Source organism: Streptomyces tremellae, assembly GCF_039540215.1.
Classification (GTDB): Bacteria; Actinomycetota; Actinomycetes; order Streptomycetales; family Streptomycetaceae; genus Streptomyces; species Streptomyces tremellae.
In genome coordinates this window covers 1-41,620 of the sequence record NZ_BAABEP010000053.1, presented here as the reverse complement: position 1 = coordinate 41,620, position 41,620 = coordinate 1, and the positions used below count along the sequence as shown (strand labels likewise).

The window sequence follows — 41,620 nt, the reverse complement described above, 5'->3', positions numbered from 1 at the left end:
GCCATGTCGTTCTGTGAGCCAAGGAGTTGGGATCGCACGTTGTCTTCCTAAGACCCTTGGCCTCCGACTTAGCCGGATCGGCGAGTACCTGGTCGACGGCCCCCTCCAGATCAAGCGCGCCATCCCGTCCCTGGCGCTCCTGCCGCTGCTGATCCTCTGGCTCGGCATCGGCGAGGCCATGAAGGTGACCGTCATCGCGCTCGGCGTCGCCGTCTCGATGTACGTCAACGCTCACGCCGCCCTGACCTCGATCGACGGCCGCTATCTCGAACTCGCCCGGGTCCTGCGGCTCAGCCGCGGGCGCTACCTGCGCGCGGTCGTGCTGCCCGGCGCGCTGCCCGGGTTCTTCACCGGGCTGCGGCTCGGCGTCACCTCGTCCTGGCTCGGCCTCGTCGTGGTCGAGCAGATCAACGCCACCAGCGGGATCGGCTACATGATGTTCCAGGCCCAGCAGTACGCCCAGTCCGACGTGATCATCGTCGGCCTCGTCGTGTACGGCGTCCTCGGATACGCCTCCGACGCCGCCGTGCGCGCGGCCGAGAGGAGGGCGCTGTCATGGCGGCGCACCGTGACCGGCTGACCGCCGCGCCGGCCCCCGGACAGGCGCCCGCGTCCGCGCTGCGCGCCGAGGCCCTGGTACGCCGCTACGGCGGGCGCACCGTGCTCGACGGCCTCGACCTCACCGTCGCACCGGGCGAGTTCACCGCGCTCCTCGGCCGCAGCGGCTCGGGCAAGTCCACGCTGCTGCGCGCGGTCGCGGGCCTCGACCGGGACGTCGCGGGCTCGGGCAGGCTCGACGTCACCGACCGCGTCTCGCTCTCCTTCCAGGACTCCCGGCTGCTGCCGTGGGCGCGCGTCCTCGACAACGTCGCCCTCGGCCTCACCGGGGCCGGCGCCCGCCGCAGGTCGCTGACCGCGCTCGAAGAGGTCGGCCTCGCGGGCCGCGAACGCGCCTGGCCGCACGAGCTGTCCGGTGGAGAGCAGCAGCGCGCCGCACTCGCGAGGGCTCTGGTGCGCGAGCCCGAACTCCTCCTCGCCGACGAGCCGTTCGGCGCGCTGGACGCTCTGACCCGGATCAGGATGCACGACCTGCTGCGCGAACTGTACGAGCGGCACAGGCCCGCCGTCCTGCTCGTCACCCACGACGTGGACGAGGCCGTCGAACTCGCCGACCGCGTGCTCGTCCTCGACCGCGGCAGGCTCGCCGTCGACCTGCCGATCGGCCTGCCCGCCCCGCGCGCCCGGCGCGACCCGCGCTTCCAGGAGTACCGCGACACGCTGCTGGCCGCGCTCGGCGCGGCACCCGGACACCGGGCCGGCCCGGTCCCCACCGCCCGTCCGGCCCCCGCGCACCGCGTCGCCCCCGCCCCCGCCCCCGCCGACACCCCGGAGGAGACCCGCCGATGACCACCGCTGACCGTCCCCGCCTGCACCTCAACGCCTTCCTCATGTCGACGGGGCACCACGAGGCGTCCTGGCGGCTGCCCGAGTCCGACCCGTACGCGAGCACCGACATCGGCCACTACCGCGAACTCGCCCGCATCGCCGAGCGCGGAAAGCTCGACTCGGTCTTCCTCGCCGACAGCCCGGTCCTGATGGGCGACCCGGGCCGCCGCCCGGCGGGGAAGCTGGAACCCACCGTGCTGCTCGCCGCGCTCGCCGGCGCCACCGAGCGGATCGGACTGATCGCGACCGCCTCGACCAGCTACAACGAGCCGTACAACCTGGCCCGCCGCTTCGCCTCCCTCGACCATCTCTCGGGGGGCCGCGCAGGCTGGAACATCGTCACCACCGCGGGCGCGGACGCCGCCCGCAACTTCGGCCTCGACGACACCCCGCCGCACCGCGAACGCTACGCGCGCGCCGCCGAGTTCGTGGACGTCTCCGCCGAACTCTGGGACAGCTGGGCGGACGACGCCGTCGTCGCGGACAAGGAGCGCGGCGTGCACGCTGATCCCGCGCGGGTGCGGCGCGTCGAGCACTTGGGGCCGTACTTCCGCGTCGAGGGCGCCCTCAACGTGCCCCGCCCGCCGCAGGGTCACCCCCTGCTCGTCCAGGCGGGGTCGAGCGAGGACGGCAAGGACTTCGCCGCCCGCTACGCCGAGGCCGTCTTCACCGCGCAGCAGACCCTCCAGGAGGCCGTCGCCTTCTACCAGGACGTCAAGCGCAGGGCGCTGCGTCTCGGCCGGGACCCCGGCACGGTCAAGATCCTGCCCGGCATCGTGCCCGTCATCGGCGACACCGAGGCCGAGGCGCGCGACCTCGACGCCGAGCTGGACCGGCTCATCGTGCCCGAGTACGCGCGGCGCCAGCTCGCCAGGACGCTCAGGCTCGACGAGTCGGCGCTCGACCTCGACGCGGAACTCCCCGAAGGGCTCCCCGAAGAGGACGAGATCGAGGGCGCCAAGAGCCGCTACACGCTCATCGTGGAACTCGCGAGGCGCGAACACCTCACCGTGCGGCAGCTGATCGGCCGGCTCGGCGGCGGCCGCGGCCACCGCACCTTCGCCGGAACGCCCGTTCAGATCGCGGACACCATCGAGGACTGGTTCGGGCGCGGTGCGGCCGACGGGTTCAACGTGATGCCCGCCGTACTGCCGTCCGGGCTCACCGCGTTCGTCGACCGCGTGGTGCCGGTCCTCCAGGAGCGCGGCCTGTTCCGCACCGAGTACGAGGGCACGACGCTGCGCGAGCACTACGGGCTCGCCCGCCCGGCCAACCGGTTCTTCGACGCCCCACCGGCCCCGCTGCCCGGTGCCGGCGCAGACCGCCCGGCGTAGGGCCTCTCGTGTGGACCATGCCGGGCTCGGGTGCCCCGGCACCGCGTCTCGCGGCGTTGCCGTCGGTCGCCAGGGCTCCGCCCACGACTCCCTCCTCCGCCGTGCTGCACACAGCACAGGCCCCCGCCCGCAGATCCGCCCTGAGTCAAACGAAAGACCCTGGGCCGGCCGGGCGAGCGCGCCGCCCGCGTCGACTCGTCGACGGAGTGAGCGGACGACGACGCAGTACCGTCCCTTCGGACGCACGGGCGTCCGGGCCAGCGCGCCCTGTGCCCGGACGCCGACCGGATCGACCTCCACCAGGTGCACAGGCCGCGGCCCGGCGCCGGCCGCGACGAGACCCCCGGCGCGCTCTCCGCCCTCGTCCACCAGGGCAGGATCCGCCACGTCGGCGCCTCCACCTTTCCGTCCTCCGAGATCGTCAGGGCCCGATCGTCAGGCCCCGGTGGACCGCGCGGCGGCGCGAGCGGGGCGTCTCTGAGCAGCCCCCGTACGCGCTGCTCGTGCGCCGCATCGAGCGCGGGATCGCGAGATACTGCCGGTCGCGCAGGAGAACGGGCTGGCCGTCATCCCCTGGAGCCTCCCCTCGCGGGCGGCCGGCTCTCCGGCCGCCGCCGCAAGGGCGCGCCGCAGCCGGAGCCGAGCCGCGCCGACCAGGGCGCGCGCTCCTGCACCGGCGCCGCGGAGAACGCCGCCGGGCCGGAGGCCGCGGACGCGCTCGCCCGCCTCGCCGAGGAGACCGGGCTCCCCCTCGTCCGCCCCCCGCTCGCCTTCGTGCTCGAACACCCGGCGGTCACCTCGGCGATCATCGGCCCGCGCGCCATGGAGCAGCCGGGGGCCCAGCTCGGCGCGGACAGGACCAGGCTCTCCCAGGACGTGCTCGACCGCGTCGACGAGATCGTCACGCCCGGCACGAACCGCGCGCCGCGCGACAGCGGCTGCGTCCCGCGGGCCCTGGCCGGCGCCGCGCTGCGCCACCGTGCCCACTGACCGCCAACTCGCCTTTCAGAAGGGCCCGTTGCCCGGCGCAGGCCGCTGCCACCTGAGTACGCCCGGAGCGGCGGACCGTGGGGGAAACCGGCAAAACCCGGACGCGGCAGCCTCCCGCGACCTACCCTCTAGCTGTGTCAGGCGAGTTCGGCCGGGTGCTCGTTGTCGACGACAACCGCGTGATCCGGCAGCTGATCAGGGTCAATCTCGAACTGGAGGGTTTCGAGGTCGTGACCGCGGCCGACGGCGTCGAGTGCCTTGAGGTCGTCCACGACGCCGCCCCCGACGTCATCACGCTCGACGTCGTGATGCCCCGCCTCGACGGCCTGCGCACCGCTGCCCTGCTGCGCGCCGACCCCCGCACCCGCGACCTGCCGCTCGCGCTCATCAGCGCGGGGCTCCAGCACGAGGCGGAGGCCGCACACCGCGCGGGCGCCGACGCCTTTCTCGCCAAGCCCTTCGACCCCGCCGACCTGGTCAGTCTCGTCCGGCGGCTGGCCGGGGCGCACCCGCGCGCCGCCGCCGTCCGCCGCCCCGTCGAGCCGGGCCGCAGCCGCCGCTGCTGACGGCCCCCGGGCAAACCGGCTCGCGAAGAGGGGCGGGTCCTCCCATACGCTTGTCCTGTGACCCCCGCCGAGCTCTCCCGCACCGTACGGCACGCCGTGTGCCGCGCGGTGCGCGACGGCGAGCTCGCGGTGGCCGTCCCCGAGAGGGTCCACGTCGAGCGCCCACGCCCCGGCGGCACCGGCGACTGGACCACCAACGCCGCACTCCGCCTCGCCGCCGAGGCCGGCCGGCCGCCCCGCCGGGTCGCCGAGGTACTCAGGGACCGTCTCGCGTCCCCCGCGTTCGCCCGCGTCGACATCACAGGCCCCGGCTTCCTCAACTTCACCCTCGCCGCGCCCGCCGCGCAGCCCGCGCTCGCCCGGATACGCGCCGAGGGCGCGCGCTACGGCCACGGCGACGTTCTCGCGGGCCTGGTGCTCCGCTTCGCCCCCGCGGCCGAGCCGCGCGCCGCCGCCTGGATGGCCGCCGCGGTGCGCCTGCTGCGCACCCAGGGCGCCGACGCGGCCGTCGAGCCGGGCGGCACCGAGACCGTACGGGTCGTGCCCGCGCCCGCCTCGTACGACCCCGCGGCGCTCGGCCCCGACGCGAGCCGCTGGGCGCTGCTGCGGCCTGCCGCCCACGACCGGCCGCGCACCGACCCGGGGCCGCTGCTCGCGCAGCGCGAGAGCAACCCGCTGTTCCTGGTCCGCTACGCGCACGCCCGCGCCCGCGCCGCGCTGCGCGCCGCGCCCGCCTTCGGCCTCGCCCCGGACGCCGCCACCCCGGACACCCTCGGCCGCGGCCCGGCCCGTACGCTGCTCGACGTCCTCGCGGACCACCCCCGCGTCCTCGCGGCCTCCGCCCGCCACCGCGCGCCCGACCGGCTCGCGCGCCACCTCGAAGCGACCGCGGACCACACCCTGCGCTTCCTCGCGGAGAGCCGCCCCCTGCCCGTCGGCGACGAGAAACCCTCGGCCGCCCACCGCGCCCGGCTCGCGCTCGCCGAAGCCGCCGGGACGGTGCTCGCAGGCGGCCTGACCCTGCTCGGCGTCGACGCACCCGCACACCTCTGAAAGAGCCCACCAGCCATGACCGCTTCCGCCAAGTCCGCCGCCGCGCAGCCGGGACCCGACCTGCCCGCCGACCTCAACACGCTCGACGAGAAGGTGTGGGCGCAGGGCGTCGCCCGGGGTGCCGACGGCGTCGTCACCGTGCAGGACCTCGCCGTCACCCGCCTCGCCGAGGAGTTCGGCACCCCCGCGTACATCCTGGACGAGGCCGACTTCCGCGCCCGCTGCCGCGCCTGGAAGGACGCCTTCGGGCCCGGCGCGGACGTGTACTACGCGGGCAAGGCGTTCCTGTCCCGCGCCGTCGTGCGCTGGCTCGCCGAGGAGGGCCTGCACCTCGACGTGTGCTCGGCCGGCGAGCTGGCCACCGCCCTCGACGCCGGCATGCCCGCGGAGCGCATCGGCTACCACGGCAACAACAAGACACCCGCCGAGATCGAGCGCGCCGTCGCCGCCGGGGTCGGCCGCATCGTCGTCGACTCCTTCCAGGAGATCGCCCGCGTCGCCCACGCCGCCCGCGCGCTCGGCGTGCGGCAGAAGGTGCAGATCAGGGTCACCGTCGGCGTCGAGGCGCACACCCACGAGTTCATCGCCACCGCCCACGAGGACCAGAAGTTCGGCCTCGCGCTGGCCGGCGGGCAGGCCGAGGAGGCCGCCCGCCGCATCCTCGGCCACGACAGCCTCGAACTGACCGGCGTGCACTCCCACATCGGCTCGCAGATCTTCGACATGGCCGGTTTCGAGGTCTCCGCCCGCCGCGTGGTCGAACTGCTCGGCCGCATCCGCGACGAGCACGGCGCCGAGCTGCCCGAGATCGACCTCGGCGGCGGCCTCGGCATCGCCTACACCCCCGCAGACGACCCGCGCGAGCCGCAGGAGGTCGCCAAGCGCCTCGCCGAGATCGTGGGCCACGAGTGCGACGCCGCCGGCCTGCGCACGCCCCGCATCTCCGTCGAACCGGGCCGCGCCATCGTCGGCCCCACCGCCTTCACGCTGTACGAGGTCGGCACGGTCAAGCCGCTCGAAGGGCTCCGCACCTACGTGAGCGTCGACGGCGGCATGTCCGACAACATCCGCACCGCCCTGTACGACGCCGAGTACAGCGTCGCCCTGGTCTCCCGGGCCTCCGACGCCGAGCCCATGCTCGTACGGGTCGTCGGCAAGCACTGCGAGAGCGGCGACATCCTCGTGCGCGACGCCTACCTGCCCGCCGACCTCGCCCCCGGCGACCTGGTCGCGGTGCCCGCGACCGGCGCGTACTGCCGGGCACTCGCGAGCAACTACAACCACGCCCTCAGGCCGCCGGTCGTCGCCGTGCGCGACGGGGCGGCCCGGGTGATCGTCCGGCGCGAGACGGAAGAAGATCTTCTCCGTCTGGACGTGGGATGACGAGACAAACATCTCGGAATCTGGACGGTGGCAGGAAACTTCCTGGCCGTGCACGAGACTGGTGAACACCCCCGCTCAAGGCCGCGGGGCTCGACGAAAGGCGTAGGTCGGATGATGCGTACGCGTCCGCTGAAGGTGGCGCTGCTTGGCTGTGGCGTGGTCGGCACAGAGGTGGCGCGCATCATGACGACGCACGCGGACGACCTCGCCGCCAGGATCGGCGCGCCGCTCGAACTCGCCGGGATCGCCGTCAGGCGCCCCGGCAAGGTGCGCGAAGGCATCGACCCCGGCCTCGTCACCACCGACGCGACGGCACTGGTCAAGCGCGGCGACATCGACGTGGTCGTGGAGGTCATCGGCGGCATCGAGCCCGCGCGCACCCTCATCGCCACCGCCTTCGAGCACGGCGCCTCGGTCGTCTCCGCCAACAAGGCGCTGCTCGCGGAGGACGGCGCCACCCTCAACGAGGCCGCCGAGCGCCACGGCCGCGACCTCTACTTCGAGGCCGCGGTCGCCGGGGCGATCCCACTGGTCAGGCCGTTGCGCGAGTCCCTCGCCGGCGACCACGTGCAGCGCGTGCTCGGCATCGTCAACGGCACCACCAACTTCATCCTCGACCGCATGGACACCTCGGGCGCCGGCTACTCGGAGGCGCTCGACGAGGCCACCGCGCTCGGCTACGCGGAGGCCGACCCGACCGCGGACGTCGAGGGCTTCGACGCGGCGGCGAAGGCGTCCATCCTCGCGGGCATCGCCTTCCACACCCGCGTACGCCTCGACGACGTGCACCGCGAGGGCATCACCGAGGTCACCTCGGCCGACCTCGCCTCCGCCAAGCGCATGGGCTGCACGGTCAAACTCCTCGCGATCTGCGAGCGCGCCGCCGACGGGAAGTCCGTCACCGCCCGCGTCCACCCCGCGATGATCCCTCTCAGCCACCCGCTGGCCTCCGTGCGCGAGGCGTACAACGCGGTCTTCGTCGAGGCCGAGGCCGCGGGGCAGCTGATGTTCTACGGGCCGGGCGCGGGCGGCGCGCCCACCGCGTCCGCCGTCCTCGGCGACCTCGTCGCCGTCTGCCGCAACAGGCTCGCCGGGGCCAGGGGTCCCGGGGAGTCCGTGTACGCGCGGCTGCCCGTCAGCCCCATGGGCGACGTGGTCACCCGCTACCACATCAGCCTCGACGTCGCCGACAAACCGGGTGTGCTCGCCCAAGTGGCGACGGTCTTCGCCGAGCACGGCGTTTCCATCGATACCGTCCGTCAGAAGGGCAAGGACGGCGAGGCATCCCTCGTCGTGGTCACGCACCGGGCCTTCGACGCCGCCCTCTCGGGCACCGTCGAGGCGCTGCGCGGACTCGACACCGTGCGCGGTGTCGCCAGCATCATGCGTGTTGAAGGGGAGTAGGGACCCATGACCATCGCAGTCGACCGCGGCCCCGCACAGGGCACCCACCAGTGGCGCGGCGTCATCGAGGAGTACCGCGACCGGCTTCCGGTCGACGCCGCGACGCAGGTCGTCACCCTCAGGGAGGGCGGCACGCCGCTCGTGCCCGCACAGGTGCTCTCCGAACGCACCGGCTGCGAGGTGCACCTCAAGGTCGAGGGCGCCAACCCCACGGGTTCGTTCAAGGACCGCGGCATGACCATGGCCATCACCCGGGCCAAGGCCGAGGGCGCCCAGGCCGTGATCTGCGCCTCCACCGGCAACACCTCGGCCTCGGCCGCCGCCTACGCGGTACGCGCCGGCATGGTCTGCGCGGTCCTCGTGCCGCAGGGCAAGATCGCCCTCGGCAAGATGGGCCAGGCCCTCGTGCACGGCGCCCGCATCCTCCAGGTCGACGGCAACTTCGACGACTGCCTCACGCTGGCCCGCTCGCTCGCGGACAACTACCCTGTGTCGCTGGTCAATTCCGTCAACCCGGTCAGGATCGAGGGCCAGAAGACCGCCGCCTTCGAGATCGTGGACGCCCTCGGCGACGCCCCCGACGTGCACGTCCTGCCCGTCGGCAACGCCGGCAACATCACGGCGTACTGGAAGGGGTACCGGGAGTACGCCGCGGACGGACCCGCCACGCACACCCCCCGCATGTGGGGCTTCCAGGCCTCCGGCTCCGCGCCCATCGTGCGCGGCGAGGTCGTCAAGGAGCCGCACACCGTGGCCACCGCCATCCGCATCGGCAACCCCGCGTCCTGGCAGCTCGCGCTGAACGCCCGCGACGAGTCCGGCGGCCTCATCGACGAGGTGACCGACCGCCAGATCCTCCGCGCCTACCGGCTGCTCGCCGCGCAGGAGGGCGTCTTCGTGGAGCCCGCGTCCGCCGCCTCGGTCGCCGGCCTGCTCAAGGCCGCGGAGGAGGGCAGGGTCGACCCCGGCCAGCGCATCGTCTGCACGGTCACGGGCAACGGCCTCAAGGACCCCGACTGGGCCGTCCAGGGCGCCCCGCAGCCCGTCACCGTACCCGTCGACGCGGCCGCCGCGGCCGACCAACTCGGCCTCGCCTGACGGCAGCCCGTACGGGCAGCCCCCGCGCGCACACGCGTCGGGTCGACCTCACCGCAGGGAGCGGCGCCAGGAACGCAGCCCCCCGCGCGCACACGCGTCGGGCGGGGCGGGGTGCCGGGAGGGGCGAGGCCGGCAGGGGACGAGGGGGAGCAGCGGGGAGGGAAGGCGGGGCAAGCGGGGAGGGAAGGCGGGGGCAAGAGGGGAGGGAACGGCGAAGGCGCACGGCCCGCACGCGACACGCATCGTGCGCCTCCCGTGCGCCCTATGTCGCGGTGCGTCTTTCCTTCGATAGGGTGGAGGGGCCCACCCCGCCGCACCTGCCGCGGTGTTGCCGCGCGTGCCGCGGTGACCGTCCCGTGTGGGCAGCCTTCCGTGGACACCACGCGAGAGCACGCAGCCGAACCCCCGCAGGCACAAGGAGAGTCGTCAGAGCGATGGCCGGTCCCGCCTTCCGCGCCGCCGCCGTACGGGTGCGCACCCCCGCCACCAGCGCCAATCTCGGTCCTGGCTTCGACGCCTTCGGCCTGTCGCTGGGGCTCTACGACGACGTCGTCGTCCGCGTCGCCGACGCGGGACTGCACATCGACATCGCGGGCGAGGGCGCGCAGACGCTGCCCCGCGACGAGAACCACCTGCTGGTGCGCGCCCTGCGCACGGCCTTCGACCTGCTGGGCGGCCAGCCCAGGGGCCTTGAGGTCGTCTGCGCCAACCGCATCCCGCACGGCCGCGGCCTCGGCTCCTCGTCCGCCGCGATCTGCGCGGGCATCGTCGCCGCCCGCGCCGTGACCATAGGCGGGGACGCCAGACTCGACGACGCGGCGCTGCTCGAACTCGCCACCGAGATCGAGGGCCACCCCGACAACGTCGCGGCCTGCCTGCTCGGCGGCTTCACCCTGGCCTGGACGGAGAGCGGCGCTGCGCGCGCCATCCGCATGGACCCCGCGCCCTCCGTCGTCCCCGTGGTGTTCGTACCGGACGCGCCGGTGCTCACGGAGACCGCGCGCGGCCTGCTGCCGCGGACCGTCCCGCACGTCGACGCGGCGGCCAACGCGGGCCGCGCCGCGCTGCTCGTCGAGGCGTTGACCAGGCGTCCCGAGCTCCTGCTTCCCGCCACGGAGGACCGCATCCACCAGGAGTACCGGCAGCCGGCGATGCCGCAGAGCGTCGCCCTGGTCGACAGGCTCCGCGAGGACGGCGTCCCCGCGATGATCTCCGGCGCGGGACCCACCGTCATCGCGCTGGTCGAGGAGGGTGCGGCCGACAAGGTCGCACGGCTGGCCGGGGAGGGGTGGGCCGCGAACCGGCTCTCCCTCGACACGGCGGGAGCGAGCGTTCTGCCGCTCGGTTCGTGAAAGGGGCGCCGGGATCTCGGAATCGCGATTGCCGGTGTGCGAGAGGGGGAATGTTTGTTGGAGCCGGTAGTGTTAACCTCAAGACTGCATTCGGAGTCTTAGTGGCCCGGTGCTTAGCGTCCCCTTTCGGGACCACCCTTCTTCCGGGAGCCTCCTCAACTGCCTGAGCAGCCTGCCTGAGCAGTTTTGAGCACGCACCGGAACCGGCACGGCCTCCCGCGCTTCTCCCCGTAGAGGGTCGAGCAGGGGGTCTCGGGCCGGGACCCACCGCACGTATGCATGTTTCTCCGCCGTATCCGGCGGGACCACCGCCCCGGCACGGTCCACAAGCAAGGGCCGCAGCCGGACAGCACAACCGGTCGCCGAGCCAGATGGCCGACGTCCGCTCCAGGGAAGGACCCTTCGTGAGCGACACCACCGATCTGATGGGCGTGACTGCCGACGACAGCGTCGACACGACCGCGCCCGCCGCAGGTGCTGCCTCCGGCACCACCTCACGGCGCCGCCGCTCCGGCACCGGCCTCGACGGCATGGTCCTGGCCGAGCTGCAGCAGGTCGCGTCCGGCCTCGGCATCAGGGGCACGGCGCGGATGCGCAAGAGCCAGCTGATCGACGTCATCAAGGAGGCGCAGGCCGGCGGCGGCGCCCCGGCCGCCAAGGACGCCGACGCCGAGGCCAAGCCGAAGCGCCGCGCCACGTCCCGCGCCCGCACGGGTGACACGCAGGCGGAGAGCGCCACGGACACCGGCTCCCAGCAGCAGATCGACATCCCCGGCCAGCCCGCGAGCGACGAGCCGGCCGCCGGGGAGCGCCGCGGCAGGCGCCGCGCCACCGCCCCCGCCGGCACCCCCGAGCAGGGCGCGGACACCGCCAAGGCGGAGCCGAGGGCCGAGGCCGCCCCCGAGGCAGAGGGCAAGCGCGACGGCGGCCAGGGCCGCCAGGACCGGGGCCGTGACGGCCAGGGCCGCGGCGACCGCCAGGAGCGCGGCCAGCAGGGCGGCCAGGGACGCGAGGGCCGCGGCGACGGCCAGGGCCGCGACGGCCAGCAGCAGGACCGCAGGGACCGTCAGCAGGGCCGCCGCGGCAAGGGCGACGGCGACCAGCAGCAGGGCGGCGGCCAGCAGGGCCGCAGGGACCGCCAGGGCGGCGCCCAGGACGACTTCGACGAGGACGGCGGCGGCCGTCGCGGGCGCCGCGGCCGCTACCGCGACCGGCGCGGCCGGCGCGGCCGCGAGGACTTCGGCGCGGAGCCGCAGGTCGCCGAGGACGACGTCCTGATCCCCGTCGCGGGCATCCTCGACATCCTCGACAACTACGCGTTCATCCGCACCTCCGGCTACCTGCCGGGCCCGAACGACGTGTACGTCTCGCTCGCCCAGGTCCGCAAGAACGGCCTGCGCAAGGGCGACCACGTCACCGGCGCCGTGCGGCAGCCCAAGGAGGGGGAGCGCCGCGAGAAGTTCAACGCGCTGGTCCGCCTCGACTCGGTCAACGGCATGGCGCCCGAGAGCGGCCGCGGCCGTCCCGAGTTCAACAAGCTCACGCCGCTCTACCCGCAGGACAGGCTCCGCCTGGAGACCGACCCGGGCGTCCTGACCACCCGGATCATCGACCTGGTCTCGCCCATCGGCAAGGGCCAGCGCGGCCTGATCGTCGCCCCGCCGAAGACCGGCAAGACGATGATCCTCCAGTCGATCGCCAACGCGATCACGGTCAACAGCCCCGAGTGCCACCTCATGGTCGTCCTCGTCGACGAGCGGCCGGAAGAGGTCACCGACATGCAGCGGTCGGTCAAGGGCGAGGTCATCTCCTCGACCTTCGACCGCCCCGCCGAGGACCACACCACCGTCGCCGAGCTGGCCATCGAGCGCGCGAAGCGCCTCGTGGAGCTCGGGCACGACGTGGTCGTGCTGCTCGACTCCATCACCCGCCTCGGCCGCGCCTACAACCTGGCGGCCCCGGCCTCCGGCCGCATCCTCTCCGGCGGTGTCGACTCGACCGCGCTCTACCCGCCGAAGCGGTTCTTCGGCGCCGCGCGCAACATCGAGGACGGCGGCTCGCTGACCATCCTCGCGACCGCGCTGGTGGAGACCGGGTCGCGGATGGACGAGGTCATCTTCGAGGAGTTCAAGGGCACGGGCAACATGGAGCTGCGGCTCGACCGCAAGCTCTCCGACAAGCGCATCTTCCCCGCGGTCGACGTCGACGCGTCGAGCACCCGCAAGGAGGAGATCCTGCTCGGCTCGGACGAGCTGTCCATCGTCTGGAAGCTCCGCCGCGTGCTGCACGCCCTCGACCAGCAGCAGGCCATCGAGCTGCTGCTGGACAAGATGAAGCAGACGAAGTCCAACGCGGAGTTCCTGCTCCAGATCCAGAAGACCACCCCGATGCCGGGCAACGGCAACGACTGACGGCCCCGCCGGCCCCGCCGGCACCCGTAGGGGAGACGGTGCCCCCTCGCGCTCGGGAAGCGCGAGGGGGCACCTTCGTGCCACCCTTGATGAACTGCCGGTGAACCCCACCGCCAGGGCCGCCGCGCCGGCGCAGAGTGGGCGCGGGGCAGGACGGGCACGCGCACGGAAGGAGCAGCGACCTCACCCGGACGCCGCACAACAGCACACAGGCGTGCCGCGCCCGCGGACCAGGCAGGGGGACCGGGCCCGAAGCCGAGGGAGACCATGACCGCCGACCGGAGCACCCGCCGCCGCACGCTCAAGGGCGTGATCGTGACCCTCGTGGTGCTCGTCGCCGTCATCGTGGGCGGCCTTGGGTACGTGTACGCCCGTCTGAACGGCAACCTCAGCGGCATCGACATCAACGCCCAGCTCGGCTCGCACCGCCCGCACGACGTCGACAACGGCTCCGAGGACATCCTCGTGCTCGGCTCCGACTCGCGCTCCGGCGCGAACGCGAAGTACGGCAGGAGCTCGGGCGCGCGCTCCGACACGGCGATGGTCGTGCACATCTACCACGGCCACACCAAGGCGTCCGTGGTCTCCATACCGCGCGACACCCTCGTCGACCGTCCCGCCTGCACGGACGACAAGGGCCGCACCGTGCAGGGCGACCGGTCGGCGATGTTCAACAGCGCCTACGAGGCGGGTGGGCCCGCCTGCGCCGTGAAGACCGTCGAGCGGATGACGGACGTCCGCATGGACCACTACGTCGAGGTCGACTTCACCGGCTTCAAGAAGCTCATCGACGAGCTCGGCGGCGTGAAGGTGACCACGACCCGCGCCATCCACGACAAGGACAGCCACCTCACGCTCGGCCCCGGCACGCACACCCTCGACGGCGAGCAGTCCCTCGGCCTCGTCCGCACCCGCCACGCCATCGGCGACGGCAGCGACCTCGGCCGCATCCAGCTCCAGCAGGCGTTCATCAAGGCGCTCATCCACCAGGTGCGGGGCATCGGCCTGTTCAGCGACCCGAAGAAGCTGTTCGACCTCGCGGACACCGCGACCAAGGCCATCACCCCGGACTCCGGGCTCGACAGCGTCGACGAGCTGATCGGCTTCGCCGGCGGCTTCAAGGACCTGTCCGCGGGGGACGTGACGATGGTCACCCTGCCGGTGAAGTACGACCCGGCGAACCCCAACCGGGTCGTACCGCTCCAGCCCGGCGCCCGCACGGTGTGGCAGGCGCTGCGCCAGGACAGGCCGATCCCGAAGTCCGCGACCAAGGGCTCCGCGGGCGACACCGGCGACGCCACCGGCGTCATCAGCGGAGGCTGAGCGGCGGCGGCCCGGTCCCGCGCGACCGCCTGGTACCGGGCGGGAACAAGGAGGCGCGGACTCCGGTTTTGGGAGATGCGGCCCCTACTGGCAAACTGGTCCGCTGGTCCCGGTTCACGTACGAGCACTTCCGCGCGTACGACCCGGCGCCCTCCCCGAACTAGGAGAAACCCGTGAAGAACGACATCCACCCGAAGTACGTCGAGACGCAGGTCAGCTGCACCTGTGGCGCGTCGTTCACGACCCGGAGCACCATCGAGTCCGGCACCATCCGCGCGGACCTCTGCTCCGAGTGCCACCCGTTCTACACGGGCAAGCAGAAGATCCTCGACACCGGTGGCCGCGTGGCCCGCTTCGAGGCCCGCTTCGGCAAGGGCGCCACGTCCGGCAAGGCCGGCTCCGCCAAGAAGTAGCGAGCACCCCGCGCCGGTCCCCGGCGCCCCGCACAGGGGCGCAGGGACCGGCGCTTTGGCGTCCCGGGCGGCCGGTGGGTCCCGCGCACGGCCGCAGGAGAGGTCGCGCCGCACCCCGAGCCCGCCACCCCGCAGCACCTTTCACCACCCCAGGAGCCCCCGATGTTCGAGGCGGTCGAGGACCTGGTCGGCGAGCACGCCGACCTGGAGAAGAAGCTCGCCGACCCGTCGGTCCACGCCGACCAGGCCAACGCGCGCAGGCTCGGCAAGCGGTACGCCGAGCTGACGCCGATCATCGGCGCGTACCACTCCTGGAAGCGGACGGGCGATGACATCGCGACCGCCAGGGAGCTGGCCGCTGAGGACCCCGACTTCGCCGCCGAGGTCAAGGAGCTCGAAGCGCGCCGCGAGGAGCTCACCGAGCGCCTGCGGCTGCTGCTCGTGCCCCGCGACCCCAGCGACGACAAGGACGTCATCCTGGAGATCAAGGCGGGCGCGGGCGGCGACGAGTCCGCGCTGTTCGCCGGCGACCTGCTGCGCATGTACCTGCGCTACGCGGAGCGCGTCGGCTGGAAGGCCGAGATCATCGACTCCACCGAGTCCGAACTCGGCGGCTACAAGGACGTCCAGGTCGCGGTGAAGACCAAGGGCGGGGGCGGCGCCACCGAGCCGGGGCAGGGCGTCTGGGCCAGGCTCAAGTACGAGGGCGGGGTGCACCGCGTGCAGCGCGTGCCCGCCACCGAGTCGCAGGGCCGCATCCACACCTCGGCCGCCGGCGTCCTCGTGACGCCGGAGGCCGAGGAGATCGACGTCGAGATCAACCCGAACGACCTGCGCATCGACGTCTACCGCTCCTCGGGCCCCGGCGGGCAGTCCGTCAACACGACGGACTCGGCCGTCCGGATCACGCACCTGCCGACCGGCGTCGTCGCCTCCTGCCAGAACGAGAAGAGCCAGCTCCAGAACAAGGAGCAGGCCCTGCGCATCCTGCGTTCCAGGCTGCTGGCGGCGGCACAGGAGGAGGCCGAGTCGAAGGCCGCGGACGCCCGCCGCAGCCAGGTGCGCACGGTGGACCGCTCGGAGAAGATCCGCACGTACAACTACCCCGAGAACCGCATTTCGGACCACCGCGTCGGCTTCAAGGCGTACAACTTGGACCAGGTGCTCGACGGCGACCTCGACGCCGTGATCCAGGCGTGCGTGGACGCCGACTCCGCGGCCAAGCTCGCCGCGGCGCAGTGACCGAGGGGCCGCCCGCGCCGGCGGCCCCGCCGCCGGGCCACCGCGGCCCCGACCGCCAGGCAACCACTCGACGCAGTCCGGAGGAACCAGCGTGCAGCCATCACACGGCGGGCCGACCGGTGCGGGCGGCGACCCTCAGGGAAGCGGCCGCCGCGCCCCCGGGCCGCGCAGCCTGCTGCTCGCCGAGGTCGCCCAGGCGACCCGGCGGCTGGCCGACGCGGGCGTGCCCTCGCCCCGCTTCGACGCGGAGGAGCTCGCCGCCTACGTGCACGGCGTGAAGCGCGGGGAACTGCACACCGTCAAGGACTCCGACTTCGACGCCCGCTACTGGGAGGCCATCGCCCGCCGCGAGGCCCGCGAGCCCCTCCAGCACATCACCGGGCGGGCGTTCTTCCGCTACCTGGAGCTCCAGGTCGGCCCCGGCGTCTTCGTGCCGCGCCCGGAGACCGAGTCCGTCGTCGGCTGGGCCATAGACGCGGTGCGCGCCATGGACGTGGTCGAGCCCGTCGTGGTGGACCTGTGCGCGGGCTCGGGCGCGATCGCGCTCGCCATCGCCCAGGAGGTGCCGCGCTCGACCGTGCACGCCGTGGAACTGTCCGAGGACGCGCTCGTGTGGACCCGCAAGAACGCCGCGGGATCCCGGGTCACCGTGCACGCGGGCGACGCCCTGCGCGCCCTGCCCGAGCTGGACGGCCAGGTCGACCTGGTCATCTCCAACCCGCCGTACATCCCCCTCACCGAGTGGGAGTACGTGTCGCCCGAGGCCCGCGACCACGACCCGCAGATGGCGCTGTTCTCCGGCGAGGACGGCCTCGACACCATCCGCGGCATCGAGCGCACCGCACACCGGCTGCTGCGGCCCGGCGGCCTCGTCGTCGTCGAGCACGCCGACACCCAGGGCGGCCAGGTCCCGTGGATCTTCAGCGAGGAGTCCGGCTGGGCGGACGCGGCTGACCACCCCGACCTCAACAACCGCCCGCGCTTCGCGACCGCCCGCAAGGCACTGCCGTGACGGCAGGGAGGCAGAATGTGCCCGCGCCCCGGGGACGCGCCCCGCGCCGCCGGGCGCACCGCGGGGCGGGGGCCGGCCGCCCGCCGTCCGCGCGGCGGACCCAGCCCGTGAGAAGAAGGAGCCTGTGACCATGGCACGGCGTTACGACACCAACGACGCTACCGACCGCACCACCGGTCTGCGGGAGGCCGCGTCCGCCGTGCGGCGTGGCGAACTGGTCGTGCTGCCCACCGACACGGTCTACGGCGTCGGCGCCGACGCCTTCGCCGCCGAGGCCGTCGGCGACCTGCTCGCCGCGAAGGGCCGCGGGCGCACCATGCCGAGCCCCGTCCTGATCGGCTCCCCGAACACCCTGCACGGCCTCGTCACGGACTTCTCCGAGCAGGCGTGGGAACTGGTCGACGCGTTCTGGCCGGGCGCGCTCACGCTCATCGCCCGGCACCAGCCGTCGCTCCAGTGGGACCTCGGCGACGCGAGGGGCACCGTCGCCGTGCGCATGCCGCTGCACCCGGTCGCCATCGAACTGCTCACCGAGGTCGGCCCGATGGCCGTCTCGAGCGCCAACCTCACCGGGCACCCGGCGCCCGAGGACTGCGACGCGGCGCGGACCATGCTCGGCGACGCGGTCTCCGTCTACCTCGACGGCGGCCCGACGCCCGGCATCGTGCCGTCGTCCATCGTGGACGTCACCGGCGAGGTGCCCGTCCTGCTGCGCGCGGGCGCGCTCGACGCCGAGGAGCTGCGCAAGGTGGTACCCGACCTCGAGGTGGCCAATTGACCGCCCCTGAGGGGCGTGGCATAGCGGACACCGCACAGCGGGGCGAGCACACGTTCCGCATCCTCCACGTCAGCACAGGCAACGTCTGCCGCTCGCCGATCACCGAGCGGCTGAACCGGCACGCCCTGAGCGCGCGCCTCGGCGAGGACCTCACGGGCGGGCTGATCGTGGAGAGCGCGGGCACCTGGGGCCACGAGGGCGCCCCCATGGAGGCCAACGCGGAGGCCGTGCTCGCCGACTTCGGCGCGGACGCCTCCGGCTTCGTCGGGCGGGAGCTGCTCGACGAGCACGTCATCAGGGCGGACCTCGTCCTGACGGCCACCCGCGACCACCGGGCCCAGGTGATCTCCATGGGCCACTCCGCGGGCCTGCGCACCTTCACGCTGAAGGAGTTCACCCGGCTCGTGCGCGCCATAGACCCGGCCACCCTGCCCGACCCGCTCGACGAGGGCGTGGTCGAGCGGGCCAGGGCGCTCGTGCGGGCCGCCGCCGCGCTGCGCGGCTGGCTGCTGGCGCCCAGCGCGGAGGCCGACGAGGTCTACGACCCGTACGGCGCGCCCATCACCCTCTTCCGCTCGATCGGCGACGAGATCAACCAGGCGCTCGACCCGGTCGTCACCGCCCTCACCGGCGTCCCCGCGGCCCTCTGAGCCGCCCGGCCGCCGCCCGCGTGGGCCTGCCGCCCCGCCGTCCCCTGCGCCGCCGCAGGGGGCCGTCGTGCGCCGCCCCTGCGGTCCGCTGGCTCCAGGCGGGCAGCCGGCCCGGGCACCGCCGTCCCGCGCCGGTGCCCGGGGGCCGGCGCGGGCGTCCTGAGCACCCGGAACCGCAGGCCGCGCGCGCCCGGCCCGCGCGGCCTACGCTGGACGCAACCGCCCACAGTCGACCGGAGCGCGCCATGTCGGTCATCCCCTCCGCGAGCGCCGTGCACCACACCGCGGACGCGCTGCGGCGCCACGACCCCGAGATCGCCGACGTCCTGCTCGGGGAGGCGCGGCGGCAGGCGGACAGCCTCCAGCTGAGCGCCGCGGAGAACTTCGCCTCGGCCGCCGTGCTCGCCGCCCTCGGCTCGCCGCTCGCCAACAAGTACGCGGAGGGCTATCCGGGAGCCCGCCACCACGGCGGCTGCGAACTGGCGGACGCCGCGGAGCGCATCGCCGTCACCCGCGCCACCGGCCTCTTCGGCGCCGAGCACGCCAACGTGCAGCCGCACTCCGGCTCGTCCGCCGTGCTCGCCGCGTATGCCGCCCTGCTGCGCCCGGGTGACACGGTGCTCGCGCTGGGACTGCCGTACGGGGGCCACCTCACGCACGGGGCGCGGGTCAACTTCTCCGGCCGCTGGTTCCGCTTCGTCGGCTACGGCGTCGACCCGGAGACCGGGCTCGTCGACTACGAGCAGGTGCGCACCCTCGCCCGCGCCCACCGGCCCAAGGCCGTCGTGTGCGGCTCCATCGCCCACCCGCGCCACCTCGACCACGCGGCCTTCCGGGAGATCGCCGACGACGTCGGCGCGTACCTGATCGCCGACGAGGCCCACCCGATGGGCCTGGTCGCGGGCGGCGCGGCGCCCAGCCCCGTGCCGTACGCGGACATCGTCTGCGCGACCACCCACAAGGTGCTGCGCGGGCCGCGCGGCGGGATGCTGCTGTGCGGGCGCGACCTGGCGGAGCGGGTGGACCGCGCGGTGTTCCCGTTCAGCCAGGGCGGCGCGCAGATGCATGTGATCGCCGCCAAGGCGGTCGCGTTCGGGGAGGCCGCGGCGCCCGCCTTCACCGGCTACGCGCACCGCGTCGTCGCCAACGCCCGCACTCTCGCCGACGCCCTCGCCGCCGAGGGCCTCGACATCACCACAGGCGGTACCGACACCCACCTGATCACCGCGGACCCCGCGCCGCTCGGCCTCGACGGCAGGGCCGCGCGCGCCCGGCTCGCCGCCGCGGGCCTCGTCCTGGAAACCTGCGGGCTGCCGCACGGCACCCGGCGCGGGCTGCGCCTCGGCACGGCCGCCGTCACCACGCAGGGCATGGGAGAGGACGAGATGCGCGCGGTCGCCCGGCTCGCCGGGGCCGCGCTCACCGGCGACGAGCACCGCCTCGGCGTCCTGCGCGAGGAAGTACGTGATCTTGCGGGGGAGTTCCCGCCCTATACTGCGTAGCCTTCCGCGCCGCAGGGCGCGGGCGGCCCCGGGGCGGGCGTCCAGGCCGGCCCACCGGGCCCCTGTGCAACCGTTCGGGCCGCCCTCGGTGTCCTAGCCTGTGGGGCGGCCCGGTGCGAGCGGTATCCGGCGCCGGTACGGCGAGGGCTAGGGTGTGGGGCTGACATGGCCAGCGATTCCTGTGGGGCAGCCCGTGCGTGATTACCTGCTGACGCTCTGCGTGACGGCAGCGGTGACCTATCTGCTGACCGGTCCTGTGCGCAAGTTCGCCGTGGCGGTCGGGGCGATGACCGCGATCCGCTCGCGCGACGTGCACCGCGAACCCACGCCCCGCCTCGGCGGGGTCGCGATGTTCCTGGGACTGTGCGCGGGCCTGCTGGTCGCCGACAACCTGCACAACCTGGGCGGGGTCTTCGCCCAGTCCAACGAGCCGCGCGCGCTGCTCTCCGGGGCCGCGCTGATCTGGCTGATCGGTGTCCTGGACGACAAGTTCGAGATCGACGCGCTGATCAAACTCGGCGCGCAGATGATCGCCGCGGGCGTCATGGTGATGCAGGGCCTGACCATCCTCTGGCTGCCCGTCCCCGGCGTCGGCACCGTCTCGCTGACCCAGTGGCAGTCCACGCTGCTCACGGTCGCCGTCGTCGTGGTCACCATCAACGCGGTCAACTTCGTGGACGGCCTCGACGGCCTGGCCGCCGGCGTGGTCTGCATCGCGGCCGCCGCGTTCTTCCTGCACGCCTACCACCTCTGGTACGGGTACGGGATCGAGGCCGCGGCCCCCGCGACGCTGTTCGCGGCGATCCTGATGGGCATGTGCCTGGGCTTCCTGCCGCACAACATGAGCCCCGCGCGGATCTTCATGGGCGACTCCGGCTCGATGCTCATCGGCCTCGTGCTCGCCGCGGGCCCGATCTCGGTGACGGGCCAGGTCGACCCGGACACGCTCGCGCTGTTCGAGGGCGGCACCCGGGGGGCGACGCACGCCGCGCTCCCGGTCTTCATCCCGCTGCTGCTGCCGCTCACGATCATCGCGATCCCGCTGGCCGACCTGCTGCTCGCGGTGGTGCGCCGGGCGTGGAACGGCCAGTCGCCGTTCGCCGCGGACCGCGGCCACCTGCACCACAGGCTGCTGGACATCGGGCACTCCAAGACCCGCGCGGTGCTGATCATGTACTTCTGGTCGGCGCTGATCGCCTTCGGCGTGGTCCTGTACTCGGTCGTGTACTCGACGCAGGGCTCGAACTGGGTGCTGCCGGTGCTGGTCGGGCTGAGCGCCGTGGGCCTGGTGCTGTTGCTGCTGCCGCGGTTCAGGCCGCGGGTGCCGCGCTGGGCCGAGTCGTTCGTACCGCCGCGCTACCGGCGCGCGGCGCGGCGGCAGGTCGCGGACGGCGGGGCGGCCGGTGCGCCGTCCGCGGCGGGCGAAGGGGCCGGGGACGGGGCCGCCGTGGAAGCGGGCGGGCAGGCCCGCGCGGAGGGCGGCGCCGAGGACGCTTCGGACGGGGAGGACGGCGGCGGCCGGGCGGCCGCGCTCTCCGCGGGCGTGCACGGGGCGACGGCGCTCGGGGCGGGGCCGGGATTCACCGATCGCGGGAAAGCCGGATCAACTCGTTGACTTCCACGAGGACGGATCCGGTGAATTCGGAAATCCGGCGGCATTACCACACCGGTGGCTGTGGCGTCCTGCACGCGAGAGCGGAATAGCCCTCACGTGTGACGGTCAGCACACGAACGAGGTAAAGACCTCATCAAATAGTTTGTGATACCGTTCACTACCAGGTGAGGGACGCCGAATGGCCTTGGCAGGACAGGCCCTTCGGGTCGGGGTGCACCCGCAGCGCGCAAGCGCCGGGGGGCTAACCTCTGTTCAACGTCGGAGAGTCGACGAGCCGCCGTCCTCCACCGTCTGCACACCCACCCCCAAGTCCCGCTGGAGCTGTCCTCATGCAGTCCAACGACGCCCGGATTCTCCGGGGTTCGGCGTTCATCGCCGTCCCCGTGGGAGTCGTAGCCACCGTCGTGAGCGCCATCGTCGCCGGTGAGAAGGGCCTGATCGGCGGACTTGTGGCGCTCGCCGTCGTCGCCGTCTTCTTCGGCCTCGGCACCGCCGCGCTGATGCGCCTCACCCGCGACAACCCGCAGGTGGCCATGACGGCGGGGCTCCTGGTCTACGCGGTGCAGATCCTGCTGATCGGTGTCTTCATCATCGTCTTCCAGAACACAACGCTGTTCAACGCGCGCGCCTTCGCGCTGACACTCCTCGTGACGGCGCTCTCCTGGGTCGGCGGGCAGGTCAAGCAGAGCCTCACCGCCAAGATGCTCTACGTCGACCCCGGGGCCACGCTCCCCGCCAAGTCCTCCGCCGGCAAGGGGGCCGGACGCGCGTCGAAGGCGAAGTCCTACGATGCGGCATAAGGGCGGCGTGAAGAGGGCGGATCGCGATCTGCTATCGTCCGGAATCGCTTCCGGCCGCGGGGGCCGCTCCCTGCCCACGGGCAGGACGCACCACTCCTCTGACGGCCCGCGGCATCCCCGAGTTGGCGGGGCTGGCGGCTGTGGAGACAGCGAGGCGTCCGGGCCGTCCGGTCCTCGGCCGAAACTTCCAGTGGGTCGCGGCGGCACCGCCACACCACTTTCCCCGTGCCGAACCGCGGCTCCACGGGCCGCGCTGACACACAAGGTTGCCGTTTCCCATGCATCACGACGAAGGAGTCACGGGTGAGTGCCCACACGCTGCTCGCTGAGAGCGGATGCCACCTCTTCACCGGATGTGGCTTCCCTGCGCCGGGCCTCAACTCGTTCGACTTCAAGCCCTTCCTGACCATCGGCGGGCTGGAGTTCACCAAGCCGATGCTGCTCTCGGTCATCTGCATGGTGATCGTCGTGGGCTTCTTCTGGCTCGCGTTCAGGAAGCCGAAGCTCGTTCCCGGCAAGCTGCAGCTGATCGGCGAGATCGGCTACAACTTCATCGCGCGCAGCATCGCCCGCGAGGTGATCGGCAAGGAGGGCTCCAAGTACGTGCCCTTCCTGACGTCGATCTTCTTCTTCGTCTGGATCATGAACATCATGTCGGTGATCCCGCTGGCCCAGTTCCCGGCCACGTCGCGGTTCGCCTACCCGGTCGTCCTCGCGGCCTGCGTGTGGGTCACCTACATGTTCCTGACGTTCAAGAAGAACGGCCTCAAGGGCGGCGTCAAGAACCTCGTCTGGATCGAGGGCCTGCCCAAGCCGATCATCCCGCTGATCGTGCTCCTGGAGTTCATCCAGAACGTGATCACCCGGCCGTTCACCCTGGCGGTGCGGCTCTGGGCCAACATGTTCGCCGGCCACATGCTGATCGTGATGTTCAGCGTCGCGAGCTGGTACCTGCTCACGCCGTCGATCATGTCCGCGGTGGCCGCAGGGTCCTTCATCCTGGCCGCCGCCATGACCGCCTTCGAGGTCCTGATCCAGTTCCTCCAGGCGTATATCTTCACGCTCCTCACCTCGATCTACATCCAGGGAGCGCTCCAGGAAGGCCACTGACCCAGGTCAGTGCCCCTCCCGGTCTGCCACGCCTCACCATCCGACTTCCGCTGGGAAGCCCCCCAGCGGACCGCATCACACAAGGAAGACAGGAAGATGTCTGCCGAGCTTGTCAACCTCGCCGCCACCAACCTCTCGATCCAGGGCAACCTGGGCGCCGTCGCGTACGGTCTCGCCGCCATCGGCCCCGGCGTCGGTATCGGTGTCGTCTTCGGCCACTCCATCGAGGCCATGGCCCGCCAGCCCGAGGCCATGCCGGTCATCCGCACCAACATGTTCCTCGGCTTCGCCCTCTGTGAGGTTCTGGCGCTGCTGGGTCTGGTCGCCCCCTTCATCTTCTCGGCCAAGTAACCAGGGCCAACCAGAGGAAAGGATCAAGGTTCAGCCATGATGTTCCTGGCCGCCGAGGGTGCTCAGAACCCTCTTATCCCGGACACGACGGAACTCGTCGTCGGCATCCTCTGCTTCCTCATCGTCTTCGGATTCCTCGGCAAGAAGCTGCTGCCGAACATCCAGAAGACGCTGGAGGAGCGGCACGACGCGATCGAGGGCGGCCTGGAGCGTGCGGCCGAGGCGCAGGCCGAGGCCAACCAGACCCTTGAGCAGTACAAGGCACAGCTCGCCGAGGCCAGGCACGAGGCCGCGCGTCTCCGCCAGGAGGCGACCGAGCAGGGTGCCACGATCATCCAGCAGATGCGGGAAGAGGGCCAGCGGCAGCGCGAGGAGATCATCGCCGCCGGCCACACCCAGATCGAGGCCGACCGCAAGGCCGCCGCGGTCGCGCTGCGCCAGGACGTGGGCAAGCTCGCCACCGAGCTGGCCGGCAAGCTCGTCGGCGAGTCCCTTGAGGACCACGCACGGCAGAGCCGCACCATCGACCGGTTCCTGGACCAGCTGGAGAACAACGCCGCGAACGCGGAGGCCACGCGATGAACGGCGCGAGCCGTGAAGCGCTGTCCGCCGCGCGCGAACGCCTCGACGCGCTGACCGACAGCGCGTCGGTCGACCCGGCGGCCCTCGCCGAGGACCTGGCCTCCGTCACGTCGCTGCTCGACCGCGAGGTCTCGCTGCGACGCGTCCTGACCGACCCGGTCCAGGGCGAGGAGGCCAAGGCCGACCTCGTGGGACGCCTGCTGAACGGGCAGGTCCAGGGGGCCGCCGTGGACCTCGTCTCCGGCATGGTCAGGTCGCGCTGGTCGCAGTCGCGCGACCTGGTCGACGCCCTTGAGGAGCTCACCGCGACCGCGGACCTCACCGCGGCCCGGGGCGCCGGCCGCCTCGACAGCGTCGAGGACGAGCTGTTCCGCTTCGGCCGCATCGTCGAGTCCGACGCCGGCCTGCGGGCCGCGCTCACCGACAGGGCGGCACCGGCCTCCGCCAAGGCCACCCTCCTGGGGCGGCTGCTCGGCGGCCGCGCCGAGGCCGTCACCGAGCGCCTCGTCATCCGGCTCGTCACGCAGCCCCGTGGCCGTAGCCTGGAAGACGGGCTCAGGTCGCTGTCGGCGCTCGCGGCAGCGCGCCGTGACCGGATGGTCGCCGTGGTCACCTCGGCGGTCCCGCTCACGGACGCCCAGCAGGAGCGGCTCGGCACCGCGCTGGCCAGGATCTACGGCCGGCAGATGCACCTGAACCTCGACGTGGACCCCGCGGTCCTCGGCGGGATCTCGGTCCGCATCGGTGACGAGGTCATCGACGGCACGATCCAGGAGCGCCTCGACGAGGCGAACCGGCAGCTCGGCGGTCGCTGACCGGCACCGGTCGGCGACGCAGCAGAACAACACCGCGGTACGCAGCGGTACGGCAGGACAACGGCAGGACGGCGGCCCGGTTGGGCCGTGCAGCAACTTGCAGAAGATTCCTGGGGGTCGCCCCCAGACCCCAAAGAAACTTCGGGCCCAACAAGGAGAGCAGGGAACCCAGATGGCGGAGCTCACGATCCGGCCGGAGGAGATCCGGGACGCGCTGGAGAACTTTGTCCAGTCGTACCAGCCGGACGCGGCCTCGCGCGAGGAGGTCGGTACGGTCAGCGTGGCCGGCGACGGCATCGCCCGGGTGGAGGGACTGCCCTCCGCCATGGCGAACGAGCTGCTGAAGTTCGAGGACGGCACCCTCGGCCTCGCCCTCAACCTCGAGGAGCGGGAGATCGGCGCGATCGTCCTCGGCGAGTTCGAGGGCATCGAGGAGGGCCAGCCCGTCACCCGTACCGGAGAGGTCCTCTCCGTGGCGGTCGGCGACGGCTACCTGGGTCGCGTCGTCGACCCGCTCGGCAACCCGATCGACGGCCTCGGCGAGATCGAGACCGAGGGCCGGCGCGCCCTGGAGCTCCAGGCTCCCGGCGTCATGATCCGCAAGTCGGTGCACGAGCCGATGCAGACCGGCTACAAGGCCGTCGACGCGATGGTCCCGATCGGCCGCGGCCAGCGCCAGCTGATCATCGGCGACCGCGGCACCGGCAAGACGGCCCTCGCCGTCGACACGATCATCAACCAGCGCGACAACTGGCGCTCGGGCGACGTGAACAAGCAGGTCCGCTGCATCTACGTCGCCGTCGGCCAGAAGGGCTCCACCATCGCGTCCGTGCGCGGTGCCCTGGAGGAGTCCGGCGCCCTGGAGTACACGACGATCGTCGCGGCCCCCGCGTCCGACCCGGCCGGCTTCAAGTACCTCGCCCCGTACACCGGCTCGGCCATCGGCCAGCACTGGATGTACCAGGGCAAGCACGTCCTGATCATCTTCGACGACCTCTCGAAGCAGGCCGACGCCTACCGCGCCGTGTCCCTGCTGCTGCGCCGTCCGCCGGGCCGTGAGGCGTACCCCGGCGACGTCTTCTACCTGCACTCCCGCCTGCTGGAGCGCTGCGCGAAGCTCTCCGACGACATGGGCGCGGGCTCGATGACCGGTCTGCCGATCGTCGAGACGAAGGCCAACGACGTCTCGGCGTTCATCCCGACCAACGTCATCTCCATCACCGACGGCCAGTGCTTCCTGGAGTCCGACCTGTTCAACGCCGGCCAGCGGCCCGCGCTGAACGTCGGCATCTCGGTCTCCCGCGTCGGCGGCTCCGCCCAGCACAAGGCGATGAAGCAGGTCTCGGGCCGGCTCCGCGTCGACCTCGCCCAGTTCCGCGAGCTTGAGGCGTTCGCGTCCTTCGGCTCCGACCTGGACGCGGCCTCCAAGCAGCAGATGGAGCGCGGCAGGCGCATGGTCGAGTTGCTGAAGCAGGCGCAGTACCGGCCGATGCCGGTCGAGGAGCAGGTCGTCTCCATCTGGGCCGGCGGCGCGGGCAAGCTGGACGACATCCCGGTCGAGGACATCCGCCGCTTCGAGGCGGAGCTGCACGAGCACCTGCGCCGCGAGCGCAAGGAGCTGCTGACCAGCATCGTCGAGGGCGGGAAGATGTCCGACGACACCATCACCGCCATCGGTGACGCCGTCGACAGCTTCAAGCGCCAGTTCGAGACCTCGGACGGCAAGCTGCTCGGCGACGACGCCCCGGCCGACGCGGCCAAGTGACGACGGAAGGGACCTGACTCATGGGAGCGCAGCTCCGGGTCTACAAGCGTCGCATCAAATCCGTCACCGCGACCAAGAAGATCACCAAGGCGATGGAGATGATCGCGGCCTCGCGGATCATCAAGGCTCAGCGCCAGGTGGCGGCCTCCACGCCGTACGCGACGGAGCTGACGCGCGCCGTCACGGCGGTCGCCACGGGGTCGAACACCAAGCACCCGCTGACGACGGAGGCGGCGTCGCCGACCCGTGCCGCGCTGCTGCTCGTCACCAGCGACCGGGGCCTCGCGGGCGGCTACTCCGCCAACGTCATCAAGGCGGCGGAGCGGCTGACCGAGCGCCTGCGCGGCGAGGGCAAGGAGGTCGACACCTACGTCGTCGGCCGCAAGGGTGTCGCGTACTACGCGTTCCGTGAGCGCGCCGTCGCACAGTCGTGGGGCGGGTTCACCGACAACCCCACATACCAGGACGCGAAGACGGTCGCGGCCCCGCTGATCGCGGCGGTCCAGCGGGACACCGCCGAGGGAGGTGTAGACGAACTCCACATCGTCTTCACCGAGTTCGAGTCCATGCTGACGCAGACCCCGGTCGCCAACCGGCTGCTGCCGCTGCGGCTCGACGAGGACCCGTCGGCCGAGGCGGTCGGCAAGCCCGAGGCGCTGCCGCTGTTCGAGTTCGAGCCGTCGGCCGAGGGTGTCCTCGACGCCCTGCTGCCGCGCTATGTGGAGAGCCGCATCTACAACGCGCTCCTCCAGGCCGCGGCCTCCAAGCACGCGGCCACGCGCCGCGCGATGAAGGCGGCGACCGACAACGCCGGCGAGCTGATCAAGACGCTCGGACGGCTTGCCAACGCGGCCCGACAGGCCGAAATCACCCAGGAAATCAGCGAGATCGTCGGTGGCTCCAGTGCCCTGGCCGACGCGAACGCGGGGAGTGAAAAGTAATGACGACCACTGCTGAGGCGCCGACCACCACGGGCCGCGTCGCCCGGGTCATCGGCCCGGTCGTCGACGTGGAGTTCCCCGTCGACGCGATGCCGGAGATCTACAACGCCCTCAAGGTCGAGGTCGCCGACCCGGCCGAGGCGGGCAAGCGCAAGACGCTGACCCTTGAGGTCGCCCAGCACCTGGGTGACGGCGTGGTCCGCGCGATCTCCATGCAGCCCACCGACGGCCTGGTCCGCCAGGCCCCGGTGACCGACACCGGCGAGGGCATCACGGTGCCGGTCGGCGACGTCACCAAGGGCCGCGTGTTCAACACCCTGGGCGAGGTGCTGAACGACCCGAGCGCCGAGTCGGAGATCACCGAGCGCTGGTCGATCCACCGCAAGGCGCCCAACTTCGACCAGCTTGAGTCGAAGACCGAGATGTTCGAGACCGGCATCAAGGTCATCGACCTGCTGACCCCGTACGTCAAGGGCGGCAAGATCGGTCTGTTCGGCGGCGCCGGCGTGGGCAAGACGGTGCTCATCCAGGAGATGATCTACCGCGTCGCCAACAACCACGACGGTGTGTCGGTGTTCGCGGGCGTCGGCGAGCGCACCCGTGAGGGCAACGACCTCATCGAGGAGATGACCGAGTCCGGCGTCATCGACAAGACCGCGCTGGTCTTCGGGCAGATGGACGAGCCGCCGGGCACGCGTCTGCGCGTCGCCCTGGCCGGTCTGACCATGGCGGAGTACTTCCGCGATGTGCAGAGCCAGGACGTGCTGTTCTTCATCGACAACATCTTCCGGTTCACGCAGGCCGGTTCCGAGGTGTCGACCCTCCTCGGCCGTATGCCCTCCGCGGTGGGCTACCAGCCGAACCTCGCGGACGAGATGGGCCAGCTCCAGGAGCGCATCACCTCGACCCGCGGTCACTCGATCACCTCGATGCAGGCGATCTACGTCCCCGCGGACGACCTCACCGACCCGGCCCCCGCGACGACCTTCGCGCACCTCGACGCGACGACGACGCTCTCCCGGCCGATCTCGGAGAAGGGCATCTACCCGGCCGTGGACCCGCTGGACTCCACGTCCCGGATCCTGGACCCGCGCTACATCTCGCAGGAGCACTACGACACGGCGAGCCGCGTCAAGGCGATCCTGCAGAAGTACAAGGACCTCCAGGACATCATCGCCATCCTCGGCATGGACGAGCTGGGCGAGGACGACAAGCTCACGGTCTACCGGGCCCGCCGCGTGGAGCGCTTCCTGTCGCAGAACACGCACGTCGCCAAGCAGTTCACCGGCGTCGACGGTTCGGACGTGTCCCTCGACGAGTCGATCGCGGCGTTCAACGCGATCTGCGACGGCGAGTACGACCACTTCCCCGAGCAGGCGTTCTTCATGTGCGGTGGCATCGAGGACCTGAAGAAGAACGCGAAGGAGCTCGGCGTCTCCTGACGCTCCGGGCCCCGGGAGCCCGCGGTGGCGGGGCGGCCGGCAGCGACTCGGCCGCCCCGCTCCCCGCGCTCTCCCGAGCACCCCATAGAATTGACAGCGACACCCGGAGAACCGCCGGGTGCTGACCCGAGGAGCCACCCTTGGCTGATCTGCACGTCGAGCTGGTCGCGGCCGACCGCAACGTGTGGTCCGGCGAGGCCCACCTGGTCGTCGCCCGCACCAGCTCCGGCGACATCGGCATCATGGCCGGCCACCAGCCGGTCCTCGGTGTGCTGGAGTCGGGCCCGGTGACCATTCGTACGAGTGACGGCGGCACGGTCGTCGCCGCGGTGCACGGCGGGTTCCTGTCGTTCGCCGACAACAAGCTTTCGCTGCTCGCCGAGGTCGCCGAGCTGGCGGACGAGATCGACCCCCAGCGCGCCGAGCGCGCGCTGGCCCGCGCGAAGTCGGAGGACGACGACGCCGCCCAGCGGCGCGCCGACGTCCGGATGCGCGCGGTGGCGGCGAAGTAACGCCGCGCTGTTGCCGTACCCCTCAGCCGCGGCCCGTTCCGGACATCTCCGGGACGGGCCGCGGCTGAGGCGGTGCGGGTGGACGGACGAGCAGTTCAGTGCGTGACCGGTTGAGGCGAGGAGGTCGGTACGGATGGCCCTCGCTCTGCTTGTCGTGGCACTGGTCGTCGTCCTTGGCGCGTTGGGGCTGTTCGTGTTCGGCCTGCGCAGGCGGCTGATCCAGCGCTCGGGCGGTACCTTCGACTGCAGCGTCCGCTGGAACCTCCCCGAGCACCCCGACCCCTCGGGCAAGGGGTGGGTCTACGGGGTCGCCCGCTACAACGGCGACCGCGTCAACTGGTTCCGGGTCTTCTCCTACGCGCCCCGCCCGCGCCGCTCGCTGGACCGCTCCGCGATCGAGGTGGTCACCCGGCGCGCCCCCGAGGGCGAGGAGGAGTTGGCGCTGCTCTCCGACGCGGTGGTGCTCGCCTGTGTGCACCGCGGCGTCCGGCTCGAACTCGCGATGAGCGACGACGCCCTCACCGGCTTCCTGGCCTGGCTCGAAGCGGCCCCCCCCGGCCAACGGGTGAACGTGGCCTGATCGGCCTCCTCCCCCGGACGGAGTGTGGGGGAGGGCGAACGTGGCCTGAGGGCCGGTCGGGGCGGCGACAGGGGCGGCACCCGGTGGGTGCCGCCCCTTCGTGCGCGGGTGCCGCGGTCCGTCAGCCGATGCCGTTGGAGAGCGCCGTCACCAGCTCACCGTTTGCGGTGTCGCCGCTGAACTCCCAGAAGAACGCGCCTCCAAGGCCCTGCTGCTTCGCCCACGCCATCTTGGAGCCGATGGTGGCGGGAGTGTCGTAGCTCCACCAGTTGGTGCCGCAGTGGGCGTATGCGGTTCCGGCGACCGTGCCGGTGGCCGGGCAGGTGTTCTTGAGGACCTTGTAGTCCTCGATGCCCTGCTCGTACGTGCCGGCGGCCGGCCCCGTGGCGGTGCCGCCCGGCGCGTCCTGGGTGACGCCCGTCCAGCCCCGGCCGTAGAAGCCGATGCCCAGCAGCAGCTTGTTCGCGGGGACGCCCTGCGCCTTGAAGGCGGCGATGGCGTCGGCCGAGTCGAAGCCGGGGGTCGGGATGCCGCTGTACGACGTGAGCGGCGAGTGCGGGGCCGTCGGGCCCTGCGGGCTGAAGCCGCCGAAGAAGTCGTACGTCATCACGTTGTACCAGTCGAGGTACTGCGCGGCACCCGCGTAGTCGGTCTTGGTGATCTTGCCGTCCGGGGACGCGTCGGCGGTGGTGGCCGCCGTGACCAGCGCGCCGGAGCCGAACTTGGCGCGCAGCGCCTGCGTCAGGTTCTTCAGCGCGGCGGGCCCGCTGGTGTCGCAGGACAGGCCGCAGGCGTTGGGGTACTCCCAGTCGATGTCGATGCCGTCGAACACGTCGGCCCACCGGGGGTCCTTGACCAGGTCGTAGCAGGACTGCGCGAAGGCCGCGGGGTTCTGTGCGGCCTGGCCGAAGCCGCCGGACCAGGTCCAGCCGCCGAACGACCAGAGGATCTTGATGTTCGGGTACTTCTTCTTGAGTTCGCGCAGCTGGTTGATGTTGCCCGCGACCGGCTGGTCCCAGGTGTCGGCCGTGCCGTCGACGCTGGTGTCGGCGGTGAACGTCTTCTGGTAGTCGGCGTACGCGTCGCCGATGGCGCACTTGCCGCCGGTGACGTTGCCGAACGCGTAGTTGATGGTGTTGATCTTCGCGGCGGAGCCCGAGGTCACCAGGTTCTTGACCTGGTAGTTGCGGTCGTAGGTGCCCCACTCCGTCAGGTAGCCGAGCTTGACCTTGCCCGAGGCGCCGGGCGTGCCGGGGTCGCTGGAGCCGCCGCCTGTGGTGTGCACGGCGGTGGAGCCGCTGACCGGGCCCGTCTGGTTCGCGGTGTCGCGCGCCTGGACCGTGTAGGAGTAGTCGGTGCCCGCGCTCAGCCCGCTGTCGGTGTACGAGGTGCCGGTGACGGTGGCGACGACGGCGCCGTTGCGCAGGACGTCGTAGTTCTTGACGCCCTTGTCATCGGTGGCCGCCGTCCAACTGAGCTTCACCGACGTGTCGGTGACACCGGAGGCGGCCGGAGTTCCGGGCGCGGAGGGCGGGTTGTCGCCCGGGGTGGACGGACCTCCGTCGCACGAGGCGCCGTTGAGCTTGCAGCCGGTGGGGGAGCCGGAGCCGTTCCCGTTGAAGCCGAAGCTGAGGGACGCGCCCGGCGCGAGTGTGCCGTTGTAGCTCTTGTTCTTCGCGGTCCAGTGGTTGCCCGCGTTGGTGACGTCGGCGTCCCAGGCGGAGGAGACCGAGGTGCCCGAGGGGAAGTCCCACTCGACGGTCCACGAGGACAGGGCGGTGGTGCCGGTGTTCTTGACCGTCCACTGGCCGCCGAAGCCGGTGCCCCAGTCCTGGGTCTTGGTGAAGGTCGCGGTGGCGGTGGTGGCCGCGTGGGCCGGGGTTGCGAGCCCCACCAGGGCGGCGAGCGGGAGCAGCAGCGCGGTGAGCGCGGCGGCGGTCCTCGATCTCAGCCGGGCGGGGGAGGAGGAAGGGGAACGGAGAAGCATCAAGGGGTGCTCCTAGGAATGCGTACCGGACAGTTCGGGGTGGGTCCGTGCACTGCGGGCACGCCGGGCGAGGCCGCGGCGTGTGTCCGGTGAGAGTAAGGAGGTCTGGACCACTCGTCAATAGGTCCAGACCAAAGTCGGGGCCGCGGAGGCGCACAGGCACCCTCCGGTGGCGCGGGCCATCGGTGCGCCCGCCGCGCCGCCGTGCGCCGTTCGTCGTGGTCGTGTGCATGCATGTCCCTTCATTTCGGGTTGAGTTGACCTCCCGTCGTCGCAGAAGTGACCCAGCTCATGTCGTATGGCGCCGTCGCGGCGATGACGGCGGGCGGGGAGGCGCGTACGGTTGGTTACAGAACAATCGTTCAGTGATGCGGACGGAGGCCAGGCGATGAAGGACGCGATGAAGGACGCAGTGCGGGAGGAGAGCGCGGAAGCGGCGCAGGGGGAGGAGGTCTGGCCGCTGCCCCGGCGGTGCCCGCTGGCGCCGCCGCGGGGACTCGCGGAGCGCCTGCGCACCGCGCCGGTCGCCCGGATCCGGCTCTGGGACGGCAGCAGCGCCTGGGTCGTCACCCGCTACGACGACGTGCGGGCGGTCCTCTCCGACCCGCGCACCAGCGTCGACCCCAGGATCAACGGATACCCGCAGGTGAACGCAGGGCTCGCGGCCGTGCGCCATGCCGAGCGGAGCATGCTCAACAGGGACGACCCCGAACACGCCGCCGTGCGGCGGCGGGTGTCGGGACAGTTCACGGTCAGGAAGGTCGAGGCGCTGCGCCCGGTCATCCAGCGGGTCGTCGACGAGCGCGTCGACGACCTGCTCGCGGGCCCCATGCCCGCCGACTTCGTACACGGCTTCGCACTGGCCGTGCCGCTCGGCATCATCTGCGAGCTGCTCGGCGTCCCCTTCGGTGACCGCGCCCTGTTCGAGGGCTGGACTGCCACGATGTTCGACCCCGCCGCAGGCCCCGCGAGGTCCACCGCCGCGAGCCGTGCCATGTCGGAATACCTGGCCCGGCTGGTGCGCGCGAAGAAGGAGGACCCGCGGGACGACCTGCTGAGCTCCCTTGCGGCCGGGCAGCCTGCCGCCGGCGCCATGACCGAGGCCGAACTCGCCAACCTGGCGCGCGTCCTGCTCATCGCCGGGCACGAGACCACCGCGGCCACCATCGCGCTCGGCACCCTCCACCTGCTCGGGCACCCCGCCCAGGCCGCTGAGTTGCGCGAGGCCACCGACCCCGCGCTCGTCGCGGGCGCGGTGGAGGAGCTGCTGCGGATCACCACGGTGGTGCAGTCGGGAAGGCGCCGCGTCGCCACCGCCGACATCGAGCTGGGCGGACAGCTCATCCGCAAGGGCGAAGGGATCGTGGTCGCGGGCGACATCGCCAACCGGGACCCCGCCGTCTTCGCGGACCCGGACACGCTCGACATCCACCGCGGCGCCCGCCACCACGTCACCTTCGGCTACGGGGTCCACCAGTGCCTCGGCCAGGTGCTCGCCCGCGCCGAACTCCAGACGGTCTTCGGCACCCTCTTCCGGCGGATCCCGCGCCTCGCGCTCGCCGTGCCGCTGGAAGAACTCCGCTTCAAGGACGACATGGTCACGTACGGCGTCCACCGCATGCCGGTGACCTGGTGACACCGCGAACCCCCGGCAAGGAGACAAGGAGAACGCTCATGAGGATCACCGTCGAGCAGGACAGGTGCGTCGCCTCGGGACAGTGCGTCCTGGCGGCCCCGGAACTCTTCGACCAGCGCGACGAGGACGGCGTCGTCGTCCTGCTGCGGGACGAGGCGTCGCCCGGCCAGGAGGAGTCGGCCAGGGAGGCCGCGCGCATCTGCCCCGCGCTGGCGATCACGGTGGACGAGCGGTGACCGCGCCGGGACACGTCGTCGTGGTCGGCGCGGGCGCCGCGGGACTCTCCGCCGCCGAGACCCTGCGACGGGAGGGGTACGCGGGACGGCTGACCTTCGTCGGCGACGAGCAGGCCGAGCCCTATGACCGGCCGCCGCTGTCGAAACAGCTGCTCAGCGGGGACTGGGACGCGGGCAGGCTCGCCCTGCGCCCGCGCGCCGCGCTGCGCGGACTCGACGCCCGCTGGCTGCTCGGACACCGCGCCACGGCCCTCGACACCGCGGCGCGCACCCTCACCCTCGGCGGCGGTGCGGTGCTCCACTGGGACGGCCTCGTCGTCGCCACCGGCGTCACTCCCCGCACCCTGCCGGGCGCCGCCGAGCTCGCCGGGGTGCACCACCTGCGGACCCTCGACGACGCGCTGCGGCTGCGGGAGCACCTGCGCACGGCCGGGTCGCTCGTCGTGGTCGGGGCGGGCTTCCTCGGCGCGGAAACCGCCGCCGTGGCACGGGAGGCGGGCCTGCGCGTGACCCTCGTCGACCCGTCGCCGCACCCGATGGGCGGACTGCTCGGGCCCGTACCGGGCGAGCGCCTCGCGCGACTGCACCGCGCGCACGGGGTGCGGTTGCTCGGCGGCACCAGGGTGCGCGGACTGGCCGGCGAGCGGGGGCGGGTGACGGGTGTGGAGTGCTCGACGGGCGAGACGCTGCCCGCCGACGCCGTGCTCGTCGCGATCGGCTCGCGTCCCGCGACGGACTGGCTGACCGGCAGCGGGCTCATTCTCGGCGACGGCGTCGAGTGCGACGCGTACTGCCGCGCCGCCGACCGGGTCGTCGCTGCGGGCGACGCCGCCTCCTGGCTCCACCCGCGCCACGGCCGCATGCGCGTCGAGCACCGCATGAACGCCACCGAGCAGGGCGTGGCCGCGGCGCGCGTGCTGATCGGGACAGGCGCGCCCTTCGCGCCCGTGCCGTACTTCTGGACGGACCAGTACGACGTGAAGGTCCAGGTGTACGGAGTACCGGGGCCGGGCGCCGCGTTCCGCGTCGTCGAGGGCGACGCGGCCGGCGACCGGTTCGCCGCGCTGTACGGACAGGGCGGCGTCGTCACCGCCGCGCTCGCCTGGAACATGCCCCGGCAGGCGCGGCTGCTCAGACAGCAGGTCGCCGCCGCCACCCCGTGGCGGGAGGCCGCGGGGGCCCCGGCGACCGCCTCGCCCTGAGCGGCACCGGCCGCGCGCCCTCAGCGGGCGAGGCCCAGGAAGACGCCGACGGTCTCGTCCACGAAGGCGTGGACGTCCTCGGGCCGCTTGGCGCGCCGGGTCGCGTGGAACAGCGAGACCCGGCCGTGCACGGCGACGAACACCATGACGCCCGCCCGGTCCGGCGGCGCCACCAGCGGCGAACCCGCCTCAGCGCAGCGGGCGAACGCGTCCACCACGTCGTCGATCACCTCCGCGAGCGGGCCGCCCGGATAGAGGCCGACATCGTCGGGCGTCAGCCGCCGGTGCTCGAACAGCAGACGGTAGTGGCTCGGGTTGGCCATCGCGAAGTCGCAGTAGGCGTGCAGCAGCACGCGGACCCGGCCCACCGGGTCGTCCTCCGGCACGGCGGCCGCAGCCGCGCGCATGGCGGCGGCGAGCCTGCGGTAGTCGTCGTCGACCACCGCCTGCACGACGTCGTCGAGGTCGCGGAAGTGCTGGTAGATCGCGGACGGCGCCACCCCGACGCCCCGCGCGAGCCCGCGCACCGTGAGCCCCTTGCCGCCGCTGAGTTCCGACAGCAGTTCACCCGCGGCGTCGATGATCTCCTGCCGGAGCCGACTGCCTGACCCCTTGGGGTTCTTCGCACGCCGCACGGGGGCCTGGTCCTGCGCCATGGCCCCATTCTCCACCCGGCGCGCCCCGGCCGCCGCCGCGCGTCCGGCCGCGGCCCGCCGGCGCCCGTACCACCGACACGAGAGGAACACCCCGTGCCTGCCCTCACACTCCGCGCCGCCGCGGCGGGAACCGTCCGCCACCGGGCCGCGGCCGTCGCGGCCTTCGTCGCCACCCCCGACCACTGGCCCCGCTTCCACCCGAGGTCCGCCGCGGTGACCGGCGCACACACCGGACGCCCCCTGCGCACCGGGGACATGGTGCGCGAGGAGATCGTCCGCGACGGCGGCGGACGCCTGGTCGCGGACTGGCTCGTCACCGCACACGACCCCGGCCGCACCTTCGCCGTGCGCTCGGTCGGGTTCGGCGGTCGGGCGGTCCAGCTCGACGTCACCTACACGTTCGAGGAGAACGGCGACGGGTCCACCCTGGTGCGGCGCGCCATGGCGACGACCGTCGCCCCGTACGAACCCCTCGACGACGCCGAGCGCGCGGCCTACGGCTCGGGCGAGCACCAGGCCGCGTTCCTACCAGGACTGCGGGCCGCCCTGGACGCGGCGCGGTGATGCCGTGAGGGTCCCTCAGCGCTCGCCCCCCGGCACCCACAGCACGTCGCCCCTGTCCTTGTTGGCCACCCTGGCCAGGATGAACAGGAGGTCGGAGAGGCGGTTCAGATAGGTGGCGGCCAGCGGGTTCATGGTCGTGCCGTGCACCTCGAACGCGGCCCACGTGGAGCGCTCGGCCCTGCGTACCACCGTGCACGCCTGGTGCAGCAGGGCCGCCCCCGGGGTGCCGCCCGGCAGGATGAAGCTGCGCAGCTTCTCAAGACCTTCGAGGAAGCGGTCGCAGTCCGCCTCCAACGCGTCGACGTACGACTGCTCGACGCGCAGCGGCGGGTACCCGGGGTCGGGCACGACCGGGGTGGAGAGGTCGGCGCCCACGTCGAACAGGTCGTTCTGCACCCGCGTCAGCACCTTCACCACGTCCTCCGCGAGGCCGCCGAGCGCGATCGCCGTGCCGATGGCCGCGTTGGCCTCGTTGGCGTCGGCGTACGCGCCGATGCGCGGATCGGTCTTGGGGGCGCGGCTCATGTCGCCGAGTGCGGTGGTGCCCTTGTCGCCGGTGCGCGTGTAGATGCGCGTCAGATTGACCATGCCTCCAGGGTAGGGACCGCGCGTCCGGACGGCCCGTCAGCGCGGCGCGTCGCGCGGGCCGCGGTGAAGGCCCGTACGGTGGGGGCCGGTTCGCCGGGCGACAGCCCGCGGCCGGGGACAAGCGGGGCGCTCCCGCACGTGCGTTCGCAGCCCGCGGCGCCCGATCCGGGGGCCCCGCGGCGGCTCGGTGTGATGTCCGTCATCTGAGACGTGACGCGTGTCTCTTGGCCGCCCCAGGGCGGCCGGGGACCGCTAACCTCCGGTGAGCGCCGTGTACCAGGGCGCGTCGAAGCCGCGCGCCGCGCACCGGCCCGGCTGCCCGCCGAGAGAAACGAGAGGTGTGCCGTGGCAAGGAAGCTCGCGGTCATCGGGGCCGGCCTCATGGGGTCCGGCATCGCGCAGGTCTCCGCCCAGGCGGGCTGGGAGGTCGTGCTGCGCGACGTGACCGACGCGGCGCTCGCCCGGGGCACCGGCACCATCGAGAAGTCGTACGAGCGCTTCACCGCCAAGGGCAAGCTGGACGCGGCCGACGCGGCGGCCGCCCTCGGCCGCATCACCGCGACGACGGACCTCGACGCGGCCGCGGACGCCGACATCGTCGTCGAGGCCGTCTTCGAACGGCTCGACGTGAAGCACGAGATCTTCCGCGAGCTCGACCGGATCACCGGTCCCGGCACCGTGCTCGCCTCCAACACCTCGGCGATCCCCATCACCAAGATCGCCGCGTCGACCGCGCACCCCGAACGGGTCGTCGGCACCCACTTCTTCTCCCCCGTCCCGATGATGCAGCTGTGCGAGCTGGTGCGCGGCTACAAGACGAGCGACGAGACGCTCGCCGCCGCGCGGGAGTTCGCCGAATCCGTGGGCAAGACCTGCGTGGTCGTCAACCGCGACGTGGCGGGCTTCGTCACCACCCGGCTGATCTCCGCGCTCGTGGTGGAGGCGGTCAAGCTCTACGAGTCGGGCGTCGCCACCGCCGAGGACATCGACCTCGCCTGCAAGCTCGGCTTCGGCCACGCGATGGGCCCCCTCGCCACCGCCGACCTGACGGGCGTCGACATCCTGCTGCACGCCGCGGAGAACATCTACACCGAGTCGCAGGACGAGAAGTTCGCCCCGCCCGAGCTGATGCGCCGAATGGTGGACGCGGGTGACATCGGCCGCAAGAGCGGGCAGGGGTTCTACGAGCACTGATTTCCACGGGCCGGGGGGGCCGCCTCTCCTCCCGCCGGGCGTTCAGCGGCCGGGTCCCCTACCGGCCCACCGGGCGGCAGCGCGGGTCCGCCGCCCGCCACCGGACACGCGGCCACCGGCCGCCCGTACGACACCACCGCCGGCAGGGCGCCACCGCCCGTACGGCACCAGGCAAGAAGCACGACGCAGACGCTGTCAGGACACAGCGGTACCGGACGACCGGGGAGCGCATATGCACATCAGGGGCGACCACACCGAGCTGGTCGTCGGGGGCCGCCTCGACGTCCGCAGCGCGGCGGACGCCCGTACGGTTCTCCACGCGGCCGTGGACGACGGGGTCGGCGACCTCGTGCTCGACCTGGCCGAGCTGGACTCCTGGGACGCGACCGGGCTCGGCGTGATCATGGGCGCTCACCGGCGCGCCGGGCGCTGCGGTCGCAGGCTCGTCCTGCGGAGCGTGCCGCCGCAGATGCAGCGCCTGCTCGTGGCCACCAGGCTGCACCGCATCCTCGCCATCGAGGGCGGCCTCGCGGCAGAGTCCCTGCCCCGGGTCTGAGCCCGGGTCCCACGGTCCCCGCCCGGAGGGCGCCCCGGGCGGAATTGGCCGCACGTCGGCACCCCACCTGCCTCCCGCGTCCCCCCTGTCCCTGGATACAGTGCGGGGGTCTATGGTTTCGGCCCCGCACGCCACGATCTGGGGGATTTGCCGATGGACCCGATGAGCGCGGGATCCGAGGAGCACGGACGCCACGAGGACCGGCGTTCCGCCGGACTGCCGGCGCGCAGGCCGCCGCGGCGCGAGACGATCACGCCCGCCCTCGCGGCCCACGCCCCGGGCGCCGCGGGAACACCCGCGCGCACCATCGAGCTGGTGGCCGGCGACTTCCTCATCACCGTCAACCCCGTGGACGGCAGCGAGATCGAGCCCTGCCCGCCCGGCCGGGCCCCCGGCCGCCCAGGGCGGCGCACCGCCCGCGACCGCGCCGCGCTCCAGCGCGCGAGCCGCCCCTCGGCCCCTCCGGGGCCCACCGCGGTGCCGCTGCCGCTGCTTGAGCGCGAGGCCGAACACGACCAACTGGTCGACCTGCTGGGGCGCGGGCGCTCCGTCCGCGTGCTCGGCGTCCCCGGGTCGGGCCGTACGGTCCTGCTCGACGCCGTCGCGGCGCGCTGCGGAACGCTCGCCCCCGACGGCCTGATACGGCTCAGCGGCCACCGGCGCGGCGCCGCCGAACTCCTCCAGGACCTGTACACCGCCGTCTTCCGTACCGAGCAGGGGCACCGGCCCGGCCGGGCCGAACTGCGCGCCGCCGTCGCCGAGGTGGGCGCCGTGGTGGTCGTCGACGACCTGGAGATCGGCGGCGAGGCGCTGGACGACCTGCTGTCCGCGACCCCCGAGTGCGCCTTCCTCTTCGCCGTCGCCCCCGACGCGCCCGCGCCCTCGCCGGCCGCCGCCGTCGCGGACGTCCTGCTCGCCGGCCTCAGCCGCCCCGCCTCACTCGAACTCCTGGAGCGGGCCACGGGACGGCCGTTGGCCGAGGCCGAGAAGAACTGGGCGGGCGACCTCTGGTTCGAGTCCGAGGGGCTGCCGCTGCGCTTCGTGCAGGCCGGCGCGCTGCTGCGGCAGCGCGACCGGCTGCGCCGCGACCCCGAGTCATCCGACGAGTTCGAGGCGTTCGAGAAGCCGGCGGCCCACGGCCAGGCCGCCCAGGCCGCGTTCGACCCCGGCTTCGGCGCGACGGCAGACGAGGACGGCGCCCACGACGTCCCGCTGCCCAGCCTCGGCGAGGGCGCGGCCCCCGCAGCCCTGCTCGCCTCCCGGCTGAGCGAATCGGCGCGCGCCACCCTGCGGTTCGCGGTCGCGCTCGGCGGCGAGGTGCCCCACCAGGCGCACCTGCCCGCGCTGGTCGGCGAAACCCACGCGGACGCCGCGCTCGGCGAGCTGACGAGCTGTGCGCTGCTCAGCCCCGTCGGCTCCCGCTACCGCCTCGCCCCCGGCACGGTGACCCAGCTGGAGGCCGCCGGGTACGCCGACGACGCCGAGTGGCACGCCCGTACGGCGGCCGAGCACTACGCCTGGTGGACCGGGCACCCCTCCGTGACCCCTGAGCGCGTCGCCGCCGAGGCCGACGCGGTGCTCGCGTCGATGGCACCGCTGCTGTCCGATGACGCGGACGCCGCCACGGCCGTGCGCCTGGCGCGCAGCGCGGCACCCGCCTTCCTCGCGGGGCTGCGCTGGACGGCCTGGGAGAAGGCGCTCAGGGCCGGGCAGTCGGCCGCGCGCACGGCCGGCGAGGTCGCCGAAGAAGCGTATTTCCACCACGAGTTGGGCATCCTCGCGCTCTGCGCGGGCAACCTCGACCGGGCGCGCGCCGAACTGGAGGCGTCCATCGGCATGCGCGGCGTCGTGGCCGACCGCAGCGGCACGGTGGCGGGCCGCCGCGCGCTCGCACTCGTCTCGGACCTGGAGAACGGCGTCACCCCCGCAGGCCGCGCGGGGCCGCCCGCCGCGTCCCCCGCTGTCTCCGCGTACGAGTCGGGGCCCTCGCCCATCGTGGCGGCGCTGCCCTCCCGGCCCGCTGACCCGACGGTGCGTCAGGAACCCGTGGTGATCGCGAAGTCCACGCGGCCCGCGCCGGTGCGCCGCATCCTCGGCGGCGCGAAGCGCAACATGGTCGCGGCGGGCGCGGGCGCGGTGCTCGCGGCCGTGATGGGCACGGTGGTGGGGCTGGGCCTCAGCTCGGGCGACGGCTCGCAGGGCGCCGACCACACCGCGACCGAGCGCAGCGACCAGGACGGCGGCGGCGACGGCCTGCCGCCGCAGGAGCCCGCAGCCCCCGACTCCGCTCCCGCGGGGGCGCAGGCGCCCGTGGGCTCCCACACACCGCGTCACGCCTCCCCGTCAGGCGCCGGCTCGTCGAGCGCGTCGGGCGCCGCGCCGTCCACCGGCACGGGCGCCTCAGGCGACGGCACGTCCCCGTCCGCCACGGGCGGCGGCGGCCACGGCGGCACACCCTCCCACCCCCACCCCGGCGGCGGCTCGTCGTCGGGCGGCAGTGGCGGCTCGGGGAGCTCGGGCGGCTCCGGCGG

Annotated in this window: 38 protein-coding genes; 35 read left to right on the top strand and 3 right to left on the bottom strand. The window is 73.0% G+C overall.

Translation table 11 applies throughout. The features are described from left to right. Window positions 1–555: 555 nt before the first annotated feature. The 28 genes from ABEA77_RS26815 (at window position 556) to ABEA77_RS26680 (ending at window position 30,470) form a co-directional block, all read left to right on the top strand. Window positions 556–1,407 carry an ABC transporter ATP-binding protein gene (locus ABEA77_RS26815; RefSeq protein WP_345652788.1) on the top strand — a complete coding sequence of 284 codons (852 nt, stop codon included), beginning with the start codon at window positions 556–558 and terminating at the stop codon, window positions 1,405–1,407. Further along, a complete protein-coding gene (locus ABEA77_RS26810; protein WP_345652785.1) occupies window positions 1,404–2,780 on the top strand; it encodes an LLM class flavin-dependent oxidoreductase in 1,377 nt (458 codons plus the stop codon). Before ABEA77_RS26815 ends, ABEA77_RS26810 begins: the two co-directional genes overlap by 4 nt. A 267-nt stretch (window positions 2,781–3,047) precedes the next feature. Next, window positions 3,048–3,770, top strand: a complete 723-nt coding sequence (locus ABEA77_RS26805) for an aldo/keto reductase (protein WP_345652798.1) — start codon at window positions 3,048–3,050, stop codon at window positions 3,768–3,770. 134 nt (window positions 3,771–3,904) lie between these two features. After that, window positions 3,905–4,336: a response regulator gene (locus tag ABEA77_RS26800; RefSeq protein WP_345652783.1), complete on the top strand. Its 432-nt coding sequence runs from the start codon at window positions 3,905–3,907 to the stop codon at window positions 4,334–4,336. A gap of 57 nt (window positions 4,337–4,393) precedes the next feature. Then, complete coding sequence (gene nrtL, locus ABEA77_RS26795) at window positions 4,394–5,389, top strand: ArgS-related anticodon-binding protein NrtL (protein ID WP_345652780.1); 996 nt, start codon at window positions 4,394–4,396, stop codon at window positions 5,387–5,389. Between the two features lie 15 nt (window positions 5,390–5,404). Further along, on the top strand, window positions 5,405–6,772 hold the full coding sequence (gene lysA / locus ABEA77_RS26790; RefSeq protein ID WP_425588397.1) for a diaminopimelate decarboxylase: 1,368 nt from the start codon (window positions 5,405–5,407) through the stop codon (window positions 6,770–6,772). Window positions 6,773–6,886: 114 nt separating this feature from the next. After that, entirely contained in the window at window positions 6,887–8,176 is a 1,290-nt protein-coding gene (locus ABEA77_RS26785) for a homoserine dehydrogenase (RefSeq protein ID WP_345652795.1), read from the top strand. 6 nt (window positions 8,177–8,182) lie between these two features. Next, window positions 8,183–9,274, top strand: a complete 1,092-nt coding sequence (gene thrC, locus ABEA77_RS26780) for a threonine synthase (protein ID WP_345652777.1) — start codon at window positions 8,183–8,185, stop codon at window positions 9,272–9,274. 434 nt (window positions 9,275–9,708) lie between these two features. Continuing rightward, window positions 9,709–10,626 carry a homoserine kinase gene (gene thrB / locus ABEA77_RS26775; protein WP_345652775.1) on the top strand — a complete coding sequence of 306 codons (918 nt, stop codon included), beginning with the start codon at window positions 9,709–9,711 and terminating at the stop codon, window positions 10,624–10,626. 404 nt (window positions 10,627–11,030) lie between these two features. Then, entirely contained in the window at window positions 11,031–13,037 is a 2,007-nt protein-coding gene (gene rho / locus ABEA77_RS26770) for a transcription termination factor Rho (protein ID WP_345652772.1), read from the top strand. A 267-nt stretch (window positions 13,038–13,304) separates the two neighbouring features. Continuing rightward, on the top strand, window positions 13,305–14,360 hold the full coding sequence (locus ABEA77_RS26765) for an LCP family protein (protein ID WP_345652770.1): 1,056 nt from the start codon (window positions 13,305–13,307) through the stop codon (window positions 14,358–14,360). 173 nt (window positions 14,361–14,533) lie between these two features. Then, window positions 14,534–14,773, top strand: a complete 240-nt coding sequence (gene rpmE, locus ABEA77_RS26760; RefSeq protein ID WP_345652768.1) for a 50S ribosomal protein L31 — start codon at window positions 14,534–14,536, stop codon at window positions 14,771–14,773. Window positions 14,774–14,935: 162 nt separating this feature from the next. Continuing rightward, a complete protein-coding gene (gene prfA, locus ABEA77_RS26755; RefSeq protein ID WP_345652765.1) occupies window positions 14,936–16,015 on the top strand; it encodes a peptide chain release factor 1 in 1,080 nt (359 codons plus the stop codon). Window positions 16,016–16,187: 172 nt separating this feature from the next. Next, a complete protein-coding gene (gene prmC / locus ABEA77_RS26750) occupies window positions 16,188–17,027 on the top strand; it encodes a peptide chain release factor N(5)-glutamine methyltransferase (RefSeq protein ID WP_345652793.1) in 840 nt (279 codons plus the stop codon). A 130-nt stretch (window positions 17,028–17,157) separates the two neighbouring features. Next, entirely contained in the window at window positions 17,158–17,805 is a 648-nt protein-coding gene (locus tag ABEA77_RS26745) for an L-threonylcarbamoyladenylate synthase (RefSeq protein WP_345652762.1), read from the top strand. Further along, the gene (locus ABEA77_RS26740; protein ID WP_345652759.1) at window positions 17,802–18,455 is read left to right on the top strand and encodes an arsenate reductase/protein-tyrosine-phosphatase family protein; all 654 of its coding nucleotides are present in this window, start codon (window positions 17,802–17,804) and stop codon (window positions 18,453–18,455) included. The genes ABEA77_RS26745 and ABEA77_RS26740 overlap by 4 nt, the downstream gene beginning before the upstream one ends. Before the next feature lie 245 nt (window positions 18,456–18,700). Continuing rightward, a complete protein-coding gene (locus ABEA77_RS26735) occupies window positions 18,701–19,957 on the top strand; it encodes a serine hydroxymethyltransferase (RefSeq protein WP_345652757.1) in 1,257 nt (418 codons plus the stop codon). A gap of 181 nt (window positions 19,958–20,138) precedes the next feature. After that, a complete protein-coding gene (locus tag ABEA77_RS26730; RefSeq protein ID WP_345652755.1) occupies window positions 20,139–21,572 on the top strand; it encodes an MraY family glycosyltransferase in 1,434 nt (477 codons plus the stop codon). A gap of 329 nt (window positions 21,573–21,901) precedes the next feature. Beyond that, window positions 21,902–22,372 carry a Cg1360 family ATP-synthase-associated protein gene (locus ABEA77_RS26725; protein ID WP_345652753.1) on the top strand — a complete coding sequence of 157 codons (471 nt, stop codon included), beginning with the start codon at window positions 21,902–21,904 and terminating at the stop codon, window positions 22,370–22,372. 303 nt (window positions 22,373–22,675) lie between these two features. Then, window positions 22,676–23,482 carry a F0F1 ATP synthase subunit A gene (atpB, locus tag ABEA77_RS26720; protein WP_345652751.1) on the top strand — a complete coding sequence of 269 codons (807 nt, stop codon included), beginning with the start codon at window positions 22,676–22,678 and terminating at the stop codon, window positions 23,480–23,482. 96 nt (window positions 23,483–23,578) lie between these two features. Then, window positions 23,579–23,833 (top strand): ATP synthase F0 subunit C, encoded by a 255-nt coding sequence (gene atpE, locus ABEA77_RS26715; protein ID WP_345652749.1) that lies wholly within the window; start codon window positions 23,579–23,581, stop codon window positions 23,831–23,833. 36 nt (window positions 23,834–23,869) lie between these two features. Next, window positions 23,870–24,415 (top strand): F0F1 ATP synthase subunit B, encoded by a 546-nt coding sequence (locus ABEA77_RS26710; protein WP_345652747.1) that lies wholly within the window; start codon window positions 23,870–23,872, stop codon window positions 24,413–24,415. After that, on the top strand, window positions 24,412–25,230 hold the full coding sequence (locus tag ABEA77_RS26705; protein WP_345652745.1) for a F0F1 ATP synthase subunit delta: 819 nt from the start codon (window positions 24,412–24,414) through the stop codon (window positions 25,228–25,230). The genes ABEA77_RS26710 and ABEA77_RS26705 overlap by 4 nt, the downstream gene beginning before the upstream one ends. Window positions 25,231–25,402: 172 nt before the next feature. Beyond that, on the top strand, window positions 25,403–26,995 hold the full coding sequence (atpA, locus tag ABEA77_RS26700; RefSeq protein ID WP_345652742.1) for a F0F1 ATP synthase subunit alpha: 1,593 nt from the start codon (window positions 25,403–25,405) through the stop codon (window positions 26,993–26,995). Window positions 26,996–27,015: 20 nt separating this feature from the next. After that, window positions 27,016–27,936 (top strand): F0F1 ATP synthase subunit gamma, encoded by a 921-nt coding sequence (locus tag ABEA77_RS26695; protein WP_345652739.1) that lies wholly within the window; start codon window positions 27,016–27,018, stop codon window positions 27,934–27,936. Further along, a complete protein-coding gene (gene atpD / locus ABEA77_RS26690) occupies window positions 27,936–29,378 on the top strand; it encodes a F0F1 ATP synthase subunit beta (protein ID WP_345652736.1) in 1,443 nt (480 codons plus the stop codon). The genes ABEA77_RS26695 and atpD overlap by 1 nt, the downstream gene beginning before the upstream one ends. A gap of 140 nt (window positions 29,379–29,518) precedes the next feature. After that, a complete protein-coding gene (locus ABEA77_RS26685) occupies window positions 29,519–29,890 on the top strand; it encodes a F0F1 ATP synthase subunit epsilon (protein ID WP_345652734.1) in 372 nt (123 codons plus the stop codon). Between the two features lie 133 nt (window positions 29,891–30,023). Beyond that, window positions 30,024–30,470 (top strand): DUF2550 domain-containing protein, encoded by a 447-nt coding sequence (locus ABEA77_RS26680; protein ID WP_345652731.1) that lies wholly within the window; start codon window positions 30,024–30,026, stop codon window positions 30,468–30,470. A gap of 121 nt (window positions 30,471–30,591) precedes the next feature. On the opposite strand, the gene ABEA77_RS26675 is transcribed toward ABEA77_RS26680, so the two are convergent. Further along, window positions 30,592–32,457: a glycosyl hydrolase family 18 protein gene (locus tag ABEA77_RS26675; protein ID WP_345652728.1), complete on the bottom strand. Its 1,866-nt coding sequence runs from the start codon at window positions 32,455–32,457 to the stop codon at window positions 30,592–30,594. A 388-nt stretch (window positions 32,458–32,845) separates the two neighbouring features. Here ABEA77_RS26675 and ABEA77_RS26670 point away from each other — a divergent pair, with 388 nt between their 5' ends. From ABEA77_RS26670 to ABEA77_RS26660, 3 genes are read left to right on the top strand one after another with little or no spacing between them, the layout of a single operon-like run. Continuing rightward, window positions 32,846–34,093: a cytochrome P450 gene (locus ABEA77_RS26670; RefSeq protein ID WP_345652725.1), complete on the top strand. Its 1,248-nt coding sequence runs from the start codon at window positions 32,846–32,848 to the stop codon at window positions 34,091–34,093. Between the two features lie 38 nt (window positions 34,094–34,131). Further along, window positions 34,132–34,329, top strand: a complete 198-nt coding sequence (locus ABEA77_RS26665) for a ferredoxin (protein WP_345652722.1) — start codon at window positions 34,132–34,134, stop codon at window positions 34,327–34,329. Next, window positions 34,326–35,531: an NAD(P)/FAD-dependent oxidoreductase gene (locus tag ABEA77_RS26660; protein WP_345652719.1), complete on the top strand. Its 1,206-nt coding sequence runs from the start codon at window positions 34,326–34,328 to the stop codon at window positions 35,529–35,531. Before ABEA77_RS26665 ends, ABEA77_RS26660 begins: the two co-directional genes overlap by 4 nt. Window positions 35,532–35,551: 20 nt before the next feature. On the opposite strand, the gene ABEA77_RS26655 is transcribed toward ABEA77_RS26660, so the two are convergent. Then, window positions 35,552–36,187 carry a TetR/AcrR family transcriptional regulator gene (locus ABEA77_RS26655; RefSeq protein WP_345652717.1) on the bottom strand — a complete coding sequence of 212 codons (636 nt, stop codon included), beginning with the start codon at window positions 36,185–36,187 and terminating at the stop codon, window positions 35,552–35,554. 93 nt (window positions 36,188–36,280) lie between these two features. Here ABEA77_RS26655 and ABEA77_RS26650 point away from each other — a divergent pair, with 93 nt between their 5' ends. Then, entirely contained in the window at window positions 36,281–36,751 is a 471-nt protein-coding gene (locus tag ABEA77_RS26650) for an SRPBCC family protein (protein ID WP_345652714.1), read from the top strand. A gap of 15 nt (window positions 36,752–36,766) precedes the next feature. On the opposite strand, the gene ABEA77_RS26645 is transcribed toward ABEA77_RS26650, so the two are convergent. Beyond that, window positions 36,767–37,339, bottom strand: coding sequence for a cob(I)yrinic acid a,c-diamide adenosyltransferase (locus ABEA77_RS26645; RefSeq protein ID WP_345652711.1), 573 nt, complete (start codon window positions 37,337–37,339; stop codon window positions 36,767–36,769). Between the two features lie 345 nt (window positions 37,340–37,684). Between ABEA77_RS26645 and ABEA77_RS26640 the strand changes: the two genes are divergently transcribed. The 3 genes from ABEA77_RS26640 to ABEA77_RS26630 form a co-directional block, all read left to right on the top strand. Beyond that, complete coding sequence (locus ABEA77_RS26640) at window positions 37,685–38,533, top strand: 3-hydroxyacyl-CoA dehydrogenase family protein (protein ID WP_345652708.1); 849 nt, start codon at window positions 37,685–37,687, stop codon at window positions 38,531–38,533. A 232-nt stretch (window positions 38,534–38,765) separates the two neighbouring features. Next, window positions 38,766–39,089 (top strand): STAS domain-containing protein, encoded by a 324-nt coding sequence (locus tag ABEA77_RS26635; RefSeq protein WP_345652705.1) that lies wholly within the window; start codon window positions 38,766–38,768, stop codon window positions 39,087–39,089. A gap of 162 nt (window positions 39,090–39,251) precedes the next feature. Continuing rightward, window positions 39,252–41,620, top strand: a 2,369-nt coding sequence (locus tag ABEA77_RS26630; RefSeq protein ID WP_425588396.1) for an ATP-binding protein, incomplete at its 3' end; no start/stop codon positions are given.

Excerpts from the sequence above, each read along its gene's own strand:
- atpE (WP_345652749.1), top strand. The coding sequence starts at position 23,579 with ATGTCTGCCGAGCTTGTCAACCTCGCCGCCACCAACCTCTCGATCCAG.
- ABEA77_RS26670 (WP_345652725.1), top strand. The coding sequence starts at position 32,846 with ATGAAGGACGCGATGAAGGACGCAGTGCGGGAGGAGAGCGCGGAAGCG.
- ABEA77_RS26810 (WP_345652785.1), top strand. The coding sequence starts at position 1,404 with ATGACCACCGCTGACCGTCCCCGCCTGCACCTCAACGCCTTCCTCATG.
- ABEA77_RS26665 (WP_345652722.1), top strand. The coding sequence starts at position 34,132 with ATGAGGATCACCGTCGAGCAGGACAGGTGCGTCGCCTCGGGACAGTGC.
- ABEA77_RS26815 (WP_345652788.1), top strand. The coding sequence starts at position 556 with ATGGCGGCGCACCGTGACCGGCTGACCGCCGCGCCGGCCCCCGGACAG.
- prfA (WP_345652765.1), top strand. The coding sequence starts at position 14,936 with ATGTTCGAGGCGGTCGAGGACCTGGTCGGCGAGCACGCCGACCTGGAG.
- ABEA77_RS26765 (WP_345652770.1), top strand. The coding sequence starts at position 13,305 with ATGACCGCCGACCGGAGCACCCGCCGCCGCACGCTCAAGGGCGTGATC.
- thrC (WP_345652777.1), top strand. The coding sequence starts at position 8,183 with ATGACCATCGCAGTCGACCGCGGCCCCGCACAGGGCACCCACCAGTGG.
- ABEA77_RS26695 (WP_345652739.1), top strand. The coding sequence starts at position 27,016 with ATGGGAGCGCAGCTCCGGGTCTACAAGCGTCGCATCAAATCCGTCACC.
- ABEA77_RS26645 (WP_345652711.1), bottom strand. The coding sequence starts at position 37,339 with ATGGTCAATCTGACGCGCATCTACACGCGCACCGGCGACAAGGGCACC.
- ABEA77_RS26705 (WP_345652745.1), top strand. The coding sequence starts at position 24,412 with ATGAACGGCGCGAGCCGTGAAGCGCTGTCCGCCGCGCGCGAACGCCTC.
- ABEA77_RS26675 (WP_345652728.1), bottom strand. The coding sequence starts at position 32,457 with ATGCTTCTCCGTTCCCCTTCCTCCTCCCCCGCCCGGCTGAGATCGAGG.
- ABEA77_RS26735 (WP_345652757.1), top strand. The coding sequence starts at position 18,701 with ATGTCGGTCATCCCCTCCGCGAGCGCCGTGCACCACACCGCGGACGCG.
- ABEA77_RS26635 (WP_345652705.1), top strand. The coding sequence starts at position 38,766 with ATGCACATCAGGGGCGACCACACCGAGCTGGTCGTCGGGGGCCGCCTC.
- ABEA77_RS26680 (WP_345652731.1), top strand. The coding sequence starts at position 30,024 with ATGGCCCTCGCTCTGCTTGTCGTGGCACTGGTCGTCGTCCTTGGCGCG.
- atpD (WP_345652736.1), top strand. The coding sequence starts at position 27,936 with ATGACGACCACTGCTGAGGCGCCGACCACCACGGGCCGCGTCGCCCGG.
- ABEA77_RS26745 (WP_345652762.1), top strand. The coding sequence starts at position 17,158 with ATGGCACGGCGTTACGACACCAACGACGCTACCGACCGCACCACCGGT.
- lysA (WP_425588397.1), top strand. The coding sequence starts at position 5,405 with ATGACCGCTTCCGCCAAGTCCGCCGCCGCGCAGCCGGGACCCGACCTG.
- ABEA77_RS26785 (WP_345652795.1), top strand. The coding sequence starts at position 6,887 with ATGCGTACGCGTCCGCTGAAGGTGGCGCTGCTTGGCTGTGGCGTGGTC.
- thrB (WP_345652775.1), top strand. The coding sequence starts at position 9,709 with ATGGCCGGTCCCGCCTTCCGCGCCGCCGCCGTACGGGTGCGCACCCCC.
- ABEA77_RS26710 (WP_345652747.1), top strand. The coding sequence starts at position 23,870 with ATGATGTTCCTGGCCGCCGAGGGTGCTCAGAACCCTCTTATCCCGGAC.
- ABEA77_RS26725 (WP_345652753.1), top strand. The coding sequence starts at position 21,902 with ATGCAGTCCAACGACGCCCGGATTCTCCGGGGTTCGGCGTTCATCGCC.
- atpA (WP_345652742.1), top strand. The coding sequence starts at position 25,403 with ATGGCGGAGCTCACGATCCGGCCGGAGGAGATCCGGGACGCGCTGGAG.
- ABEA77_RS26655 (WP_345652717.1), bottom strand. The coding sequence starts at position 36,187 with ATGGCGCAGGACCAGGCCCCCGTGCGGCGTGCGAAGAACCCCAAGGGG.